Raw genomic sequence first — 54,872 nt, forward strand, 5'->3', positions numbered from 1 at the left:
AGGTCGCAGGTTCAAATCCTGCTCCCGCAACCAACTTTATAAGTCAGATATCAAACGCTTAACCTCGCACAACGCGGGGCTTCTTGCGTACGCCAAACCCGCTGGAAGTACATCCCCACCGTTCGACCGTGATCAACGTCGCGGCGTTGGGCCCGCACTGAACAAACATTCGCTGCGATCGCAAAGCTGGAAAGTAGATGACGATGTGGAGCACGGCTCTGAGCAGAGATGTAACAGTAACGGTCGATGTGGCGGCTCAGCCCAACAAACCATGCCGTCGATGGATTGTGGATTCGTTAAGACTCAAGAGCGTGCGGTGATTTGAATGACCTCTCTGTACTTCGAAATTATCGGGTTCAAACCATCATCACGGCTCGAACCTCAATTCAGTCGGACTTGGTGATCTCCTGTGCTTGTTCCCTCAACCAATTGACCGCTGGATTGAAGCGGCTACGCTCGTGGCGGACCAAGTAATAGGGGAAACCGCAACTCGGCTGAAACGGAGATGAACAAAGTGAGGTCAATTTCTGGACTTGCTTTGCCAGCCGCTTGGGGACAGCTGCGACCGCATCCGTCTGCCCCACAAGGAATGGCAGCGTGGTGAAGTAGGGCTGCTGGAATACGGCATTCGAACCATCTCCTTCTTGGCGCATGATCGTATCCGGTTTCAAACCCGTCGTACCCGGAAAACTGAACTCGATTAACCGGTAAGGGGACACGTCCTGCGGACTAAGAGCCGGCTTCGATGCCGCATCTTCCTCAAGAGGATGGCCCTGTCGGAAAAGAACTTCGTAGGTCTCATCAAATAGCTTCTGAATGAGCAAATCGTCCCTGGCATCCAAATCCGCGTATAGCAGCAGATCAATCGCTCCTTTTTCCAGGTCGTCAAAACTTTGCGGCACCAATGGCGAGACATCGAACCTTAGTGCTGGTGCGGTAACGGCGAAGACTTCCATCATGGGCCCGAGGACAGCCGCCACGCCGTAATCTGTCGAGGCGATGCGATAGCAATGGTTGGACTGTGCCGGATCAAAGGCGGATGGCCTAAAGACGTCAGCTATCGCTGACAGTGCTGCATCGACTGGTTCATTCAAGCCCAGAGCATGATCCGTTAACTGGTATCCAAACTGCGTTCGGATGAGCACTGGATCTCCTATCAAGTCGCGTACCCGGGCGAGGATTCGACTGGCGGCGGGTTGGCTGATCCCGAGATGAATTGCCGTGCGTGTGACGCTGCCTGTGCGAAGAAGGAGCTGCAGGAACCGCAAAGTCCGCACATCCAGAGAAGTTAGGCCATCATTCACTTTTTGCATGTCCATCATGCTGTTTGCGTCATCCAAATTATGCCGATCGCAAGCTAATTGACAAGTACAGCCAATCCGGGCACCCCCGATCTTTTGGGTGCATAGGCCATCAAACAGAATACGAAAGGGCAGCAGCAATGATTACACGTCGCAAGTTCAATTCAATTGCGATTGCTTCATCCATGAGCGGAGTTTTCGCTGCCCGGCCCAGCGCCGCGGCGCCGTCCGGCAACGTAGATCAATCGGCATTTGGCTCCTACGATGTCCAGACGGTGTCCTTTGACAGCTCTGGGGAAACCCTTGTTGGAAAGTTGTTGATGCCTGCTGCGGACGGGCCTCACCCGGCAGTTGTGATTGTCGGACCTGTCGCTTTCGTCAAGGAACAATCACCGGTGCAATATGCAACCCGCTTGGCATCGCGCGGGCTCGCCGTTCTGATTTTCGACCCGCGCTATCACGGAGAAAGCACAGGCGTGCCCCGGCGCTACGAGTCTGGCGAAGCCAAGGTGGAAGACTGCCAGGCGGCCCTCGGTTTTCTCGCCAACCAGGAAGGTATTGACGCAAATCGGCTTCATCTTCTCGGGATTTGCCAGGGCGTCAACTGGGCGATTGAAACAGCGGTGATAGATGATCGAGTGGCGTCTCTCGGGGTTGTTGCGGGCCACTATCTGACTGCGGAAACCGCCAGAATGTACCTTGGCAGTGATGCAGCAGTTGACGCACGCATGGAACGCGCGACCAAAGCAGCCGCCGATTTCGCAAATACAGGGGAAGCAAGTTACATTCCGATCGTTGGCTCCGAAGATGCCCTTCTGACCGCAACGGCCATCGCTGATTGGTACCTGCCTTGGGACAACAGGGCCCCTTGGCTGACTTTCAAAGGTGGTTGGGAAAACCGCATCACCGCAATGAGCGAAGCTGGCATTTGGGGCTGGCGGATCGATGAAACAGCCCCTCAGCTGAACCTGCCCGTATTGATGATCCATGGTGATAGGGCTGCAAGCGGTCAGGATATTCCGCGCCGCATTTTTGAAGACATCGCTTCGGAGCAGAAGACGCTGCATTGGATCGACGGTGCCAATCAGCTTCAGTTTTACGAAGACCCGCTAATCATTGACACCGCCATCAATGCGCTGGCCCCGCATTTTATGGCCTTCGAGCGAAACCTTTGATGCAGACCGCTTGGTTCGTCACGGCTGCCCCGGAGCAATCATTGCAGGGAAAACGGGGCGACAACATCGAAGCGCAACTACACAGGAGAATTGTTTGAGATGAAATTTCTTTCGCTATTGGTTGCTTGCACCGTGGCTTGCCCTGCTGTCGCCGAACAGAAGCTGCCGCCCTTTACAGAAGCCGTTTTGCCAATGGGGAACGATATCTATGCCGTATCGATTGGACCGGGTGGGCCAGATGAAGAGTTCGGTTCAGACGCAACCAATGGCGGGCTCTACAAGCTTACTCCCGACGGCGGGACCGAAGAAATCAAACTCTCGGATGGGCAAGGTCTGCGCAACCCGACAGGAATGGTGCGTTCTGGCAACCAGATTGTCATTGTGGATGGCAATGAGGTCATTTCTACCGCTGCAGATGGCACGGTAAACTGGCGCCAAGCTCTCGATGACGATGGTGTCTTTCTCTATGATATCGAAACGCTCGACGAGAACACCCTACTCGTAAGTGACTTTGGGCGGGGCGTATTCCTATCGGTCGCAACCCAAACCGGACAAATTCAACCTTACCTCGACGATTTGCTTATCAGTGGGCTTGCCCGCTTTGCTCTCTCAGAGGAAGGAATTTATGCTGTGTCCTGGGGCAGCGACGAGGCATGGGACAGCGCTTTGTATTGGGTTCCGCAGCCCGGTAGCGAGGATACTGCTGTAAGACTTGCGAATGGCTTCGGTAACTTGGAATCTGTTGAAATCGTCAACGGCACAGTTGTTGTCGGAGGTTATCGGGGTCACGAGAAATACCCCGATGCAAGACTCATGCGCGTTGAAACTGATGGAAACATTTTTCCGCTGAGCGCCGGGTCTCATTCGCGTGGGATTTCTGATATTTTCTTCGATGGGTCGTCAATTTGGCTGACTTATTTCTATGACGCATCCTATGCGGAATTACCGTCTCAGGCGGCACAAAACCTCAACCAATAGACGCATGTACTCTGGTTTCCATGGTGCCAAGCTTCCGCGTGAAGATGCCCACAGTTAGTCGAAAACGGATTTTGGGCAGCATTCGACGTCGCCAATTAATGGCTCCTCTGAGTTTTCGGAAGGTTAGCGGTAGAAATCAATTCGTTTTCAGAAGATAGGTTCGAACCACTTCGGACTTGCCCTTTAGCGAGATTTCACCAGCTTCGAAGTCGAGCGTTCGAGCGCTTAGTTTGTTGTATACAGTTTCTGAGAGAAGGATTTCATTTTCCGAAGCTTGGCTTTGTAGACGGGCGGCCGTGTTAACAACATCGCCGACGGCAGTAAAACTTCTGGATGAGCCGGTAGCCATTTCCCCAACTTGCGCGACGCCCATGTTTATCCCAATCCCTACGCCTATCATGCCGGATTCAGATCTTATGCTGTCCAATAGGCGTTGCGCTGCCCGAAGCATTACATCTGCCGTTCGTTCCCTAAGCGACGCCATCTGAACTGGATAAATCGCCATGACCTGATCACCGATAAACTCGATCAAAGCATCGTCACGGGCAATTTCTTTTTCCGCAATACCATAGAACCGGGTTAGCATATCGGCGGCTTCAGCCGGCGAATGCTCCTCGGACCAAGGTGTAAAGCCTCTCATATCGGCAAATAGCATTCCCACCTCGGCATCGAGTGTTTTCGTCGGCAATCCTTCAAAACAGCTTCTACAGAAGTTCGGGTTTTCTGATGCGGGTTTGATGCCCAAAATTTTGCCAAAACCTCGAAATGGCACAAGACATAGGCGACACCTGGGGGAAGCGGGAAGTAATCGAGTGAATCTCCGAACTCGACCCACGAAGCCGCTCTGACATAGGCTAAATGCAAGCGGCTGCTTTTCCGATGTCAGCTTTTTGATCAACCAAGCGTCATGATTGTAAATCAAAACTGTAAAACCAAGAACCAAACCGAAAAACAAAAGGACTCCTGCGAGGATCGAAAATTTAAGCGCCACGTATGTCGCCGCAGCTATAAACGCGATCTGAAAGGTTAAAACACCTGCTTCGATGAGCCGGGCATTTCTCATCGCCAATCCTATTTGTAGATGCCGCGCAGACTACCATTTTTTGCGATTCGTAAAAATATGAACAACCTCGTCTGCGTTTGAGAGAAATTCACTTCGTTCTGGCTCTGGTTGAGCTCCCTAAAAGCTTCCGGCCAAGATGATACGAACAGCAATAACTCAAAGGCAAAACGCTTGTTTTATTTTAGTTCTGCGGTTGTTTGGCAAAGGTCAAATCCTGCTGACACAATCAGGTCGAATAATCTCAACACAGCCCGTTCGGACTACAATCGATCCAATGGATCATCCGCTTAACGTCTGCGCCTCGTCCCTCGCTTGGCAATGTGTCGCAACATTCTGCAGTTAGTGAAACCACATCAGGTTTTTGTGCAACATAGGGAAATTCCTATATTTTTTAGACTGCGCATTCGAGCAACAACAAAGGGCGGGCACGGTCCGGACTCTTTTTCAAGTCGCGCTGGAAAATAGCGATGGCGAGGAACTATCTGAGGAAGCGTTACAATTGATGCTGCCTGTATCACTGCTTTTGAACTGATTTAGACAGGTAAATTTCGAAATTGACACTGACTGTCGCATAGTAGGTATCCAACATGAATAAAAGTACTGCAAAATTTCAAAAACTGGCAAGCTGCCTGATCATCCGTACACTCCGGTACTCGTATCCAAAAACTGCGGTTCCGCTGCTATTGGCTGTTGGGCTTCTCGGAGCATGTAAGCCGGATGAAATTTCGATCACCCACACAGGTTCAGTGCCGGTCAGTAAAGAAGTTATGGGTGTTATTCTTGCAGGGTGCGATATTTTTTTTGAGGTGGATAACGCAAACTCTGAAAAAATCGACCATCTCGGATTCGAAATTACCATTGCAGACCCCGAGGCTTCGGAAGAGCGACTCTATGACATGCATACCGGCAAGTGGTCCGGTGGGCCGTTTGACACTGACAAGCTTCGTTATCGCAATCTGCCGAGTGGAATTAGTAAAGTGGCTGCGCGCATGTCCAAGGGCGCTTGCGACACGTCTTTCGTAGTCAAAATTTCCAACGTTAGTTGTCGTATGGGCGAGGATGACTGCGCTGAGTCCGTCGCAATAAGCCAGTGAATGTTACGTCTGAACTAAAGAAAAGGAAGGCTATGAAAAGGGTTTTGGTGAGTGCGTCCATCGCCCTGGCAGTGTCAGGGTGTTGGGGTGATCGGGACAAATCTGCATTTGTCGATCACTGTGTCGGTATGGGTGCGGGTTCAGAAGGGTTTTGTTCATGCCAGTACGAGTTGGCGAAAACCGAGCTGGATGAAGAGGTTTTTGCGATCGTAATGGCGGGTGCAAAAGGGGACCAGGCTGAAGCAGCCAAGCTTCGAAAGCAAGCCGGGTTTGACGGGATGCTGACCATGGCTGGTCTGGCTGTGATCTTGATGAATTTTGAGAGCGAAACAAGACAGCAATGTGGTGGCTAAGGTCGACGGACGAACCCGGTTGATCGAAACAGGGCTGCTAAAGCGGTGTCATTGCGGTGCGGCAATCAAGCCAGTGTAAGTCCGTTTTCTGACATCATGGACAGCTGTTTGGGTGCACCCCCCAAAATTGACCACCACATGATTGTTGTGGGTTGACTGCATGAACAGAGCAAAGCGAAGATGACGAGGTATTGGAGTAACTATTGTTAAGTTTATGAAATGAATAGAATTACTTTTATTGATAAGGAGAGGACAAACCGTCTTCTGGATTTCTCGGAAAAGCTGACTAACGCTGCGACAGTCGATTTGGCCTGGTCGCTTTATTCGGACGCATTGGCAAAACTTGGGGCCAAAAGCGCCGTTTATGGTTTTTTCCCAAAGACAGTAGGCCGTTCGATCGCATCCGAAGTCGTGGCAATGTCGTCCCATCGCGAGGAGTTCAATGAGCTCTATCTGGATGAGGGATACATCGATCACGATCCTTTTGCCCAATATGCGATGACTGAAGACCATCGCCCAATCTCTTGGCGAGACCCGCGGGCGAAACAATTCCAGACCGAAAAATCAGAGTTCTTTCAAAACGCGATGATTGATTTTGGAATGAACTACGGCATCACCATTCCAGTTCGGGACGCATCAAACTGGAAGCTGGGTGGAACTGGTGTGTGTTTTGAGGCGGGCAGCGACAAGGAGGGGGACGAAATTGTCGCGCGCGTAACTCCATTGGTAGAAAGCGCCGCAATGCTGTTTCATTCACGCGTTCAAGAAGGCGACATGATGCGGCAATTCTTCCCGCTTTCGGTCCGTGAAAAAGAGTGTTTGCATTGGGTGGCCGCCGGGCTGACGAACAAGGAGATAGCTTTCAGGTTGTCCCTGTCCGACAAAACTGTTGAGCTGCACGTAAAGAATGCTGCCAAACGCCTGAATGCACGGAACAGGACGCATGCTGTTTCAAGAGCCCTGATATACGGTATCATTACGCCATAGATGTCACCGCAGCGGACTAAGAATAGTAAGAACATCTTGTTGCGCATCGCAGATGTATGAGTGGCCATTTGCGAATGTACCCACAGTAGGGAGCAGACCGACCTTAAAACGAGGCCTAGTATTGTGCTCGGCAGGTTTCCGGATCGCCTTTGGCACCGCCACTCAGGCGTTAGCACCCCCATTTGGGGGTCCATATTGGACGCCGCAAGTTTGATTTCGGCAGAGGGCTTCAATCAAGACCGCCTTTGCTCCGCAGTGCTCAGGCAAAGGTACTTCAGCTCCAGATAGTCATCCATGCCGTATTTTGATCCCTCACGGCCCAAGCCCGATTGCTTGACGCCGCCAAACGGGGCCAGTTCGGTGGAAATCAATCCGGTATTGATGCCGACCATCCCGGTTTCCATCCCCTCGGCCACGCGCCAGACCCGTGCCAGATCGTTGGCATAGAAGTAACCGGCCAGACCGAATTCGCTGTCATTGGCAAGTGCAATCACCTCTTCTTCGGTTTCAAACCTGATCAGCGGCGCAATCGGACCAAAAGTTTCTTCATGCGAGACTTTGGCGGTGACCGGGACGTCAGCAATCAGGGTCGGTTCAAAGAAGTTACCTTCCAGACGGTTGCCACCGGTCATCACACGGGCGCCTTTGGCTACCGCGTCGGACAAGTGTTCCTCGACCTTCGCGACGGCGGCTTCATTGATAAGCGGGCCTGTGGTCACCCCCTCCTCCATGCCATTGCCGGGGTTAAGGGCGGAAACAGCGGCGGCAAGCTTGTTGGCAAATGCGTCATAGACACCTGCTTGTACATAGATGCGGTTGGCGCAAACGCAGGTCTGGCCGTTGTTGCGGAACTTCGCAATCATTGCGCCCTCGACGGCGGCGTCTAGGTCGGCATCGTCAAAAACCAGAAACGGCGCATTGCCCCCCAGTTCAAGCGACATCTTCTTGATGGTGTCCGCGCCCTGACGCATCAGAATCCGGCCGACGCGAGTTGATCCGGTAAAAGTGATTTTTGCCACTTTCGGGTTGGCGCACATTTCCTGCCCGGTTTCCGCAGCCTTCGAGTTGGTCACGACGCTGAAGACACCGGCAGGCACCCCTGCGCGTTCGGCAAGCACCGCCATGGCAGTCGCTGAGAGCGGCGTCAGCTCCGCCGGGCGCGCCACAAAGGAACAGCCTGCCGCCAATGCGGGGGCCACTTTGCGCGCAATCATCGCATTCGGGAAATTCCAAGGGGTGATGGCGCCGACCACACCCACCGGCTGTTTCAGAACGACAATGCGCTTGTCAGGCTGGTGACCGGGGATGGTGTCACCATAGACACGCTTAGCCTCTTCACCGAACCATTCGATAAAGCTGGCGCCATAGGCGATCTCGCCCTTGGCTTCCGCCAGCGGCTTGCCCATTTCGACGCATAGGATCGTGGCCAGATCGTCCTGCGCCTCAATCATCAGCTCATACCATCTGCGCAGGATCGCCGCGCGCTCTTTGCCGGTTTTGGCTGCCCACGCTTTCTGCGCCGCATAGGCCCCGTCGATCGCTTCCCGCACGTCGGCGACCGAGCAGTCGGCCACATTGGCGATCAACTCGCCTGTGGCCGGGTTGGTTACGGCAAAGGTCTCACTCCCTTCGCGCCAGTCCCCGTTGATATAGGCCCGGGTTTCCAAAAGGCTGCTGTCCTTCAGATCCATGGTTATGCTTCCTTCGCCGCTTTGATTGACGCTTCAAGGATGTTCATCGCCTCTGCCATGACGTCATCCTGAATGGTGATTGGCGCAAGGAAGCGCACCACATTTCCATAGGTACCGCAGGTAAGGAGGATCAGGTTTCGCTTTAGGGCTTCGGTCCTTACAGCATTGGCAAATTTTGCGTTTGGAGTGCTGCCGTCGGCGGTATTGAACTCACAGGCCACCATAAAACCGGGGCCGCGAATGTCTGCGATTTCAGGCACATCTGCGCGGATCGCCGCGAGGCGCTGCTTGAGACGCGAGCCCAGTTCGTTTGCCCGCGCGCAGAGGTCTTCGTCCGCGATCACGTCCAGCACCGCATTTGCGGCCGCGATGCCCAACGGGTTGCCGCCATAGGTGCCGCCCAGACCGCCGGGGTTTGCGGCATCCATGATCTCGGCGCGGCCGGTCACGGCCGCCAGCGGCAGGCCGCCTGCCAACCCCTTGGCCATGGTTGTGAGGTCCGCAGCTACGTCATATTGCTCCATCGCGAAAAGATGCCCGGTGCGGGCAAAACCCGTCTGTACTTCGTCGGCAATCAAGACGATCCCGTGTTTGTCGCACAGCGATCGTAAGGCGGTCATCAATCCGGTGGGCGCGGGATAGAAACCGCCTTCGCCCTGAACGGGTTCAAGGATGATCGCAGCCACACGGCCGGGATCGAGGTCGGACTTGAACAGACCGTTGATCGCCTCAAGAGACCTCTCGACCGACACGCCATGAAGGTCAATCGGAAATGGCACGTGGTAGACATCGGGCATCATCGTGCCAAAACCAGCCTTGTAGGGCTGCACTTTGCCGGTCAGCGCCATGCCCATGAACGTACGACCATGAAAGCCACCGCCAAAGGCGATCACTGCCTGACGCCCAGTTGCCGCACGTGCGATCTTGACCGCGTTTTCCACCGCTTCCGCGCCGGTTGTTACAAAGATCGTTTTCTTGTCGAAATCACCGGGAACTGCTGCGTTCAAACGCTCGCCCAGACGGATATAGTCTTCGTAGGGCAGAACCTGGTGGCAGGTGTGAGTAAAGCGCGCAAGCTGCGCCTCGACTGCTGCCATCACCCTAGGGTGACGATGCCCAGTGTTCACGACTGCAATCCCGCCTGCGAAATCGATGTACCGGGTGCCTTCGACATCCCAGACTTCGGCGTTTTCCGCGCGATCTGCATAGATTTGGGTCGTCATCCCGACCCCACGGGCAATCGCATCTACACGCCGTTTGGCAAGCTCTGCATTCGTCATCTTTTTGCACCCTCTCTCAGCGGGCCATGGCCCCGATTCGAAGTCCGTAAGAGGGTGTTCGATTTAAATGGCAGAAAATAGTCTGTTTGTTTTAGTGCGTAAGCCTTTAATAATATTGGGGGCGGTGATAATTTGTTCAAAATAGTGAACAGAGAAAACACCCCAATGGAAACGGCTCAGGAAGAAATCGACCTTGGATATCGCCTTCGATACGTGCGTGAACAAGCTGGTCTGTCTCAGCGGGCGCTGGCCAGAAAAGTCGGTGTTCCGAATTCCACGATTTCTTTGATTGAGTCGGGAAAGACCAATCCATCGGTCGGAGCCCTGAAGCGTGTACTGGATGGCATACCGGTGGGATTGTCGGAATTCTTCGCCTTTGCGCCCGAACCGGATCGCAAAATTTTCTTCGCTGCAGAAGAACTGAAGGAAATCGGCAAGGGGAAACTGTCGTTGAAACAGGTCGGCGATAGTCCTGTGGGGCGGACATTGCAGATTTTGTATGAAACCTATGCCCTTCATGCGGACACGGGCGCGCAAATGTATGAGCACGAAGGCGAAGAAGGCGGGGTTGTCGTCTCGGGTCGGATTGAGATCACGGTCGGAAGCGAACGCAAAATCCTCGGGGCGGGAGACGCTTACTTGTTCGATAGCCGCCGACCGCATCGTTTCAGGCAGGTTGGGCCGGAACCCTGTGTTATCGTCAGCGCCTGCACGCCACCGACATTTTAAATGCTGCTTTGGCACCTACTCTTGATGATCGTCGCCAGTCTTAGATGCCAAAGAAGGCACTCAGGTATTCGATGAAGTCGAGCTCTAGGTGATCAGTTCAAGCCTGTCAGGATGCGTTTCGCTGCATTTCGGCAATTCGTTTCTGCACCAGTTCCATATGCAGTCGCGCATCGTATTGCCCCTGTCGATATGCGGCAGGCAACCGCAATCCGGCCAGCCGCTCATCCAGCTCAGCCAGATGTAGTCGCATTTCCTCAAGTTCAGCTGCGCTTGGGTTACTGCCCAGATCATCTTCGATCTGACGAATTTCGGGATAGTGCTGCCAGACCCGCCACCGCATCAGATAGGCATATGCCAGCGGCAGTAGCCGGAGCAGTGGGACCACGATGAAGAAAAACGGTAGGAACAACAAAAGGACCCGGTTGATCTGCGCGGCGATCCAATAGGGCAGCCAGTTGTGCCAGGTCGATGGCCCTTCGAGCACAAGCTGTCGTGCCGTGTTGTTCATGTGAAGGCCGGTTCCTTCAATCGAAGGGAAGATGCCCGGATCGGTAATGATGCCCCGTGACCGGTGCAATTCGATTGCGGCCATGGTCAGGCGGTTGACCAACGCGGGGTGAAGGCCGGGGCGCACGGCAAGGCGTGCCTCAAGTGCGATAAACTCGATCGGGCGGGGGGGGCGTACGGGGTCCAGCGACATGCCGCCAGGTGGAACGGTGACGACGCTAGCATATTCAAGCCGGCGGGAAATGGCTTCGACGTGTTCAAGATCCAGCAATGCCAACCCGGGCCGGTCATAAGCGGACATGAGATAGGGCGCGTCAATCGGCGCGACAAAAACGGCGATATCAACCTGATCTGACAGCAAGGCGTCGACCGCCTTGTCGTAAGGAATCGAGAGGTGAGTGTTGTCGTCAATCGACAACCCCACAGCCTGTTCGAAATCACGGAAGGCTGCTGCTGTGCCCGATCCGTCTGCGCCGCTGTTTATGCGCAATCCTTTCCAATGGGCGGGATTGCGCGGGATCGCGTCGCCCCTTCGCGTCAGAAAGATGACCGGTTCAAAGAAGATTGCGCCCACCGCCTCGGCGTATTGAGAAGGGACGTCTATGCCACCCTGAAGAATCGCGGCATCCACTATTTTCTCTTCCAGCAACCGTGCGTTTTCAACCGATCCAGCGGTTTCGATAATGTCGAGGTGGATATCATCTCGGGCCAGAACGCGGGCATAGTCGTCGGCGACAGAGACGTAAGCGCCACCTGCTGGACCCGACGCCAGGCTCAGACTGCCCGGAGGGTGCAGGCGAATGAGAATTGCGGTCAGAATCGCAAGAACAACGCAAACGCAGATCAGAATCCAGACGCGCATCATCCCCTCACCGTGCGACCATTTGCGGGACGCTATTCTTCCCGGAATGCTCTGGCAAGGGACTTAACGATTACGCTTTGGTAATTCTTCGTCTTCTGTCCAATCCCAGGTGCCCTGATCCCTTTCGGTCACGGCCTGCTTCCAGCCAACCTGTTCTGCACGGGTCTTGAAATTGATGCCTTCGGGAGAGTGCCGCGTAATGCCGTCAAAGATTGTGGCCAGACGCTGTGTTTGCATCATTCCAGTCTGTTCGATTGCCTGATTGATGACCATCTTTTGCATCGCCAACTGATTGATCGGAACCGTCGCCATGCGCGCGGCCATTTCCTCCACCGCATCGTCCAGCTGATCTGCAGGCACCGCCTTGAGCACCAGCCCCATATCCGCCGCCTCGCGCCCGGTGATCTTGTCGCCGGTAAATAGCATCCGTTTGGCTTTTTCAGCACCCAGACGATAGACCCACATGGCCGTGGTCGGACAGCCCCAGACGCGGGCGGGCATGTATCCGATCTGCGCGTCCTCGGCCATGATGGTCATATCCGCACACAATGCGATGTCGGACCCTCCGGCCACGGCAAATCCATGAACTTTGCAGACCACGGGTTTCATCGCCCGCCAGAGAGACATGAAATGCTGCGTGTTACGCCACATGAAACTGTAATCCTTGATCGGATCCCACGGCATGGGCTGCGTTGCCTCTCCGCTGCCATTGCCTTCGGCGTAGAAGGTCAGATCGTACCCGGCGCAAAAGGCGGGGCCATTACCGGACAGGATCATGACGTGAACGCCCGGATCGGCATCGGCTCGCGCGACGGCTTCGGATAATTCTACCGGCAGTTCGTCATTGATCGCATTCATGACGTCCGGTCTGTTCAGAGTGATCCGCGCGATGCGCCCATCTTTTTCGTAGGAAACGACTGACATGAGCTCCTCCTTCTCCAGCGGCAGGAAATCACTCGTATTCGTAACTGCCTAGTCACCATGAAAAAGACGTCACGTCGCGGCGGTCGGGCCTTGCAATCCGTCTGTTTGGCCGGAACGTTGGCGCAGAGGGAGGATCAGACATGCTGACAGGTATCCGCATCATTGAGATCGAGGGGCTTGGCCCCGGCCCGTTTGCCGCCATGATGTTGTCTGATCTTGGCGCTGACGTCGTTACCGTGCATCGCAAAAGTGGTCCTACAGCGCCCGGCGGTGCAGTGAAATCTGTTCTGGACCGGGGAAAGCGGTCGATTGAGCTTGATTTGAAGGATGCGACCGATCTGGAAACAGCGAAACGGCTGATTGCCTCGGCGGACGGATTGATCGAGGGGTTTCGCCCGGGTGTGATGGAAAAACTGGGGCTGGGTCCAGAGGTTTGCCACGAACTGAATCCCGGTCTGGTTTACGGGCGCATGACGGGTTGGGGGCAGGGCGGTCCGCTGGCGCATGCTTCGGGCCATGATCTGAATTACATCTCACTGTCAGGGGCACTTTGGTACGGGTCGGCGCCCGGCGATGCGCCGCAAACGCCTGCCACACTGGTCGGAGACATCGGTGGCGGCGCTATGTATCTCGTGGCTGGAATGCTGGCAGGCATAATTAATGCCCGTTCGACCGGTCAGGGGACCGTAGTTGACGCCGCAATATATGATGGCTCGGCAAATATGATGAATTTGCTTATGGGGTTGCGACAGACAGGCAATCTGTCGGACGCACGGGGTCACAGCCTGCTTGACGGCCCGCACTGGAGCCGCACTTACGTTTGCGCGGATGGCGGGTATGTGTCCGTTCAGTGTCTTGAGGCCAAGTTTTATGCCGAGTTTCTGGAGCTCTTGGATCTGACGGATGATCCGGGTTTTCAACAGCAATACAATCCGGGAATGTGGCCGGAGCTGACCAAACGCCTTGCGTCGATTTTTGCCGGAAAGCCGCGCGACCATTGGGCCGATCTGTTTTTGGGAACGGATGCCTGTGTCGCCCCGGTCCTCAGCCCAGAGGAGGCCCGCGATCACGAAATGAACGCCGCGCGCCGCACTTGGCGGGATGTTGATGGCGACCTGCAGGCAGCCGCTGCTCCGCGGTTTTCAACACAGGAATGGGAACCCAAACCCAGCCCGGCACGCGGAGAGCACACGCAAGAGATTCTCGCAGAACTCGATAACCGATAAATCTGCTGACTTACCTGCCGCGCACCGTATCAATCATCAGCTGTACGTTTTCGGGGTCGGCGTCCGGTGTGATCCCGTGGCCTAGATTGAAGATGTGCGGCCCGCCCGAGAATGCCTCGACAATGCGGCGGGTTTCATCCACCAGCGGCTGCCCGCCCGTCACCATGTGCGATGAGGCCAGATTGCCCTGAACGCAGCCATCCACCTGAACGTGTTTAGCACCCCATTCGGGCGAAACCGAGTTGTCCAGCGCCACGCAATCAACCCCGGTTGCGTTGGCAAACCCGATATAGCCATCACCTGCTTCGCGGGGGAAGCCGATCACCGGAATGCCGGGATGACGTTCCTTGATCGCCTGCGTGATGACGCGGCAGGGTTCCACTGCGTATTTTGAAAATGCTTCCCCTTTCAGGGATCCGGCCCAGCTGTCGAAGATCTTGACCACTTCCGCACCGGCTTCGATCTGGGCGGAAAGATATTCGATGGTTGCCGCGGTGATCCGTTCGATCAGCGCCTCGAACAGGGCGGTATCGCCATCTTTCAGGGCGTGCGCCGGTCCCTGATCCGGTGTTCCACGCCCAGCGATCATGTATGTGGCGACCGTCCAGGGTGCGCCGGCAAATCCGATCAACGTCGTTTCGGAAGGCAGCTCGCGCGACAGGATGCGAACGGTTTCATAGACAGGTGCAAGGGTCTCGTGAATATCATCGACGGGTTTCAGCGCGTCGAATTCCGGTTTCTGTGTGATCGTGGACAGGCGGGGTCCTTCGCCGGTCACGAACCACAAATCCGCGCCCAGGGCCTGTGGCACCAGCAGAATATCGGCAAACAGGATCGCCGCGTCAAAGCCATAGCGGCGGATCGGCTGCAGCGTCACCTCGGCGGCCAGTTCCGGGTTGTAGCACAGCGACAGGAAATCCCCGGCCTGCGCTCGCGTCGCACGATACTCGGGCAGATACCGCCCTGCCTGCCGCATCATCCAGATAGGCGGCACGTCCTGCACTTCACCCGCCAGCGCCCGCAGCAGTTTCTTTTTCTCGGCCATGCTCGTCCCCAATATTCCGGTTTGCGATACCGGTCTGCCTTCGGCGTCAATTTGTCAAGCTCTGCCCCCATTGTCAGGGCAATGTGACGCGACTAAAGCTTGCGTCATGACTTTGATCCTACCCTCCCCCGCATCGCCGCTGAAGATCGGCACCCGTGGCTCTCCACTGGCGCTGGCTCAGGCCCATGAGACCCGCCACCGACTGGGTGAGGCTTTCGATCTGCCGGAAGAGGCGTTCGAGATCGTGGTGATCAAGACGACAGGCGACAACCGCGCCATGATCGACGCGGATCGTCCGCTGAAAGAGATCGGCAATAAAGGCCTTTTCACCAAGGAAATCGAAGAGGCGATGTTGAAAGGCGATATCGATATCGCCGTGCACTCTACCAAGGATATGCCGGTCGAGCAGCCCGAGGGGCTGGTTCTGGACACCTTCCTGCCGCGCGAAGACGTGCGCGACGCCTTCATTTCCCCGCGGCTTGGCTCGATTCATGACCTGCCGGACGGTGCGGTTGTGGGCACGTCATCATTGCGGCGGCGGGCCCAGCTGTTGCACCGACGCCCGGACCTGAAGGTCGTGGAATTCCGCGGAAACGTGCAGACCCGGCTTAAGAAGCTGGCAGATGGTGTTGCTGAATGCACATTCCTTGCGATGGCCGGTCTCCGGCGGCTGCAGATGGACGACGTGCCGGCAACCGCCATTTCGCCGGATGATATGCTGCCTGCCATTGCGCAGGGGACTATCGGCATCGAACGGCGCAGCGATGATCATCGGGCCGCTGAAATGCTGGAAGCCATTCACAGCCGGGACACCGGTTTGCGCCTGGCGGCGGAACGGGCCTTGCTGGCGGCGCTTGACGGATCCTGTGAAACCCCGATCGCCGGTCTGGCGGAGCTGGAGGCTGGTACTCTGCGCCTGCGCGGAGAGGTGCTGCGCCCGGATGGGTCCGAATCCATTGCGGATGATGTGACCGGCAGCGCTGAAGATGGCGCAGAAATGGGCCGATCAATGGCGGCAGGGCTGCTTTCCCGGGCAGGTGACGGCTTTTTTGATTGGCGGTAGGGCAATTTTTTCTTGAATGTGAACTAGTTCACTGTTGTCCGGTGAGATTTGCTTCAAAACGTACTCATCCCGGTTGGGTATGAGGATCAGTCCCGTATACATCGAAAATTTTGTGTGAGTTTTTCTTTTGGTGGTATTCGAGGGGGTGGGATTGATCCTCTGTCCTAATCCGGTAGGCCCTTCCCCAAATCGCTGGTAGCGCGAAAACATCCAGTCGGATCAATCTCCGGAAGGTTTGTTCCCGATCAAGCTTTGTAGAAAGTGACGCTGCGGTTTCTTTGACGGGGGGCCGGGCGTTTGAGACAATGTTGGTCGAGGAGACCACCATGACCCCCGGCAAAGCATATCTTGGCACTGACGAAATCCGGCCCTTGGCAAGGCGTTCCAATATCATGGGTGCGTGGCTGGTTGTGCACTGCTGGGGTTTGATTGCACTTGCTGTCGCCTTGTTTGGCTTTTTTCCAAACCCGCTTACCTTTCTGATCGCGGTAATCGTGATCGGATCGCGTCAGTTAGGCTTGGCCATTCTGATGCACGAAGCTGCACACAACGCACTGTTTTCGTCTCAGCGTGTGAATGATTTTGTCGGAGAATGGCTGTGTGGACGCCCGATTCTGGCCGAATTAGGGGCCTACCGTCACTATCACCTTACCCATCATCGCTTTACCCAGACGGATAAAGACCCGGATCTGGTGCTGTCGGCCAAGTTTCCCACGTCTCATGCGTCGCTGAAACGCAAATTCACCCGGGATCTGACAGGGCAGACCGGTGTGAAGCAGTTGTTTGGGCAGATTTTGATGTCTTTCCGTCTGGCAGGGGACGAAGATGCCATCAAGGCCGCCGCATCTGATTTTGCCCAAAGCTTCAAAGCCCCTCAGCTATGGAAATCCCTTCCTGTATTTCTGTTTGTCATGGTCCTGATGGGCTTTTTAGGCAGCTGGTGGTGGGGGCTGGCCTTTTGGCTTTTGCCCTATCTCACCTGGTTTCAGTTCGTGTTGCGCGTCCGCAATATTGCCGAGCATGGCGCGACCGAACAATCAGACAATCCTTTGCAGAACGTGCGGACCACTTATGCCGGACCTCTGGCGCGCCTTCTTGTTGCGCCGTACTGGGTCAACTACCATCTTGAACATCACATGATCATGCATGTGCCTTGCTTCAATCTGCCCAAACTGCACAAGTCCCTGCTGAAAAAGGGGCTGGGGCCGCAGATGCGTAATGCCCCCAGTTACGCGCATGCCCTGCGCGAAGCAGGCTGGCGGTCAGTAGCGAAAGCAACACCGACCCCGTGAACGCTTGGGCTAGCCACGTCCGGTTCAGGGCGGTAATGCTGTTCTGATACCTTTTCAGCAGGAAATTGGGGGCAGTCCACCATGCAGATGAGCGACACAAGGGAAATTCAGGCGGAACCTTCTGCAGTTTTTGCGGCATTGCTGGACCCGGAAGTGCTTAAGGTGTGTGTGTCGGGAACGCAGGAGATTTCCGGCAACCCGACTGACGGATATGAAGCAACGGTTGTGCAAAAAGTCGGGCCGGTGAAGGCGACCTTCAAGGGGACCGTCACCATGTCGGATATGGTGGAAAACGAGCGCCTCACCATCGCGGGTGAAGGGAAGGGGGGCGCGGCCGGCTTCGCGAAAGGCAGCGCCAGCGTCACATTGAGCGCCAGTGAAAGCGGCGGGACGCTGCTGTCTTATGATGTTGACGCAAAGGTTGGCGGCAAGCTGGCCCAGTTGGGCAGTCGCCTGATTGACGGCTTTGCCAAGAAAATGGCGGATCAGTTCTTTTCGAACCTGCAGGAGCATCTGGAAGGACCGGCAGAAGAAGTTGCGGCTGAGGGCGACGATCAGAGCGAAGGCAAAAAAGGCTGGCTTGGACGTCTGACCGGACGCGACTGACACCTGCGCAAACGCGCAGCGCTTTGTGCGCATTTGACCTGTTCCGGAGCTGACCGGCGCGATAGGGTCACCGCCAGAACGGGGGAAATGCATGGCAACAATTCTGTCGATCAAGGATTTGCGCAAATCCTACGCCGATGGGTTCGAGGCGCTCAAAGGTGTTTCATTGGATATTGAAGAGGGCGAGATTCTCGCTCTGCTCGGCCCGAACGGGGCCGGGAAGACGACTCTGATCTCAACGGTTTGCGGGATAACGACGCCAACATCCGGATCAGTGACTGTTGGTGGGCATGACATACAGGCCGATTTTCGGGCCGCCCGCCGGATGATCGGTCTGGTGCCTCAGGAAATCGCGCTTGAGCCGTTTGAAAAGGTCTGGAACACGGTGCGGTTCTCGCGCGGGCTTTTTGGTCATGGTCAGGATAGCGCCCGGATCGAGGAAATTCTTCGCAAGCTGTCGCTGTGGGACAAACGCAAGAATGCGATCAAGGAGTTGTCCGGCGGCATGAAGCGCCGCGTATTGATCGCCAAGGCTCTGGCGCACGAGCCGCGCATTCTGTTCCTTGATGAGCCCACCGCAGGTGTCGACGTCGAATTGCGCAAGGACATGTGGGACATCGTTGGCGAGCTGAAGAAAAGCGGCGTGACGATCATCCTGACCACGCACTACATAGAAGAGGCCGAGGCCATCGCGGATCGGGTGGGCGTTATCAACAAGGGCGAATTGCTGTTGGTTCAGGACAAGGACACGCTGATGGCGCAAATGGGAAAGAAGCAGCTTGAGGTCATGCTGACCGAACCCATCAGCGCAATTCCCGACTGTCTATCCGAACACAATCTGACCTTGAACGGCGAAGGGGACTCGCTGATCTACACCTATGATACCCATGCAGACCGAACAGGTATTACCACTCTGCTGAATGACGTGTCGCAGGCTGGGCTGATATTGCGCGACGTGCAAACCCGGCAGTCCAGCCTTGAGGAGATATTCGTCAATCTCGTTTCGGGAGAGGCCGCATGAACTGGTCAGCGATTGCCGCAATCTATCGTTTCGAGATGAACCGCTTCTTCAGAACGCTGGCGCAGAGCTTTCTGTCACCGGTACTGTCCACCTCGCTATATTTCGTGGTTTTCGGCACAGCCATCGGCAGCCGCATTCAGGAGGTTGAGGGCGTCTCGTACGGTGCATTCATCGTGCCCGGCCTGATTATGTTGTCAGTTGTGATGTTGTCGATTTCGAACGCGTCGTTTGGCATCTACTTTCCCAAGTTTCTTGGCACGATCTACGAACTGTTGTCAGCCCCGATCAATTTTATCGAAATCGTGATCGGCTATGTTGGTGCGGCTGCGACCAAGGCCCTGTTCGTCGGTGTGGTGATACTCGTCACGGCCACATTTTTTGTGGAAATTCGCATCGAGCATCCTTTTGCGATGGTGGCATTTCTGGTTCTGTCCTGCCTCAGTTTTTCATTGCTGGGCTTCATCGTCGGTATCTGGGCCAGCAATTTCGAACAGATGTCGCTGATCCCGCAACTTGTGGTGACGCCGCTTATTTTTCTGGGCGGGACCTTTTATTCCATATCGATGCTTCCGCCGGTCTGGCAGACGATTACGTTATTCAACCCTGTTTTGTACCTGATCTCGGGGTTTCGCTGGTCTTTCTACGGTCTTGCGGATGTACCGATCCTGCTCAGCCTTCTGGCCATCCTGGTGTTTACGGGCCTGTGCCTCGGAATCATCTGGTGGATCTTCAAAACCGGCTGGCGCATTCGCAGCTAGCGAAGCGTCAGCAGGCGTTGCATTTTTGCCCATCGGCTGTGCCAATTTCGTTCACGTAGCGTCTCTGCTATCGCGGGCGTCTTGTTTACCGGGTGGCGGCACTCTACATCGGCACCCATGAAACTAAGCCTTCCGTTTATCAAGAAGCAGCCTGTCGTGGCCGTGGTCCGGATGTCCGGAGCCATCGGAATGGCGGGTCGTGCGTCACTGAATGACAACACTTTGGCGCCGGTACTGGAAAAGGCGTTCCGCAAGGGTAAGCCGGCAGCAGTCGCGCTTGAGCTCAATTCGCCCGGAGGTTCCCCGGTGCAAAGCTCACTGATCGGTGCGCGCATCCGGCGGCTGTCGGACGAACTGGACGTTCCGGTTTTTGCTTTTGTCGAGGATGTGGCCGCATCGGGAGGATATTGGCTGGCTGCGGCAGCAGACGAAATCTGGGCCGACGACAGTTCTGTTCTGGGATCGATTGGAGTTATTTCCTCCAGCTTCGGCGCGCATGTGTTTCTTGCCCGGCAGGGACTTGAGCGGCGTGTTCACACGGCGGGGAAATCAAAATCCATGCTGGACCCGTTTTCGCCGGAAAAGGAAGAAGACGTCGAGCGGCTCAAGCATATCCTTGGCGATATCCATGAGAACTTTATTGATCACGTCAAAAATAGGCGCGGCAGCAAGCTGGACGACAAGACCGATCTGTTCACGGGCGAAATCTGGCTGGCGAAGCGCGCCGAGAAGCTTGGCTTGATTGACGGAATTGCGCATCTCAAGCCCAAGATGCAGGAGAAATTCGGAGACAAAGTCAAGTTCCGCCGCTACGGCGTTCGCAAACCGCTTTGGTCGCGGTTTGGTGCCGAACTGGCGCAGGATGCGGTTGCCGGGATAGAGGAGCGGGCGGCCTACGCGCGCTTTGGTCTCTGACGTGATCATAAAGGTGGTCACCCTTTTCCTCGTCGCCATGGCCGTTCTGGCGATGTTCGGAAGACTTCGGTTTCCGGGGCAACGTCGGCTGCAATCGTCCAAATGCCCGCGCTGCGGGAGATATCGGATCGGTAAAGGCCCCTGCGCCTGCGAGCGGGGGGACCGCACATGACGGCATGGCTGTTTTCGGGGCTTGGGCTGTTGATTCTGCTGCTGGGGGGCGACGCGCTGGTGCGTGGCGCCGTAAATCTCAGCCTGCGCCTTGGTGTTCCTGCGCTGATCGTCAGCCTGACAATCGTCGCTTTCGGGACATCCGCACCGGAACTGCTGATCGCCATCAGCGCGGTGAAGGAAAACGCGCCGGGCATCGCCCTGGGTAACGTCGTCGGTTCGAACACGGCCAACATTCTTCTTGTACTGGGGCTTCCGGCCCTGCTTGCCACGCTTCACACCAGTGAATGCAACAGCCGCCGAAACTATGTTTTCATGCTGATTGCATCCGTTCTGTTCATTGCACTGGCCTTTTGTGGGGTCTTTACCGTCCTAAGCGGGGCGATCCTGCTTGCGGCGCTTGCGCTTGTTTTGGGGAATGCGTTCCGGCAGGCGCGCGCGCATCGCAAGGCCTGCGGTGCAGCTTGCGAGGAAGAAGACGAATTGGAAGGGTTGGAGGAAGCCGACCCGGATATGCCGTACTGGAAAGTCGCGATGTACCTGATCCTGGGTCTGATCGGCCTGCCCATCGGGGCGCATCTGCTGGTCGAAAACGCGACAGTTATCGCGCGGACCTACGGCGTCAGCGAAACCGTTATCGGTTTGACGCTGGTGGCGGTTGGCACATCGTTGCCGGAACTGGCGACCACCGTCATGGCCGCATTGCGGAGGCAGGCTGATGTCGCGCTGGGTAATGTGATCGGCTCGAACATGTTCAACCTGCTGGCCATTGTCGGTATCGCCACGCTGTTCGGCAAAATACCGGTCGACCCGGAGTTCCTGTATTTTGACCTTTGGGTCATGCTGGGCGCGTCGCTTTTGCTGGTTCCGTTCGTGTTCTTCAAACAGGATATCACCCGTGCGTGGGGCTTTGTCTTGACCTTGCTCTACGCAGTCTATGTGATCATTTTGCTGGCGTAATTTCTTTAAGGGAGCCTCGTCATGACCCGAGCACTCGTAACCGGTGCGGGCATTCGTCTGGGCCGCGCGATGGCGCTGTATTTGGCCGAGCGCGGAATGGACGTGGCGGTCCACTATGCCACGTCAGCAGAAGCCGCAGAAGATACCGTCGCGGCCATCCGCTCAATGGGGCGCAAATCGGTCGCTCTGCAAGCCGACTTGCTTGACGAATCCCAGGTCGAGGCGCTTTTGCCGGATGCTGTCGAGGCATTGGGTGGGCCAATCACTTGCCTGATCAACAATGCGTCGGTCTTTGAGTACGACAATATCCACACCGCAACCCGGCAAAGCTGGGATCGGCATATGGACAGCAACCTGCGTGCGCCGTTCCTTCTGACGCAGCAGATGGCCGAGCAAGGTTTGCAGGCGGAAATCGATGCAAATGGTGAACCGATAGCTTCGGGTCTGATCGTCAATATGGTCGATATGCGTGTCCGCAAACTGACACCCGAGTTCATGTCATACACGATTGCAAAAATGGGACTATGGGCGTTGACGCGGACTGCAGCGCAGGCTTTGACACCGGCCATTCGCGTGAACGCAATCGGCCCCGGCCCGACATTGCAAGGGCACCGTCAGAGCGACGCTCATTTCGCCGCCCAAAGGGCCAACACGATTCTGGAGCGGGGTGCGAATCCGTCGGATATCACGGCCGCGCTGGGCTATTTTCTGGACGCACATGCCGTCACGGGACAGCTTTTGTGTGTGGATGGAGGCCAGCATCTTGGCTGGCGAACACCTGATATTCTTGGGGTTGAATAGGCGGAATCGATGCAAGTTTTGCACCGCTCGCGTTCCCGTTACTTTGACGTTACAAAAATGTCTTATTTTTCATATACTTGACAGGTGATACTGTTTTTTGTGTTTAATTTCAACATCTTAACATTGTGCCTATTTTTTGTGCAACTCAAGGAATGCCCAACGTTTCATGGGGAATCTGCAAGCTCACAAAAGTTATATGCATAGTTATCCACAGAAACCGTGGATTTGTTTCCTCTTGATTTGAGCTGCTCAAGATTGCAGCCGACGCCAGAGAATCATATTTCAGTGCAATGACTCCCGAGAGCGAATCGACCTCAACCGATAACCTTACCGGCTATGCCTGTATCCAGAGCTATCTGAAGTCACTGGACAGTTCGCCCGGTGTCTACCGAATGCTGGATGTGGACAGCCGTGTTCTCTATGTCGGCAAGGCCCGCAATCTGCGGGCCCGAGTTTCGAACTATGCGCGGCCGGGCCATTCAGGGCGGATCGAGCGTATGATTGCCGCGACCGCTTCGATGATGTTTCTGACGACGCGAACCGAGACCGAGGCGTTGCTGCTGGAACAGAACCTGATCAAGCAGCTCAAGCCGAAGTACAACGTGCTGCTGAGGGACGACAAAAGCTTTCCCAACATTCTGGTGGCCAAGGACCACGCCTTTCCTCAGATCAAGAAACATCGTGGCGCCAAGAAGGAAAAGGGAACTTACTTTGGCCCATTTGCCAGCGCTGGTGCGGTGAACCGTACACTGAACCAGCTGCAAAAGGCATTCCTGCTGCGCAATTGCTCGGATTCCATGTTCGAAAGCCGAACGCGCCCCTGTCTTCTGTTTCAGATCAAGCGCTGTTCAGGCCCTTGTGTGGGACTAATCTCGGAGGAGGGGTATGCCGAAAGCGTCAGGGATGCAGAACGTTTTCTGTCTGGCCGCTCAACCAGAGTGCAGGAAGATCTGGCGCTACAGATGCAGGAAGCGTCTGACGCTATGGAGTTCGAGCGCGCTGCCGGTCTGCGCGATCGCATACGTGCGTTGACACAGGTTCAGACCTCGCAAGGTATCAATCCGCGTGGCGTGGCCGAGGCGGATGTGATCGCCCTGCATATGGAAGGTGGGCAGGCCTGCGTGCAGGTATTCTTTATCCGCGCCAACCAGAATTGGGGCAACAAGGATTTTTATCCGCGCGTGGGCCCGGACGTATCCGCGGCCGAGGCGATGGAGGCCTTCCTTGGCCAGTTCTACGACAACAAGGAACCGCCCCGGCAACTGATCCTTTCGGATGCCATCGAAAACGCGGATCTGATGCAGCAGGCGCTTTCGGACAAGGCCGGGCGCAAGGTTGAAATTCTTGTCCCCCAACGCGGGGAAAAGACCGAACTGGTGTCCGGGGCCCTGCGAAACGCCCGGGAGTCACTGGCCCGGCGCATGTCGGAAAGTGCCACGCAGGCCAAGCTGTTGCGCGGTGTGGCCGAAGCGTTCGACCTGGATGGCCCGCCGGGTCGGATCGAGGTCTACGACAACTCGCACATTCAGGGCACCAACGCCGTTGGCGGTATGATTGTGGCTGGCCCGGACGGCTTTGTGAAAAATGCCTATCGCAAGTTTAACATTCGCGGCGACGACCTGACGCCCGGTGATGATTTCGGCATGATGAAAGAGGTTCTTTCCCGGCGTTTCACCCGCCTTCTCAAAGAAGATCCCGACCGCAACAAGGGGCTGTGGCCTGATCTGCTGCTGATCGATGGCGGCGCCGGGCAGGTCAGCGCGGTGCATGAGATCATGCTGGCCCATGGGGTTGGGGATATTCCGATGGTCGGCGTGGCCAAGGGCATCGACCGCGACCACGGCAAAGAGGAATTCCATCGTATCGGACAGCGCCCCTTTGCGCTTAAACGCAACGATCCTGTTTTGTACTTCATTCAGCGACTGCGGGACGAGGCGCACCGCTTTGCCATCGGCACACACCGCGCCAAACGCGCCAAAGCAGTCGGCGCGACGCCTCTGGATGAAATCCCCGGAGTAGGTGCCGCCCGAAAACGCGCCCTGCTTGCTCATTTCGGCAGCGCCAAGGCTGTCAGCCGTGCGAACCTTGCAGACCTGAGGGCGGTTGACGGTATCTCGGCGGGGTTGGCGCAAAAGGTCTATGACTTCTTCCACGACAAAGGTTAGCAAAGCTTTCGTATTTTCTTCTGCGCAAAAATACCTTCATCAGAGGCACCGTGCACTGCACGGTTTTTCAACGCCGTGCCTTCCCTGTCCCGCATGACCGATATAGTGTCCGCCGCATGAAGTGGAATTTGCCCAACATTCTGACCTTGCTCCGCCTGCTGGCCGCGCCCGGTCTTGCCATTATGTTTCTGTATTTTACGCGGCCGTACGCCGATTGGTTCGCGCTGATCCTGTTCCTGTCCGCCGCCATTACCGACTGGTTCGACGGATACCTTGCCCGGGCATGGAAGCAGGAAACCAAGATGGGGGCGATGCTGGATCCCATCGCCGACAAGGCGATGGTTGTGATCGCGCTGATGATCCTTGTGGGATATTCAACCGAACACTGGACGCCATGGCTGGTGCTTCCGGCAACCGTGATCCTGTTTCGTGAGGTGTTTGTCTCCGGCCTGCGAGAATACCTTGGCGATGTTGCAGGGACCCTGAAGGTGACCAAACTGGCCAAGTGGAAAACGACTGCACAAATGGTCGCCATCGCCGTCCTGTTCTCGCAGGGGATATTCGAACACTATCTCGTTATGTCGTCCTTTGGCATGGACGACGCGCTGATATCGCAAATCCTGAATGGCGAGGTCGAGGATGTGCACGGGCTGCGATGGAAACTCGAAGGCATGTTCTGGTCTGGTCGGATCGGCCTGTGGCTGCTGTGGATTGCCGCCACCCTGACGTTGATCACCGGCTATGACTACCTACGTAAAGCCATGCCTCATCTGAAGGAGTCCTAAGGTATGGATGTGCTTTATTTTGCCTGGGTTCGCGAACGGATCGGCCTGCCGAAAGAGCGCGTTGAAACGACCGCTTCCACGGTATCCGAACTGGTGGCCGAACTGCGCGCACGCGAACCCCGATACGAGGCCGCCTTTGCCGATCTTTCCGCATTGCGCGTTGCCTTGGATCAGGAGCTTTCCGATTTCGACGCCCCACTGAACGGTGTGCGCGAAGTTGCATTTTTTCCACCGATGACAGGTGGCTGAACCCATGCGGATCGTCGTGCAGCAGGATGCGTTTGATCTGGGGGCCGAGGCCAACGCCTTTGCCGCCGGGGATACCACCAGTGGCGCCGTGGTGACCTTTACCGGTGTTGTCCGGGATCTGGCCAGCGGCGATCTGGATGTGATGGAGATCGAGCACTATCCGGGGATGACCGAAAAGGCGCTGGAAAAGATTGCTCAAGAAGCCAAAAAACGTTGGTCGCTGGGCGATGTGTTGGTCATTCATCGCCACGGTCGGCTTTCGCCCGGGGATCGGATCATGATGGTTGCAACCTCTGCCCGTCACCGCAAGGATGCTTTCGAGGCGGCAGAATACCTGATGGATTACCTAAAATCGCGCGCGCCGTTCTGGAAAAAGGAAATTACCACGTCCGGATCGGATTGGGTCGCGGCCAAGGACGAAGACGAGGATGCGCTGACCCGTTGGTAAACCGGTTGCCGACACCCGCGTCAGGGATGTCGGCGAGGGCAGACTCAAATCAGCCGGATTGTTCCGTATTGCATTCACGGGCCGCTTCGATGGCCTTGAAGGTGCCGTCCAGATTTACCCCAAATGCAAACTCTTTCTCGGGGAACACGATCATCTCGTGTTTCTTCATGACGTCATCGACGAATTGCGGGTTATTCGCCAGTATGTATCCACCGGTGTAACCCTCTGCCAGATGCTTGGTCTTTTTATGGGCTTCCGCAGAATACAGATTTCCGTCGAGGGACAGGATGATTTCTTCCTTTTTCCCTTTCAGCCCGATGTCGTTTTTGGTGAAGACGCCCAGATACCCCATTTCATGATCTGCGGTCAGGCCCATCTGTACGACGTTGGCGTTTTCGTCCATGCGCTCGATAAGGCAGGACTTGCGGTTGTCATCCACAAAGATGGTCCATCCCGATTCTTCACCCCACTTTGTGAAGGTGTCGTTTTCTGACGGAATTACATCGTCCGACGCCAAGGCCGAAGTGGCAGCGAAAACGCTCAGGATGGTTGCGGTTTTGAAAGTTGTCTTGAAATTCATGGCACGCTCCATTGTGCTGGATGGTGTTTCCAAGTGGTGCAGGCAAAAATGCACCCATGCAGTATGTTGAATTTATTGGACAAGTCAAAGTTGTATCGCGGATACCGGCCAATTTACGCCGACGCGAAAACGTACCCGCAATTTCATTGGCGAGGTCGGCTGACTCCGCCTCTGAAAATCCCGGACTAACCGACGATGAAACAGGTTGCGTGGCGTTCAGTCAGCGTTGTTGATCCTGCCGCGCAACTCTTCGGCTTCTTGCCGGGCGGCGCGCAAACCCTCCATAGCGGCAGAAAGTTCTGCTTCGGTTTGCGTCAGCTGATTTGTCAGCTCCGCCTCGCGCTGTTGCAAATAGGTGATCGCCTGATCGCGGGTTTCTTCTGCCTCATGCAGTTCCTGGCTCATTCGGTCCAGATCCGCCACATCGCTTTGCCGGACGCGCGACAGACGATGCGCCAGCCAGTTGGCGAACCAACCCATGCAGAAGGCCACAAAAAGGATGATCGCGGTTGCGATGATGAATTCCGTTCTGTTCATGTCACTGCTCCTGCGCCTCTGCTTCCGGGCTGTCCTCGGCCTGTTCGGCTTCCTGCTCTTGTTGGGATGCTTCCAGAGCATCAAGGCCTGTTTCCGTATCCTCCACCGGTTCGGGGCGGATCAGCCGGAACTCGATTCGGCGGTTCTCTTCGCGGCCTTCTTCGGTATCGTTGTCGGCGATAGGCTGTGTTTCCCCATATCCCACGGCAAGGTAACTGGAGGTCGGAACCCGGCGGGCGCGCAACTCGTTCAGGATGGATTGAGCCCGCGACTGGCTGAGCTGCTGGTTCATTTCTTCGCGGCCCTGACTGTCGGTGTGGCCCTGAATCTCCATCCGGATCGGCCCGCATTCCCGTAGGATGTCGGCGATCTGGTTCAGGGTCTCCAGCGCGTCCGAAGCCACCGTTGCCGAACCGGGTTCAAATGCGATCTTCCTGCTTTCCTGCACTTCGGCGATGCGTGCTTCACAGGTTTCCGGGTCTGGTAACGTATCTTCGGGCTCGGGTGGTGGCTGATAGGTTATGGACAGGGTGAAATCCTGCGCCTCGCCCAGCTTGTCCGACAGTATGCGCGCGATTTCGGCTTTGGCGTCTTCTTCGTGGCTCATGCCGCTCAGGACAACTGCATCAGGGGTTACGGTGAGGGCGCCGTTGTTCAGATAAGATAGCGCCTCAAGACCGGCCAGCACGCGAACGGGCCAGTCCGCCGGAAGTCCAGGTACCATACGGGTTGCGATATGAACCCTGCCGGTTCCAAAGGCTGCCTGCGCGTAGCTGTCCACCATATTACGCAAAGTTTCGTCGTTCACCCGTCCGCGCAGTTGAACCAATCCTTCGGGGCTGCGGGTTGCCGTAAACTCGGGCGGGCCGCCTGTTTCTGCAATCTCAGGCTCGGGCAACACTGCATGCAGGGCAAAAACATCGGGCAGTGCGTTTTCAAGCTCACCCACAACTCTGTCGAACAGGGACTGGTCGGTTCCCTGTGCAGCGATCAGCGTGATATCCGCGTCTGACATGGTGACTGAGCCCTGACCCAGCGCGGCCACCGACTGGATGCCCAGTTCCGCGGCTCTTGCCCATCTCGGGGTGGGTACACCAAGACCGATCGTGCAGCTTGCCCGGCCGCTCAACCCAGATCGTTGCGCGGCGGCGATTATGCTGTCGCGCGCGGCGTCATCCTGAGCCGAACAGGCATCGAAACGCCCGCCGTTCTCGTCAATCAGGTAGCGCAGGGTGAACGGTGTGATGACCGGGCGAGGGGCCGTGATAGACAAACCGATTCGCAAACTTGGCGGTGCGGAACGTGTCAGTTCCTGTTCCAGCTTTTCTTTTTCCTGCTGACTATCGGCAATCGCTGTTATCTTTACGAGGCCCGGGCTGGCTGAAATTTTGGCGCGCGGCAGACGTGATAGTGCCTGCACGGCATAGGACATCGCGTCGTCCCACCCCTTGGGTTTGGGATAGTCGGCACTTTCCATCAAATCCGAGACGTTGGCATTGCCATCTATGTTGCGCAGCGTCTGCACGAACGCTTCGCGGTCTTCGCTGGCCGGTATCAGGCCAATGACGGATATACCGCTGTCGTTGCGCAGGATTTCGGCGGAAAACCGGGGCGGTGCAAGATCCGCGGTCGGAGCAACGTCCATTTCGTCGATCACGCGTGAGGCGTCGACTTCGGTTCCCGCAACGGTCAAAGCGTTGAACCGGGTCGCTTCGTCCTTGGCCGTGCCCGTCAGGACAACCCGAAGCCCGTCCGACTGAACCTCGGCCCATTCATGCGCTTCCAGTGACAGGGCGCGACGCACCGCCCTTTCCGATTCCGCCTCGACCCGCGAAACAGCAAAGATCGCTCCGGTCAGGGCAAGCCCGGCTGCCACGGCAAAAGTCAGAAGAACGACGATGGAATAGGAAAGGCGCATGAACGGACGGTCACTCTTCGAACGGTTGGTGCGAAGTCATATAGGCCATAATCCCGAGGTGCAATCAGGCCAGCAGGGCGGCGCAGAAGAAGATCAGCGGAATAAGGCCGGTATCCCGATTGGACCGGAACAACTGTATCAGCTTGGAATTATCCTCGATGTCCAGTCCGCGCAGTTGCCATGCCATGTGCCAGCCCATCGCCCATGGTCCGGCAATGGCAAGCACAAGTGCCAGAACGGATGCGTCTGGCAAAGCGGCCTCGATCACGGCAAGGCCCATTAAGCCGATGGTCGCAACAAGAAAGTACTTTAGCCAGCGCGCAGTGTCCGTGCCAAACAACCGGGCGGTGGATTTGATGCCGATCAGGGCATCATCTTCGGTGTCTTGATGGGCGTAGATCGTGTCATAGAACAACGTCCATGAAATACCGGCGGCATACAATATAACCGCTGGCCACCCGACCGAGCCACTGTGGGCCGTCCATGCCAGCAAGGCCCCCCAGTTGAACGCAAGGCCCAGAAAAACCTGAGGCCACCAAGTAAAGCGTTTGGCATAAGGATAGATTGCAACCGGCAACAACGACAAAACACCCATGGCGATGGCGGCCCGATTGAACGTCAGCAGGATCAGCAGCGCCAAAAGACTTTGCAGAACCATCCAGACGACGGCCTGTCTGACGGACACCTGACCCGATGGAATCGGCCGGGACCGTGTTCGTTCGACCTGACCATCGAAATTGCGGTCGGTGATGTCATTCCAGGTGCACCCCGCGCCTCGCATCAAAAATGCCCCCAAGGCACAACCGATGGCGATCCAGACGTCCTCCCAGCGTGGGTTGCCATCGTTCAGAATCGCCAGTGCCAGACCCCACCAGCAGGGAATCAACAGCAACCACGTTCCAATCGGACGGTCCGCGCGCGACAGCCGCAAATATGGCCGGCTGAACGCGGGTGCGTAACTATCTACCCAATTGCCGGAAACGGCATCAGCGACTTGTCCATCTGGCGTTGGGACATTGCCTTGCATATGTAGGCTCTCATGAGTGCAAAGATCAGACTGTATGTAGAGCACCCTTTGGGTGAGGGGCAATCGGTTCCTTTGACGCGGGATCAGGCGCATTACCTGTTCGGCGTCATGCGTCTGGCCGTTGGAGCATCGTTGGCGCTGTTCAACGGAAAGGATGGCGAGTGGCTGGCTGAAGTTGTCGAGGCGGGAAAACGCGGTGGCGCGCTGCTCTGCGCCAGTCAGACAAAGCCGCTTCAGATGCCGCCCGATCTGTGGCTGCTCTTTGCCCCTATCAAAAAGGCGCGCACCGATTTCATTGTCGAGAAAGCGGCCGAGATGGGGGCTGCGAGGATCATCCCCCTGCAGACCGAGTTCACGAATTCGGAACGGATCCGGCAGGATCGTCTGCAGGCGCATGCTGTTGAGGCCGCGGAGCAATGCGGGGGAACCTTCGTACCGCAAGTGGGCGACCTGCAAAAACTTGACCGCATGCTGGACGACTGGCCCGAAGGGCGCCAGTTGATGTTCTGCGATGAGGCCGAGGTCGGTTCGGCCCTGCGGTTGTCGGAAAACGAAACCGGGTGCCCATGGGCCATCCTGATCGGTCCCGAAGGCGGGTTTTCCGAACGGGAACGTAAGCGACTTACATCCCTGCCTTTTGCGCATGTGGTGAGCCTTGGCCCCCGTATCCTGCGGGCCGATACGGCAGCGGTTGCAGCTATGACAATGTGGCAACAGGCGTTGGGCGACTGGGCATAACCCTTGAAGACGGCGCCGGTTCATCCAATTTCCTGTTGAGAGGACCAGAAATACGACACCGGGCGTCCCGGCGACAAGAGAGGAGCCAACGCAATGAGTTTCATCCGACCAGAAGCCAAGCTGGCCCTATGGCGCTGGCGTGAAGTTCTTGCCGCGGTCTTTGTTCTGGTTCTCGGCCTGAGCTGGATTGGCGGCCCGGGCGGATTATTGGGCTGGCTGGGCTGGGTGCTGGTTCTTGTATCTCTGGCGCTGGCCGTCATCGGTGTGCAGCGGGCGCGATTTCGCAAGGGGGCAGGCGGCCCCGGCGTCGTGACCGTGGACGAAGGGCAAATCACCTATCTTGGTCCCCTTGCCGGTGGCATTGTCGCCGCGCGGGAAATCGAGCGGCTGGCACTCGACCCGACCTCGCGTCCGGCGCATTGGGTGTTGGAACAGCCCGGGCAGCCGTCCCTTCACATTCCAGTGAATGCGGAAGGGGCCGAAATGCTGTTTGACGTGTTCTCCAGCCTTCCGGGACTACGAACCGAACATATGTTGTCCGAACTCAACGGTGATTCCCTTCATCCCGTCGTGATATGGGAGCGCACACCATCGCGCCCACCCCACATAAGGCTGCATTGACACCCGGGCCGTTTGCGCCCACGACTGGCCTTCAAGTCAAGACACAGCAGGATCGGAGCTTCCTCCATGTCCATCCCTCAGTCCGGCGGCGGACCGATTGAACGCCACGAGCAACTGGCCGAATATCTGGAATCGGGCTGCAAGCCCAAACAGGATTGGCGCATCGGCACCGAGCATGAGAAATTCGGCTATTGCAAAGATACGCTGAAGCCGCTGCCTTATGAAGGCGAACGCTCGATTGTCGCTGTACTTAAGGGGCTGCGCGATCTGCATGGTTGGGCTCCGATCGAAGAAGGCGGCAAGCTGATCGGGCTGGAAAAGGACGGTGCCAATGTCTCGCTCGAACCGGGCGGACAGCTGGAGCTGTCGGGCGCACCGCTAGAAACGATTCACGAGACCTGCGATGAGGTGAACGCGCATCTGCGCGACGTGAAGGATATCGCCGACAAGATCGGCGTCGGATTTATCGGTCTGGGTGCCGCGCCGATCTGGACGCACGAGGATATGCCGCTAATGCCTAAAGGGCGTTACGTGCTGATGAACGACTACATGGAAAAGGTTGGCAGTCTGGGTCGCGCGATGATGCGACGCACCTGCACAGTTCAGGTCAATATCGACTTTGGATCCGAAGCTGACATGGTCAAAAAGCTGCGCGTCGCCTTGGCGCTGCAGCCGGTTGCCACGGCTCTTTTTGCCAACTCGCCCTTTTTCGAAGGCAAACCCAACGGCCATAAAAGCTGGCGCAGCTATATCTGGCGGCATCTTGATGACGCGCGTACCGGAATGCTGCCATTTGTTTTCGAAGAGGGTTTCGGCTTCGAGCGCTACGTTCAGTACGCGCTGGATGTGCCGATGTATTTTGTCTATCGCGATGGCAAATACATCGACGCGCTGGGCATGTCGTTCCGTGACTTCCTGAATGGTAAGCTGCCCGCCTTGCCGGGCGAGACGCCAACGCTGAGCGACTGGGCGGATCACCTGACCACGGCCTTCCCAGAGGCGCGAATCAAGAAATTCATGGAAATGCGCGGGGCAGATGGTGGTCCGTGGCGGCGTTTGTGCGCGCTGCCGGCATTCTGGGTTGGCCTGACCTACGACCAGTCCGCTCTGGATGCCGCGTGGGATCTGGTCAAAGGCTGGGACGCCGAAACCCGCGAAGCCCTGCGTGTCGAAGCCTCGATCAAAGGACTGCAGGCACAGGTCGGCAACATCAACATGCACGATCTGGCCCGCGAGGTTGTATCCATCGCCGAATCTGGTTTGAAAGCCCGTGCATATCCCGGTGCGGGTGGTCTGGTCCCGGACGAGACGCATTTCCTCAGCGCCCTCAAGGACAGCATCGATACCGGTAAGGTTCCGGCGGACGAGTTGCTGGACTGTTATGAAGGCGACTGGAACGGCGATCTGACGCGGATTTACCCTGAATACAGCTATTGACCTGACTGCCACGCCGGGTTCAGGGCAGGAATGCAACCGAGTTGCGCCAGTTGTGCCAAACTGGCGCGGCCCGCCTTGCATTCGCCGGGTTAGGCCGATAGCAGGTCAGCAACAGAATTCAGGGGACCGTCATGGACGATCTTAAGGCAAAATATCTGGGGCAGATCGCCGATGCGGGCGACGAAAACACGCTCGAGTCGATTCGCGTCGCCGCTGTTGGCAAAAAGGGCGAAGTGGCGCTGAAAATGCGTGAGCTGGGCAAGATGACGCCCGAGGAACGTCAGGTTGCAGGTCCCGCCCTGAATGCGCTCAAGGATGAGATCAACTCGGCGCTGGTCGCAAAGAAGGCAGCCCTTGCCGATGCCGCGCTGGATGAACGCCTGCGCACCGAATGGCTGGATGTGACCCTGCCGACCCGCCCACGCCGTCAGGGCACACTGCACCCGGTCAGCCAGGCCAGCGAGGAGCTGACCGCGATTTTTGCCGAACTGGGCTTCTCCGTCGCCGAGGGGCCGCGGATCGAGACCGACTGGCACAACTTTGACGCCCTGAACATCCCCGGCCACCACCCTGCGCGGGCCGAGATGGACACGTTCTATATGCACCGCGCCGAGGGCGACAATCGCCCGCCGCATGTGTTGCGTACCCATACATCTCCGGTGCAAATCCGTTCGATGGAGCTACAGGGCGCGCCGATCCGCGTGATCTGTCCGGGCGGCGTGTACCGCGCCGATTATGACCAGACCCACACGCCGATGTTCCATCAGGTCGAGGGGCTGGCCATCGACAAGGACATCTCGATGGCGAACCTGAAATGGGTTCTGGAAGAGTTCGTGAAAGCGTTTTTTGAGGTCGACGATGTCGAGTTGCGCTTCCGCGCCTCGCACTTCCCCTTCACCGAGCCGTCGGCCGAGGTCGATATCCGCTGTTCCTGGGATAACGGTCAGCTGAAGATCGGCGAGGGCGACGACTGGATGGAGATTCTGGGGTCCGGCATGGTCCACCCCAAGGTGATCGCCGCAGGTGGCATCGACCCCGAGATCTATCAGGGCTTTGCCTTTGGTATCGGCATCGACCGTCTGGCAATGCTGAAATATGGCATTCCGGATTTGCGGGCGTTCTTTGATAGCGATCTGCGCTGGCTACGCCACTATGGGTTCGCGGCGCTGGATATGCCGAACCTGCATGGTGGTTTGAGTCGCTAAATGTATCAGCTCAGCGCGGTAATGGCTTGGTGTTACAACTGGTGCCTTGACCGCGCAAAAAGGATGTCGCGTCGGCAAGGGTATGCCATTCAAGTTGTGGCTGTTTTTGGGTTTGTTGCGGTGATAATATTTGCGCCCAATTGGGTGGTTATCACCTATTGGGTCGTCGTACTTGGCCCATTGAGTGTATTTGGTGCCGCGCATCGTAGTGTCTGGAAAAAACGCGATGAAATCTGGCGCGGCAGATAGGCTCAAGCACAGAAAACGAAAAAGCTAATCAATCGCTTCAAGTGGCCTAAGCCTTTGGTTTGGCCTGCATTTAGAAGGTTCGGAGCAAAGGCCGAAAGGCCGCCGCGCCATCGCCAGACCGCCCGCATGGGTTGGCGATTTGTTTACGCAAGCGCACCGTTTTAACAATGCCCGTATTTGGTCAGTGTAAATTGCTCGCCAAAACACAAAAATCGCTATCCCGCGATCTGGCGATGGCGCAGCTTGTCACATATTCCCACGGGGTTGTGACGTGACAGCGAGCGCTGGGCGGATAGGCTCCGGCGCATGATTTACCGACTGCTTTGTCTTTTCCTGCTTACCGCCACCCAAGCCGCCGCCGTGGATACCTGCCACGGCGATACCGCCTGTCAGGTCGGTGACCGATCCTATCATGTGCTGGAACCGGATGGGTGGGATGGCAAAACGCCTCTGCCGGTGTTGCTACATTTCCACGGCTGGGCGCGGCAGGGGACCGTGGTGGTGAACCATGAGCGGATCGCGGGCGCGACGAAACTTCGTGGCGTGCTGCTGGTGGCCCCAAACGGGTTGGGCAAAAGCTGGGATTTCTGGACTTCGGACACCGGTGATGTGCCCTTTGCCGACCGGGTGCTTGAAGATGTGGCCAGACGCTATCCGATTGACCCGGACCGCATCTATGTCTCGGGCTATTCCTTCGGCGGTGCGATGGCTTGGCGCTATGTCTGCCAGTCGGGCAACGACACAGCGGCGTTGCTGGCCGTTGCGGGTTCAATCCGGCAGACCGAGGATTGTCCTCAGGCCCCGGCTCAGGTGCGCCATGTGCATGGTCTCAGCGATACGGTGATGGATTTTCCCTATGGCGCGGGCGGCGATACAACCTATCCGGTGGCGCTGTGGCGGCAGAAATACGGCTGCAACACCGCGACCCCGCGCGGGGATTGGAGCGTGGTGCCGATCCTGACCCTCAGCCGGGTCGAATGGACCGATTGCGCCCGGGGGCAGGTCACGCTGGATACCCATCCCGGTGGGCATTTCATTCCGCATGGCTGGATCGGACGGCAACTGGACGAGCTTTTGGGCCGCACCCCCACCTATCCGTGACGCGCAGCGCTTGCACCTTGGGCCATTCTTTGCCATTGCCTGTGCCGACTGGATGTTTGCCAAAAAAGGCCCCGAGCAATGAAATTCACCCTCTCCTGGCTGAAAGACCACCTCGACACCGATGCCTCGGTCGATGAGATCGCCGAAGCGCTGACCGACCTTGGGCTTGAGGTCGAAGAGATCGTGAACCCTGCGGACCGGCTGGCGGGCTTTACGCTGGGCTACGTGAAACATGCCGAGAAACACCCCGATGCCGACAAACTGCGCGTCTGCAAGGTCGACACGAATGAGGGTGAGCTGCAGATCATCTGTGGCGCACCTAACGCGCGCGAAGGCATCACCGTCGTCGTCTGCAAACCGGGCATGTATATTCCCGGGCTCGACCTGACGATCAGCGTCGGCAAGATCCGCGGCGTCGAAAGCTTTGGCATGATGGCCTCGGAACGCGAGCTGGAGCTGTCGGACGAGCACGATGGCATTATCGAGCTGCCTACGGGCGAAGTGGGCGACCGGTTCGTCGACTGGCTGGCCGAAAACGATCCATCCAAGGTTGATCCCGTGATCGAGATCGCCATTACCCCAAACAGGCCCGACGCTCTGGGTGTCGAGGGGATTGCCCGCGATCTGGCCGCGCGTGGTCTGGGCACGCTGAAGACGCGCGACTACGCAGCTGTGGCCGGTGAATATGAAAGCCCCATCAAGGTTTCGATTGACGAAGACACGCTGGACGGCGCGCCGCACTTTACCGGCCGTTTGATCCGGGGGGTGAAGAACGGCCCCAGCCCGCAATGGCTGCAGGATCAGCTCAAGGCGATTGGCCTGCGCCCGATTTCGGCGCTGGTGGACATCACCAACTACATGACCTTTGATCACAACCGCCCGCTGCACGTCTTCGATGCGGACAAGGTGCAGGGTAATCTGCGGGTGCACCGCGCCAAGGGTGGTGAAAAGCTGGTCGCACTGGATGAGAAGGAATACACCCTTCAGCCCGGCATGATGGTGATTTCGGACGACAACGGTCCGGAATCCATTGCCGGTGTCATGGGCGGTCAGGAAACCGGATGCACCGAAGAGACCGAGAACGTGTTTCTGGAAAGCGCGTTCTGGGACCATGTGCAAATCGCGTTGACGGGTCGGGCCCTGAAAATCAACTCGGACGCTCGCTATCGGTTCGAGCGGGGTATTGACCCGGAATACACGCTTGAAGGGCTGGAACATGCAACGCAGATGATTCTGGATATCTGCGGCGGCGAGGCGTCGAACGTGGTGATTGCCGGTAAAACGCCGGATCATTCCCGCGCTTACCGATTGGATGCCGAGCGGGTGCAGTCATTGGTGGGTATGGACATTCCCGAAAGTGAGCAGCGCCAGACCTTGACGCGTCTGGGCTTCCGTCTGGAAGGGGACATGGCACATGTTCCCAGCTGGCGCCCCGATATCATGGGCGAGGCAGACCTTGTCGAAGAGGTCGCGCGCATCGCTTCGCTGACCAAGCTTCAGGGTAAGCCACTACCACGGGTGACGCCCGGCATTCCCAAACCGGTGATGACGCCCGCGCAGCGCCGCCAGACGATGGCGCGACGGACCTGCGCTGCGCTGGGTTACAATGAATGCGTGACATATACCTTCATCGATCAGGCCTCGGCCGCGCTGTTCGGTGGCGGGGATGATGCGACGATGCTGGAAAACCCGATCTCGTCGGAAATGAGCCATATGCGCCCCGCGCTTCTGCCCGGATTGTTGCAGGCGGCGGCGCGCAATCAGGCGCGCGGCTTCAGGGACCTTGCCCTGTTCGAGGTTGGCCCGGCCTTTCACGGTGGCGAACCGGGCGAGCAGCATACGTTGATTTCAGGTCTGCTGGTCGGGCAATCCGGTCCCAAGGACGTTCATGGGGCGTCGCGGCCCGTTGATGTGTTCGACGTCAAGGCCGATGCCGAGGCGGTGTTGGCCGCCATTGGGGCTCCGGCCAAGGTGCAGATTCTGCGCGGTGCGCGTGAATGGTGGCATCCGGGACGTCACGGAAAAATCTGCCTCGGCCCCAAGAAAGTGTTGGGAATATTCGGCGAATTGCACCCACGCGTGCTACAGGCAATGGACATCAAGGGTCCGGCGATGGCCTTTACCATCTGGCCCGAAGAGGTGCCGTTGCCGCGTAAATCCGGTGCCACCCGCTCGGCGCTGGAATTGCGCGATCTTCAGGCGGTCGAGCGTGACTTTGCCTTTGTCGTCGATGCCGATGTCGAAGCGCTGACACTGGTCAACGCGGCTGCTGGGGCGGACAAGGCCCTGATCGAGGATGTGCGGGTTTTCGACGAATTTATCGGCGGCAGTCTGGGTGAAGGTAAAAAGTCACTGGCCGTTACGGTTAGGTTGCAGCCCACCGAAAGGACGCTGCAGGAAAAAGACATCGAGGCGGTCGCAGACAAGATCGTCGCCAAGGTGACAAAAGCCACCGGCGGCGTTCTGCGCGGTTGAGTTTCCGGTACGACGACTGTGGAACAGGGGCTCTGATTTCAGAGCCCCTTTTTAGGTTTGCACCGCCGTGTGCTGTTGATCGTTTTTCCCAAAAACACCTGTCGTAGATTGCACATTGGGATTTTCGGATTTCGTCGTTAGATACAGGGTCAACGAACAAAGGAGGTGGCAATGGGCCTGAACGTTTATTTGTCCGGAGAAATTCATACGGATTGGCGAGAGCAAATTATCGATGGCTCACAGGGGCTGGATATCACGTTCAACAGCCCAGTAACCGATCATGACGCCAGCGACGATTGCGGTGTTGCTGTTCTGGGGGCTGAGCCCAACAAGTATTGGCACGACCACAAAGGTGCGATGGTGAATGCGATCCGTACGCGAAAGGGTATCGCTGATGCGGATGTCGTGGTGGTGCGGTTCGGCGACAAATACAAACAGTGGAATGCTGCCTTTGACGCGGGCTTTGCTGCGGCTCTGGGAAAATCCATCATCGTTCTGCACGGCCCCGATCATCAGCACGCCCTAAAAGAGGTCGATGCCGCCGCTTTGGCTGTGGCTGAGCAACCGCATCAAGTCGTTGAAATCTTGCGCTATGTCTTGACCGGTAAACTGCCGGGGTAACAATTCGCAGATAGTCAGATCGGTGGGAACAAATTTGCTCCCACCATCATGTTTTCAGATCAGTGTCCGACAGCGATCAATCGCGGGCCGGGGTAACCAAACCTTTCTGGACTGCCGGGCGTTCAACGAAACGATCGACATAGGCAACGGCGTTTTTGTAATCGTCCCAACCAAGTACCTCTTTGGCGCCATAGAAATCCAGCGCGCGAAGCCATGGGGCGATCGCAATGTCCGCAATCGAATACTCGCCTGCGATCCAGTCCTGCCCGTCAAGCTGCGTATTTACGACATTCAGCAGGCGCTTGGCCTCGTTGATGTATCGTTCACGCGGACGCGGATCCTCGATCTCGCTTCCCGCAAACTTGTAGAAGAACCCAAGCTGTCCGAGCATCGGGCCAACTCCGCCCATCTGAAACATCAGCCATTGTGTGATGCGGTGCTTGTCGCTGGTAGAGCTGCCGATGAATTTCCCTGTCTTTTCGGCCAGATACAACAGGATGGCACCGCTTTCGAAGAGGCCGATGGGCTCTCCGTCCGGGCCGTTGGGGTCAATGATTGCTGGAATTTTGTTGTTTGGATTCAATGACAGGAATTCCGGGCTTTTGACATCTGCATCAGCCAGCGTGACCTTGTGTGCCTCATAGGGCAGGCCCGTTTCTTCCAGCATGATCGACGCCTTGACACCGTTGGGTGTCGGAAAAGAGTAGAGCTGAATGACATCCAGTGACTTCGGCGGCCATTTGGCCATGATCGGGTGGGAAACGGTATCCAGCATTTTGCACTCCTCGGCTGACGGTGTTTGTAACCTAGGAACTTCGGTGCCGTTTTTTCAGATGTTTTTTGTGCAGTGCCGGTCAGGAATTGTTCATTGGCGAACATTGCGGGGAAAACTTGCTGAACTCGCACCTAGACCGCAGCGTGATTATTGGTCAAAATCGCGCGCAACCCCGCGTATCCACGCGGGTTTCACTTTGTACAGGAGATGCGTGTGGAAGAGGTTGTCAATCAGGTCGGGGCCTTTGCTCCGCTGCTGTTGAGCGCGATCAAGGCGCTGATTGTTCTCGTTCTCGGCTGGATTGTGGCCGGTGCAGTCGGCGGTATGGTGCGTCGGCGGATAAACAAAACCCCGCAGATCGATCAGACATTGGGCAACTTTGCGGCCAGCATGGTCAAGTGGGCGATCTTGGCGATGGTCCTCGTTGCCGTGCTGGGCATCTTCGGGATCCAGGCCACAAGCATTGTCGCGATCCTTGGTGCTGCTTCGCTGGCAATCGGTCTGGCACTGCAGGGAACACTGAGCGATCTGGCCGCGGGCGTGATGCTTGTGATCTTTCGCCCGTACAAACTGGGCCAGTATGTCGATATCGGCGGCACTGCGGGGACTGTGAAGGACCTGAACATGTTCACGACCGAGCTGGTGACGCCAGACAATGTTCAGATCATTGTTCCGAACGGTCAGGCCTGGGGTTCGATCATCGTCAACTATTCCGCGCATGACACGCGGCGCGTCGATCTGGTGTTCGGCATCGATTACGGCGACAGTGCCGATGAAGCGATGAACATTATTCTGGATGTTGCCAAGGCAGACAGCCGCATTCTGGGCGATCCGGAGCCATGGGTGCGTGTGACCAATCTGGGTGACAGCTCGGTCGATCTGACTGCGCGCCTGTGGTGCAATGCTGCCGACTACTGGGATCTGAAGTTTGAGATCACCAAGGCAGTCAAGGAAGCCTTTGATGCAAAAGGTGTCTCGATTCCCTATCCCCATTCGGTCGAGATTCAGAAACAGGGCTGAGTTTCTGTGCCTGTTGTCATGGCGTGTTGGCGCGCCATCTTCCCATTGGGTTCAGCGCCGTGTCTTGCGACACGGCGCTTTTGGTTTATCAGGATTTGACCACGATGTTTGGCGAGACCACGTCGATCCCCAATGCCTTGCCTACTGCGTAATAGGTCAACTGCCCTGCATGGACATTGAGGCCGGCGAGCAGGTGCTCGTCATCAATGCAGGCCTGTTTCCAGCCCTTGTCGGCAAGTGCAAGCATGAAGGGCAGCGTCGCGTTACCAAGCGCAATGGTCGAGGTGCGGGCCACAGCGCCGGGCATATTGGCCACGCAATAGTGCATGATGCCGTCCACATCATAGATCGGGTCGGCATGGGTGGTTGCCTTCGACGTTTCGAAACATCCGCCCTGGTCAATGGCGACGTCCACCAACACAGCGCCGGGTTTCATGGTCGAAAGCTGCGCACGGCTGACCAGTTTGGGCGCTTCGGCCCCGGGGATCAGAACCGCGCCGATGACCATATCCGCGTCCTGAATGAGTTCCGCTGTTGCGCCAGCCGTAGAATACTGATTCTTGAACGTGTCGCCGAAGACGTCATCAAGATAACGCAAACGGGGTAGCGACCGGTCAAGCACGGTTACATCCGCACCCATACCGGCGGCGACTTTGGCCGCGTGTGTGCCGACGACACCGCCGCCGATGACTACAACCTTGGCGGGGCCCACTCCGGGGACGCCGCCCATCAGGACACCGCGTCCGCCATTGGCCTTTTGCAACGTCCATGACCCGACCTGCGGCGCAAGACGGCCTGCCACTTCGGACATGGGCGCCAGCAGCGGCAACCCGCCATTGGCATCTGTCACGGTCTCATAGGCAATCGCGGTACAGCCCGACGCCAGCAGATCGTGTGTCTGATCCGGGTCCGGGGCAAGGTGCAGATACGTGAACAGCAACTGCTCCTCGCGCAGCATCTTGCGTTCCACGGCCTGCGGCTCTTTCACTTTGACGATCATGTCCGCGGTGGCAAAAACCTCTTCTGCGGTATCCACGATCTTTGCGCCTGCTGCGATATAGGCGGCGTCGTCAAACCCCGAACCCAGTCCCGCATTGGTTTCGATGATGACGTCATGTCCGTGCGCAATCGCCTCTTGGGCTGCGTTCGGCGTCATGCCGACACGGAATTCCTGTGGTTTTATTTCCTTCGGGCAACCGATCTTCATGAATCCTCTCCATTCATAAACTGCCTAAATTATGTGCAGAAAGTGACTGCAATTTCTGTGAAACCCCACTCGTCATTTGATGTTGTTGCGGGATAATATTCGAACATAGACGAAATTCATGCAATGGATGTGCGCGAATGGCCCTTGATGCAACTGACCGAAAGATTCTGGCGGCGCTTCAGCGCAAAGGGCGACTGTCCAATTCGGAACTGTCTGATCGGGTGAACCTTTCGCCTTCGGCGTGCCATCGGCGGGTGCAGCGTCTGGAGGCCGAGGGGTATATTCGCGACTATGTTGCACTGCTTGACGCACGCAAGATGGGTGTCCCCACAACGGTCTTTGTCGAAATTACCCTGCAAGGTCAGGCCGAAGAGGTTCTGGAGGGGTTTGAAAAAGCGGTTGCCCGAATTCCCGATGTTCTGGAGTGCCATCTCATGGCCGGGACGGCTGACTATATTCTCAAGGTCGTGGCCGAGAACACCGAGGATTTCGCCAGAATCCATCGTCAGTATCTGTCACGTTTGCCCGGCGTTGCCCAAATGCAGAGTTCATTTGCGCTCAGGACGGTGTTCAAAACCACGGCTTTGCCGGTCTGACAGGGAGTATCAGGCAGGCGCCGGATAGGTGAACAAGGCAAGGTGCGCGAAGTTAAATCCGAAATGCATCAGGATAGGCACCCACAGTCTTCCGGTTGCGAGATATCCCAAGCCGCAGGACAGCCCCAGAAGCGCGGCAAAGATGACCAGACCTGGTCCCCCTGGAAAATGCACCAGCCCAAAAAGCCCGCTCGCCAACAAAAGCCCGGTGGCCGCGCCGAATTTTGACGTGATTGCCGACTGCAGGTAGCCCCGGAAAAAAGCCTCTTCCGTCAGGCTGGTCAGAAACAGATTCGAAAATGCAAAAACAAGCCACCATTCGGGCAGCCCCGGTTCGAACCTGACCGCGCCGACACTCATCCCCACAACAAAAAGCGCAGGCAGCAAAGCAAGCGCGGCAGCCAATGTTACAGGCCGCGTCGAAACATTGTTCGACAAGATCGAAGGCCAGGCCAGAAGCAGAGCAAACAGAACCATCGGCTTGTCGAGGTTCAGATACATGGTGAATGACGTGCTTTGCGCCCCCGCCTGAACATGATCCAGAACTTTAAGATTGTGAAATCCGGGCAGCAAATGCGCGCCAAGCGTCAGACACCAACCGATCAATGCTATATGGCCCGCAATTTGCACCCAACCCTTTGCTTTCGGCAGACATGCGGCCAACGTCAGACCGATCACGATTGCCGACAATGCGACTGGCGATAGCAAGCCCAGAAAAAGGCACACCCCGCAAAACAATGCCAGCAGAACAAAGGCGAGCTGAATTTTTCCGGCCAACCCGGCGACCTGTGCCGATACCAGAATGATCCAAGGCCAAATGGCCGGAAGCACAGAGAAAAAGAATGCCATACGCCGTCCTGCTGCAGATTGCCCATTGATGAAAGGAAAGGATGTGATTGCGCAAGACTGGAATCACCAATCACTATTGCCGGAAAGGTTCAGCACCGCCGGCCTTGGATTGCACCGTGCTCCGGTGATGCGGCAAATCTGTCGCTTGTATCTGGTACGGTTGAAGTTCACATTTGAAACTTGGAATTATGGGTCGGCGGGTAAGTTTGCCGCTTTTTCGGTGGCAGCCGCCTGCAAAAATTGATCTGTTTGTACAGGATAATTTTCTGACATCAGGGATTTACAAGCGTCAGATACGGTGCCGACCCAGTGAAAGATAAGGAGCAGACCGTGGCTTACGAAAACGACCGCGCGCCCAAGGACTGGCTGGAGGCCGAACTCGAGGACACGCTGGACGAAGATTTCGAAATTGAATTCAGCGAACCGATGCTCTCGATGGAGGTCCGCAAGATCTACAAGGATCAGCATCCCGAAATGCTGGACCGAAAGGTTTACTTCCGGAATCTTCTGCGTTTGCAGGCTGAACTGATCAGGGTGCAGGACTGGGTTCTTCATACTGGTGCCAAGGTCTGTATCCTGTTCGAAGGCCGCGACAGTGCTGGCAAAGGTGGGGTGATCAAGCGGATTACACAGCGCCTGAACCCCCGGGTCGCACGGGTGGTGGCGCTGCCCGCTCCCAGCCGTCGCGAGCAAAGCCAGTGGTATTTCCAGCGATATGTGCCGCATTTGCCAGCCGCCGGAGAGATCGTGTTGTTCGATCGGTCCTGGTACAATCGCGCCGGTGTCGAGCGGGTGATGGGATTTGCCAGTGAGGACCAGGTCGAACAGTTCTTTCAGGACGTTCCGGAATTTGAGCGAATGCTGGTCCGGTCGGGCATTATTCTGCTGAAATACTGGTTCTCGATCACCGACGAAGAACAGCAGTTGCGATTTCTCATGCGCATCCATGACCCGATGAAACAGTGGAAACTGTCACCGATGGATTTGGAATCCCGCATCCGCTGGGAGGCCTATACCAAAGCCAAGGAAGACATGTTCTTTCGCACCAATATCCCCGAGGCTCCGTGGTACATCGTCGAAGGGAACGACAAAAAGCGTGAGCGTCTGAACTGTATCGAGCATCTTTTGACCCGAATCCCCTACGAGGATGTCCCGCAGGACAAGGTCAATTTACCTGATCGCAGATACAACCCGGATTACGAGCGTCGGGTTTTGCCCGATGAATTGTACGTGCCCAAGGTCTACTGACAAAAAACGCCCCCGGATAGGGGGCGTTGCGAAATGTGGTTGATGGTCTTTTTGATGGTTTCCTCAAAAGAGGAAATGGCTCTGATCAAGTTGCGCCAAAAGCGTGTCCTCGAGTAACAGCGAATTCCCTAGACCGTCATAAATCAGGACATCCTGGCCTGACTGAAACATGTGGTTGGCCCTGAGGTCGCCGTAGTTGCGGATCGGCGCAGACCCGTTCAGGACAATCTGATCATTATCCTGAAAGTCGGTGACGCGGTCGCGGCCGGTTGCAAAGACAAAGTCATCGGCCCCAAGGGAACCGGTCATCACGTCGTTGCCTGAGCCGCCGTCCAGTCGGTCATTGCCATAACCGCCATTCAGCACATCATCTCCGGCCTGACCTTTGAGGTTGTCCGCACCCCGATTGCCAAACAGTCGGTCATTCCCGTTTCCGCCCCGGATAACGTCTTTCCCAAAGCCGCCGGAAATGAAATCAGCACCATCGTCACCGCTCAGATAATCGGCGCCCTGACCTCCCCAGAGCTCATCCTTGCCACTGCCGCCATGAAGCCTGTCGTTGCCGATTGAACCATAAGCTTTGTCGTTTCCACTTTCGCCAAAGATTACGTCGTTGCCGCCGTTCGATTTCAGAACATCGTCCCCGCCGCCGCCCAGCAGCGTGTCGGCGAATTGCCGACCCGTCAGGATATCGTTGCCTGCCCGACCTTCCAGCCGTCCGCTTGTCCCTGATTCCAGTACAAGCCAGTCCGCGTTGTCAGTCCCTGTCGTATCCGAGGATACAACCTGTCTTGCCGGGGCGCTTGGAGGAGGCGCGGGCGGATTGCCCGGTGCGCCATTGTCCACCTGAACCGGTGCCGTGGTGCGCGCAAAGTTCTGCGTGACCATAATGGCGTTCCAACCATTGAAATTACCGGTCTCGATGCCGATTCCAATCACCGTCACATTGGGGTTGAGGATGTTTGCCTTGTGGCCTGAACTGTTCATCAGGCTGTTGTGCAGATCGATGACGTCATCGCTCAGACCGGGGGCGCCCTGTATCGTTTGCCAGGCGATATTTTCGGCCCAGGTCCAGCTGCCCGAAAACTTGAACCCGGCGCTCTCCATCCGATCGCCCGCACTTGATCCACCAACCCCGGTATGGTCGAACGTGTTGGTGGCCAGCATCCAGCGGCTGTGATCCTCAGAAGATTCGTTGAGCCTGAGTTCAAGCTGGACCGGATTAAACCCGCGCGAGGTTCGTTCGGCATTGATAAGATTGAGCATTTGCCGCTCAAGGCTGCTGGCATAGGACATGGTACTGCCTCCGGTGGATTGTGATTTTTTGTGGGACATTAATGGCGAGACTTTGGCGATAGAAAGTCACAATCTTGCCGTGTATTCCGGATGAGCGAATTGCCACCAAATTGTGATGATGCGTGTGCAGAAAGCTGCGCAGATATGTAGAGCAAGATCAATAGGGGCACCGTTTCCAGTGCCCCGTGTTGTCCATCTCTGGTCAGACAAACTCTATCAAGTAGCCCGCATCACATTGCATGGGCCTGAAATCGAGCTCGTCCACTTCGACGCACTCCAAAGCGAACTCTTCGGGAGAGGTAGCATCTTCCAGGTCGGCTGCGCGCGGTGTGATGAATTCATCCACGATGTTCGTTTCAGCGACAATGTCACTCGGCGCGGTGTCTGTCTTGTTCCAGTCGAGCTGATCCACGAATGCCTGCAGTTCGAACCTGAAATCTTCAATTGCAGCCAGAAACTCCTGAATATTGAAACATCCATTCGCTGGTTCCGCGGTTTCAGTGACCTCGGTTTCGGGTGTTTCGGTCTCCGGTTCCTCTGTTTCAGTAACATCGGTGGTGGGTTCTTCGGTTTCGGGTGTCTCGGCTTCCGGTTCCTCGGTCTCGGTGACTTCGGTGTCGGGCGTCTCGCCGTCTTGCTCATCCGTCTCTGTGACGTCGGTTTCCGGTTCGTTGGGCTCGGTTACATCAGTATCGGGTGTTTCTGCCTCCGGTTCCTCCGTTTCAGTGACATCGGTGGCGGGTTCTTCGGGGGTGGTTACATCGGTTTCCGGTGTTTCCGCCTCGGGCTCTTCAGGTTCCGCCACTTCTTCGTTTGGCGGTGTTGGTGCAGGGCGCGTGGGTGAATTGCCGTTGTCCAAGACCACAGCTGCATCTGTCGCCGCGAAATTCTGCGTGACCATGACCGCATCAAAGCCTTGCATGTCCCCTGTCTCGATCCCGATTCCAACGTATTCGAAGTCCGGGTTCAGGATGTTTGCGCGGTGGCCTGGGCTGTTCATAAGGTTCTGGTGAAGCTGCGCAACATCATCACTGATGCCGGGGGCGCCGCGTTCGGATTGCCAGGCAATGTTTTCCCCTGATCGCCAGCTGCCTGAGAAATCAAAGCCCGCATTTTCCATCCGCTGTGTCGCGCTGGAGCCACCTGAACCAGTATGGCTGAACGTGTCTGTATTCAGCATCCAAACGCTGTGATCCTCGGACGAGTCGTTCAGGCGGGTTTCCAATTGCACCGGGTTCAGCCCGCGAGACGTGCGTTCCTGATTGATAAGCTCCAGCATTTCCCGCTCGAAAGTACTTGCAGTCGACATATTAGCCTCCGTTTGGTTTGTCGTCTTAGTAGACGGGGCCAGTTACAGGGGGCTTTGACGGGGCCGATAGAGACACAGGAATTAGGGGCGAGTTTTGGCGGGGCCGTGCTACCTCTGCGGGATTCGCTGCGCTGCAAAATGCCGGGCAAAATTCTGCTTGGGGAGAAATGGCAGGTTGCCGCGCGGTGCCCACCCTGTGTCGGCGAAATACATCCGACCCCAGAAACGACAAACCCCCGGGCGATGCCTCGGGGGTCGTCAAATAGTGTCATCCAAAGCTGGACGAGTCTTGGTCGCTCTTAGAGCAAACCTTCGCGCTGTGCTTTCTTGCGTGCCAGTTTACGGGCACGGCGGATCGCTTCAGCTTTCTCGCGCGCTTTCTTCTCGGACGGTTTCTCGAAATGTTGCTTCAGCTTCATTTCACGGAACACGCCTTCGCGCTGCAGCTTTTTCTTCAGGGCACGAAGCGCCTGATCGACGTTATTGTCGCGAACACTAACCTGCATGTGGTTGTCACCACCTTTCTAGATAGAGTTGCAAGGAAATTGCAGGAAGTGGCCGTATAGCAAAGCCCGCCTAACTTGTCTAGTACTGGGCCGTGAACCGGAGAACCGTCATGACCGCAACATACGAAGATGCAAAAGAGAAACTGCTGGATGCCATTCTGAACCACGTTCCGTTCGAAGGGTGGTCCGAATCAAGCTTTCGCGCGGCAATTTCAGACTGCGATCTGGATGACGGTCTGGCGCGTGCCATCTGCCCCCGTGGTGCCGTTGATCTGGCGCTGGCGTTTCACGCAAGGGGAGACGCGGCCATGCTGTCCAGGCTGCAAAGCGAGGACCTGAGCGACCTTAAGTTTCGGGACAAGATTGCAGCGGCGGTTCGTTTCAGGTTGCAGGCCGTTGATGACAAAGAGGCCGTACGCCGGGGTGTGACCCTGTTTTCCCTGCCGACGCACGCGGCGGACGGTGCCCGGGCGATCTGGGGGACCTGCGATCTGATCTGGAATGCGCTGGGGGACACCTCCGAAGACGTCAACTGGTACACCAAGCGGGCCACGCTGTCTGGAGTGTATTCCTCGACATTGCTGTTCTGGCTGGGGGATGACACGCCCGATCATCAACCGACCTGGGAGTTTCTGGATCGCAGGATCGCCGATGTCATGCAGTTCGAAAAATTTAAGGCGCAGGTAAACGGCAATCCTTTGTTCAAGCCGTTTCTGGCCGTGCCGAACTGGCTGGCGGGTCAGGTCCGGGCACCGGCTGGCGCTCGGACGGATTTACCGGGATCTTTGTCAAACAGGAAATAAGCGGGAATTCAGCTAGAGTCTTTGCCTTGGCTGTCCTGCCTGCTAGGCAGGGCGCAAAGGAGAATTGCCGATGACCCAGATGATGCGTGCCGTCGAAATAACCACTCCCGGCGGGCCCGATGTTCTGAAACTGACCGAACGCCCCGTACCTGAACCGGAGAACGGGCAGGTTGTCATTAAGGTTGCATATGCAGGCGTGAACCGCCCCGATGCCTTGCAGCGTGCGGGCGCGTATGATCCGCCGCCGGGGGCAAGCGACCTGCCGGGGCTGGAAGCATCAGGCGAGGTTGTGGCCATCGGCCCCGGAGTCGAAGGGCTCGCCATCGGAGACAAGGTTTGCGCTTTGTTGCCGGGCGGCGGATATGCCGAATACGTGGCGACTCCGGCTGCTCATTGTCTGCCGGTTCCTGCCGGGATGGGCCTGAAGGAAGCGGCTTGCCTGCCCGAGACGTTTTTCACCGTCTGGTCGAACGTGTTCACGCGTGGCGGATTGCAGGCTGGTGAGCGGTTTCTGGTTCACGGCGGGTCCAGCGGCATCGGTACTACTGCGATCCAGCTGGCCAATGCGTTTGGGGCGCGGGTCTTTGCCACTGCCGGGTCTGACGACAAATGCGAAGCCTGCCTGAAGCTGGGCGCGGAAAAGGCAATCAACTACCGGGATGAGGATTTTGTTGCAGCCATGCGGGCAGAAGGTGGCGCAAACCTGATCCTCGACATGGTTGGCGGAGACTATATCCCTCGCAACGTCAAGGCGCTGGCCGAGGACGGGCGTTTGGTGCAGATCGCGTTCCTGCAAGGGCCGGTGGTCGAGCTGAACTTTGCACTGATGATGGTCAAACGCCTGACGCTGACGGGCAGCACCCTGCGCCCGCAAAGTGACCTTGCCAAGGCGCGGATCGCGCAGGATCTGCGCGAAGCTGTCTGGCCTCTGCTTGAGGCAGGCAGGGTTGCTCCGGTGATGGATAGTGAATTTGATATGTCAGACGCTGCTGCGGCCCATGCCCGAATGGAAAGTTCGGACCATATTGGCAAGATCGTTCTGAAAGTCTCGGGCTAATCTCGAACGCGCGCGATCAATTATTGCTCGCGCGCGTATCTGCGATCAGACGACGGCCCTGCGATACAGATGCCATGTTGCATGGCCCAGTATCGGCATCACAAAGATCAGGCCCAGCAGGATCGGGATCGACCCCAGCACCAGCATCGCCGCGACTACAAAGCCCCAGGTCAGGATGACTCCGGGGTTGTGGCGGAACACGCGCACGGATGTCACGACAGCAACGGGTACACCAACCTTTCGGTCCAGCAATAGTGGAAAACTAACCACACTGATGGCCAGCGCGATCAGGGCAAACAGGAAGCCAACGGTCGTACCGATCAGAACCATGCTCCAACCTGCACTGGTGGTGAAGACTTCGGTCATGAATGCACCGAAGGTAGCAGGCGGTTCAGGACCAAGCGTCTGAACGTAGATGCTTTGCGCGACCATCAGCCAGATCAACAGCAGCATGACCAGATAAAAGCCAAGCGCGAGGATGGCCCCGAAAGAAGGTGAACGGAATACGCCGAACGCGTCCAGCCAATGCACATCGTGCCCCTGTTCCCGCTTGCGGCTGATTTCATACAGCCCGACAGCGGCAACCGGTCCGATCAGTGCAAAACCGGCGATCAAAGGTGCAAGCAACGGCACCATGTTCATGTTCATTCCGAGTCCGAACATCACCAGCCCGGCGATCGGATAAATCAGGATTACGAAAACCGCGTCCGCCCGGGTTTCGATAAAATCCTGATATCCCGCCCTCAGGCACGAAATGATATCCTGCATGGTCAAGGTCTGCACTGTCGGCAGATGCTGCGTATCGGCGCTGCCGATGCGGCTGACGCTTTCTGTTACGTGGTCACTGGTCGCCCCAAGGTTCCGGGCGGCCCAGCTGACAGGGTTACCGATTGTTTTGGCCATCTTCATCCCCTTCTTCGGCGTGATCGCGCCGCAGAATGAATCCGGCATTCGGGTTGCCCGTGGCCGGATCAGCCGGCAACGCCTTCCATCATATTAGCATATTTTGGGAAAACAGCGAATCACCCTTATGAGACTGAGGTGATTGTTCAATTTTTCAGGCGTGCTAGCTTGACCTCAAACATGAGGAGGACGTTATGCAGGAAACGGCGCGCACGGTTGTCATTCACGAATTCGGCGGACCGGAGGTTCTGAAAATCGAAAGCCGCCCGGTCGGCGATCCTGGCCCCGGTCAGATTCGTATCCGGCATCATGCCTGCGGACTGAATTTCATCGATGTTTATCAGCGCACCGGGCTTTATCCGCTGGAACTGCCGCACGCGCTTGGAATGGAAGCGGCGGGTATTGTCGAAGCGGTGGGTGAAGGCGTCACTCATCTGGAGCCTGGACAGCGGGCAGCCTATGCCGCGGCGCCTTCGGGTGCCTATTGCGAGGCGCGGGTCATGCCAGCGGCGCAGGTGTGTCCGCTGCCGGATGACATATCTTTTGACGCCGGTGCCGCGATGATGCTCAAGGGAATGACGGTTGAATATCTGTTTCACCGAACGACACCGCTCAAACGCGGGGACACGGTGCTGTTCCATGCAGCGGCAGGCGGGGTTGGCCTGATCGCCTGCCAATGGGCAAAATCCGAAGGGATCACTTTGATCGGAACCGCCGGGACCGATGAAAAATGCCGATTGGCCCAGTTCAATGGCGCGGCGCATTGCATCAACTACAACACCGAAGACTTCGTTGCGAAGGTGAAGGAGTTTACCGGCGGCAAGGGCGTGGATGCGGTGATGGATTCGGTCGGAGCGGAAACATTCGAAGGGTCGCTTGATTGTCTGAAACCCTTGGGCATGATGATTTCATTCGGCAATGCGTCCGGTTCGGTACCTCACTTCAATATCGGCGTCCTTGCGCAGAAAGGATCGCTCAAGATAACCAGGCCAACTCTGTTCACGCACATTTCCGACCACAATATTTGCCAGGCAATGGCAAGGCGCTTGTTTGGAAAGGTCGAAGGGGGCGAGGTCAAGATACACATGGACCAGCGGTTCTCGCTGGAACAGGTGGCGGATGCCCATCGTGTCCTCGAAGCACGGCAGACCACCGGCAGCACTGTGCTGGAACCTTAGTCCGAAATTGACCCGCTGATCTAATCAGCGGGTCAATGCGTTGCAAATGCGCGCGGGTTCAGAACCTGTAAGCCCCGCGGATCTGAATCGTGGTTGCATCCACGTCTACACCGCTGGAGTTGAAGTTGTTGAACTCGTGATACAGGATTTCACCGCCCAAGCTGAAGTTGCCGTTGATGATTTGTTCGTAACCGGCGCCGATCAGCCAGCCATCATCGTCACCCAGAACGTCGGTGCCCGCGTCTGCCCAGCCAGCGACGCCATACAGCAGCCCGTCAGGTGAAACCTTGTATCCGGCACGGGCCTTCAGGCGCCAGACATCCTCGACCTTGACCGCGCCGCCCAGGCTGACGCTGGTCCAGTCATAGTCAAAGCCACCACCCAGAACCCAGGTTCCGAAATCATAGTCGTATCCCAGGATGATACCGCCGATCCAGTCATCCCCGCTAATGCCGGGTAGGCTGGTGCCGACGTCGATCCAGCCAACCTGCGCACCGGCATAGAAACCAGTCCAGTCACCCGAGCTTGTATTCAGCAAGGTTGGCGATTGTGCAGCAGCCGACCCGGCGGCGAGCGAGGCGATTGCGGATATCAGTGCCAGTTTTCCAGTCATCTCGTATCCTTTCGGTCGAAAAAAAGCGGGCAAAGCACGTATTCGCCCCGCCTGCAGTGAATCATACGGTCCGGCCGCAAGACCGGATCAACATTCACCCAACTGTTCCGAACCGAAGTGTTTTATTGGAGTATCGGCGGCACATGTGCTGTCCGCGATCCCTGAAATCACATAATGAAACAAGATAATGCGTCTATGCGCGAACTCAAATCACAAGCGGCGGCGGATCGCTCCGCCGCCGCTGACCACCCGTTAAACAGGCAGGTTATTGCTGAAGAGCCACCGGATCTTTGTCAGCAATGTCTTCCCATTTCGCGCTGGCCTGTTCGATAAAGCCCGGGATGTCACCCTCCCAGCGCTCCTGAATATCTTTCGAAATGTTCAGGTACAGCTTGTTGTCAACGATCCGCCAATAGTTCGGATCACCGTCAAATTTGAAACCCATCGCCGCACCAAAGGCGCAATAGCCACCGTAGGCAGGCAGATAGGCCGCAGGGTTGGCCTCGAACGCCGCCTTGTTCTCTTCCGAGGCAAAACGATACATGGCGTCGTCATGGATCGTGGTGATCTTCCAGTTGCCCTTGGTCGGCTCGCCTTCGGTGAAATAGGCGACCGGATCATAGCCCTGCATGGCCAGCCCGGTGGAGCTTGCATTGATCTCGACCCCGGCGGCCAGAGAAGAAGTGGCGATTGCAACGGACAGCGCGACGCCACCCAACAGCGATTTCATCTTGTTCATGATTTCACCTTTCGTGAAACGAACCGACAGGGGATGCCGAAATTGCGCCCGCCGGTTCGGGTTGGAATGCTGTGCGGTCAAAATGGACCGTCACGAAACAGCATTTGGGCGCGTCGCCGGTAACGTTCAAAACAACCATTTTTGATTGTGCGCCAGCGAATAGAACATGTGCAGGGATGAGTGATCTGTGAAGCGCCGATCAGGTTTCCGGTTCCAACCCGATGACAAAGGCGATGACCTTTTCAGCGGGCATTTCGCATGGCCTCAACAATGCACTGCTACGGGTCGTCTGATACAGATTCATGCTGATGTAGTCCGAGCCGCCAAGCTCATGCGCGATCAGCTTGTGACTGCACCCCCCGGCAAATGACGTCCGGCTGACGACATAGCGCCGACCACAGGACCGACCCGTAAATGTCCCATCCGGCAGGTCAAGGAAGGCATCCAGAAACGCTGCACAAGGTGTCACGATTGTCCGATTTTGGGTTCGGTTCCCGCTTTCAGGCGTGCGACGTTCGCGCGATGGCGCCAAAAGACCAACAGGGTGAGAACTGCGCCCAGAAAAAGCGTCTCGCCATGCCCAAGGAACACGGCCCACATGGTGGACGAAGCCGCAGCAACCAGCGCGCCCATCGACGAAATGCGCCAGATCGCGGCAGCGATCAGCCATGTCAGGCACAGCGCAAGGCCAACCGGCCAGGCCAGCGCAAGCCACAGGCCAAGGAATGTCGCAACCCCCTTGCCACCTTTGAAACCCAGCCAGACCGGATAGCAATGCCCGATAAACGCGGTCAGAGCGGCGATCTGGGCGGCGTCCTCACCGGCAAGAAGGCGGGCCAGCAGGACCGCGACAGCGCCCTTGGCGGCATCGAACAACAGGGTCAACGCCGCTGCGGCCTTGTTTCCGGTGCGCAGAACGTTTGTGGCGCCGATGTTGCCCGACCCGATCTGCCGCAGGTTGCCAAGCCCCATCACCCGCGCAACGATCATGCCGTAAGGGACAGATCCCAGCAGGTATCCCAGCACTGCCCACAGGATCAGTTGGGCTGTCGAACCGTCGATTATTGGCATCAGGGTCTCCGGTAAACTTCTTTGCCTGCAACGTAAGTTGCCGCAACCCTACCTTGCATCCGCTGTCCGTCAAACGGAGTATTTTGGGATTTGGATTTCAGAGTGAACCGGTCGAGCACAAAAGGCACATCCGGGTCGAACAGAACCAGATCGGCAGGAGCGCCTTCGGTTAGACGGCCGCTGTCCAGTCCCAGCCGTTTTGCCGGGTTTAGGGCCATCGCGCGGAACAGGGTCGGCAAGTCGAGTTGCTCAGAATGATATAGCCTCAGCGCAGCAGGCAACAGGGTTTCCAGCGCAACCGCGCCGGATGCGGCTTCTTCAAAAGGCAGGCGTTTGCTTTCCTCGTCCTGTGGCGTGTGCATTGAGCTGATCGTGTCGATCAACCCGGTGCGAACTGCGTCGATCACCGCCTGACGGTCGTCTTCGGACCGCAGGGGTGGCTTGACCTTGAAGAAAGTCCGGTAATCGGCCACATCCAGCTCGTTCAGCGTCAAGTGGTGTATGGACGTGCCAGCCGAGATATCCAGCCCGTTCCGCTTGGCCCGTTCCAGCGCAGGCAGGGCGCGGGCAGTGGTGATCTGGTCGGCGTGGTATTTGGCACCGGTCATTTCCAGCAGCGCGATGTCGCGGTCCAGCCCCATACGCTCGGCCATGGGCGAGACGGCGGGCAGGCCGCGCAGGGCCGCGAACTTGCCACTGGTTGCAGCGGCACCGTTGCTGAGGCCGGGATCCTGCGGGTGGGCG

Annotated in this window: 57 protein-coding genes (1 of these 57 running past the window's edge); 34 read left to right on the plus strand and 23 right to left on the minus strand. The window is 57.0% G+C overall.

The genetic code is table 11. The annotated features are described in order from the left end of the window. On the plus strand, positions 1-325 hold a 325-nt coding region (locus ACR0NW_RS15945), incomplete at its 5' end, for a hypothetical protein (RefSeq protein WP_480791884.1). Between the two features lie 61 nt (positions 326-386). Here ACR0NW_RS15945 and ACR0NW_RS15950 read toward each other — a convergent pair. Continuing rightward, a complete protein-coding gene (locus ACR0NW_RS15950; RefSeq protein ID WP_480451650.1) occupies positions 387-1,322 on the minus strand; it encodes a LysR family transcriptional regulator in 936 nt (311 codons plus the stop codon). 164 nt (positions 1,323-1,486) lie between these two features. Here ACR0NW_RS15950 and ACR0NW_RS15955 point away from each other — a divergent pair, with 164 nt between their 5' ends. Continuing rightward, positions 1,487-2,476 carry an alpha/beta hydrolase gene (locus ACR0NW_RS15955; RefSeq protein WP_480451648.1) on the plus strand — a complete coding sequence of 330 codons (990 nt, stop codon included), beginning with the start codon at positions 1,487-1,489 and terminating at the stop codon, positions 2,474-2,476. Between the two features lie 99 nt (positions 2,477-2,575). Further along, a complete protein-coding gene (locus ACR0NW_RS15960) occupies positions 2,576-3,454 on the plus strand; it encodes a hypothetical protein (protein WP_480451647.1) in 879 nt (292 codons plus the stop codon). 136 nt (positions 3,455-3,590) lie between these two features. Here ACR0NW_RS15960 and ACR0NW_RS15965 read toward each other — a convergent pair whose 3' ends face one another. Then, on the minus strand, positions 3,591-4,517 hold the full coding sequence (locus ACR0NW_RS15965; protein ID WP_480451646.1) for an adenylate/guanylate cyclase domain-containing protein: 927 nt from the start codon (positions 4,515-4,517) through the stop codon (positions 3,591-3,593). 587 nt (positions 4,518-5,104) lie between these two features. Here ACR0NW_RS15965 and ACR0NW_RS15970 point away from each other — a divergent pair. The 3 genes from ACR0NW_RS15970 to ACR0NW_RS15980 all read left to right on the plus strand — a co-directional run bounded on the left by ACR0NW_RS15970 (position 5,105) and on the right by ACR0NW_RS15980 (position 6,951). Then, complete coding sequence (locus ACR0NW_RS15970) at positions 5,105-5,611, plus strand: hypothetical protein (RefSeq protein ID WP_480451645.1); 507 nt, start codon at positions 5,105-5,107, stop codon at positions 5,609-5,611. Positions 5,612-5,643: 32 nt separating this feature from the next. Further along, positions 5,644-5,964: a hypothetical protein gene (locus ACR0NW_RS15975; RefSeq protein ID WP_480791885.1), complete on the plus strand. Its 321-nt coding sequence runs from the start codon at positions 5,644-5,646 to the stop codon at positions 5,962-5,964. Between the two features lie 219 nt (positions 5,965-6,183). Next, positions 6,184-6,951 (plus strand): LuxR family transcriptional regulator, encoded by a 768-nt coding sequence (locus tag ACR0NW_RS15980; RefSeq protein ID WP_170654460.1) that lies wholly within the window; start codon positions 6,184-6,186, stop codon positions 6,949-6,951. Positions 6,952-7,184: 233 nt separating this feature from the next. Here ACR0NW_RS15980 and ACR0NW_RS15985 read toward each other — a convergent pair whose 3' ends face one another. Both ACR0NW_RS15985 and ACR0NW_RS15990 read right to left on the minus strand, forming a co-directional pair. Further along, the gene (locus ACR0NW_RS15985; protein ID WP_480451641.1) at positions 7,185-8,642 is read right to left on the minus strand and encodes an NAD-dependent succinate-semialdehyde dehydrogenase; all 1,458 of its coding nucleotides are present in this window, start codon (positions 8,640-8,642) and stop codon (positions 7,185-7,187) included. Positions 8,643-8,644: 2 nt separating this feature from the next. Next, positions 8,645-9,922 (minus strand): 4-aminobutyrate--2-oxoglutarate transaminase, encoded by a 1,278-nt coding sequence (locus ACR0NW_RS15990; protein WP_480451640.1) that lies wholly within the window; start codon positions 9,920-9,922, stop codon positions 8,645-8,647. A gap of 165 nt (positions 9,923-10,087) precedes the next feature. Between ACR0NW_RS15990 and ACR0NW_RS15995 the strand changes: the two genes are divergently transcribed. After that, positions 10,088-10,651 carry a cupin domain-containing protein gene (locus tag ACR0NW_RS15995; RefSeq protein WP_170654467.1) on the plus strand — a complete coding sequence of 188 codons (564 nt, stop codon included), beginning with the start codon at positions 10,088-10,090 and terminating at the stop codon, positions 10,649-10,651. Positions 10,652-10,757: 106 nt separating this feature from the next. Here the strand turns inward: ACR0NW_RS15995 and ACR0NW_RS16000 are convergent, their stop codons facing one another. Beyond that, the gene (locus tag ACR0NW_RS16000) at positions 10,758-12,020 is read right to left on the minus strand and encodes a TAXI family TRAP transporter solute-binding subunit (protein ID WP_480451639.1); all 1,263 of its coding nucleotides are present in this window, start codon (positions 12,018-12,020) and stop codon (positions 10,758-10,760) included. Positions 12,021-12,083: 63 nt separating this feature from the next. Then, the gene (locus ACR0NW_RS16005) at positions 12,084-12,944 is read right to left on the minus strand and encodes a crotonase/enoyl-CoA hydratase family protein (RefSeq protein ID WP_170654471.1); all 861 of its coding nucleotides are present in this window, start codon (positions 12,942-12,944) and stop codon (positions 12,084-12,086) included. A gap of 140 nt (positions 12,945-13,084) precedes the next feature. On the opposite strand from ACR0NW_RS16005, the gene ACR0NW_RS16010 reads away from it, so the two are divergent. Then, a complete protein-coding gene (locus ACR0NW_RS16010; protein WP_480451638.1) occupies positions 13,085-14,170 on the plus strand; it encodes a CaiB/BaiF CoA transferase family protein in 1,086 nt (361 codons plus the stop codon). 10 nt (positions 14,171-14,180) lie between these two features. Here the strand turns inward: ACR0NW_RS16010 and hemE are convergent, their stop codons facing one another. Next, positions 14,181-15,215, minus strand: coding sequence for a uroporphyrinogen decarboxylase (gene hemE / locus ACR0NW_RS16015; protein WP_480451637.1), 1,035 nt, complete (start codon positions 15,213-15,215; stop codon positions 14,181-14,183). Positions 15,216-15,321: 106 nt separating this feature from the next. On the opposite strand from hemE, the gene hemC reads away from it, so the two are divergent. The 12 genes from hemC (at position 15,322) to ACR0NW_RS16075 (ending at position 26,449) form a co-directional block, all read left to right on the plus strand. Next, positions 15,322-16,278, plus strand: coding sequence for a hydroxymethylbilane synthase (hemC, locus tag ACR0NW_RS16020; RefSeq protein ID WP_170654477.1), 957 nt, complete (start codon positions 15,322-15,324; stop codon positions 16,276-16,278). 326 nt (positions 16,279-16,604) lie between these two features. Beyond that, on the plus strand, positions 16,605-17,570 hold the full coding sequence (locus tag ACR0NW_RS16025) for a fatty acid desaturase family protein (protein ID WP_480451635.1): 966 nt from the start codon (positions 16,605-16,607) through the stop codon (positions 17,568-17,570). An 81-nt stretch (positions 17,571-17,651) separates the two neighbouring features. Continuing rightward, a complete protein-coding gene (locus ACR0NW_RS16030; RefSeq protein WP_480451634.1) occupies positions 17,652-18,176 on the plus strand; it encodes an SRPBCC family protein in 525 nt (174 codons plus the stop codon). A gap of 91 nt (positions 18,177-18,267) precedes the next feature. Next, positions 18,268-19,197, plus strand: a complete 930-nt coding sequence (locus tag ACR0NW_RS16035) for an ABC transporter ATP-binding protein (RefSeq protein ID WP_480451632.1) — start codon at positions 18,268-18,270, stop codon at positions 19,195-19,197. Next, the gene (locus tag ACR0NW_RS16040; RefSeq protein ID WP_480451630.1) at positions 19,194-19,955 is read left to right on the plus strand and encodes an ABC transporter permease; all 762 of its coding nucleotides are present in this window, start codon (positions 19,194-19,196) and stop codon (positions 19,953-19,955) included. Before ACR0NW_RS16035 ends, ACR0NW_RS16040 begins: the two co-directional genes overlap by 4 nt. Before the next feature lie 117 nt (positions 19,956-20,072). Further along, the gene (locus ACR0NW_RS16045; protein ID WP_170654487.1) at positions 20,073-20,870 is read left to right on the plus strand and encodes a S49 family peptidase; all 798 of its coding nucleotides are present in this window, start codon (positions 20,073-20,075) and stop codon (positions 20,868-20,870) included. 168 nt (positions 20,871-21,038) lie between these two features. Continuing rightward, complete coding sequence (locus tag ACR0NW_RS16050; RefSeq protein WP_480451629.1) at positions 21,039-22,001, plus strand: calcium/sodium antiporter; 963 nt, start codon at positions 21,039-21,041, stop codon at positions 21,999-22,001. Positions 22,002-22,022: 21 nt separating this feature from the next. Continuing rightward, positions 22,023-22,802, plus strand: a complete 780-nt coding sequence (locus tag ACR0NW_RS16055; protein WP_480451627.1) for an SDR family oxidoreductase — start codon at positions 22,023-22,025, stop codon at positions 22,800-22,802. A 290-nt stretch (positions 22,803-23,092) separates the two neighbouring features. After that, positions 23,093-24,967, plus strand: a complete 1,875-nt coding sequence (gene uvrC / locus ACR0NW_RS16060; protein ID WP_480451626.1) for an excinuclease ABC subunit UvrC — start codon at positions 23,093-23,095, stop codon at positions 24,965-24,967. Positions 24,968-25,083: 116 nt separating this feature from the next. After that, positions 25,084-25,752: a CDP-diacylglycerol--glycerol-3-phosphate 3-phosphatidyltransferase gene (pgsA, locus tag ACR0NW_RS16065; protein WP_480451624.1), complete on the plus strand. Its 669-nt coding sequence runs from the start codon at positions 25,084-25,086 to the stop codon at positions 25,750-25,752. Between the two features lie 3 nt (positions 25,753-25,755). Next, the gene (gene moaD / locus ACR0NW_RS16070; RefSeq protein WP_480451622.1) at positions 25,756-26,001 is read left to right on the plus strand and encodes a molybdopterin converting factor subunit 1; all 246 of its coding nucleotides are present in this window, start codon (positions 25,756-25,758) and stop codon (positions 25,999-26,001) included. A gap of 4 nt (positions 26,002-26,005) precedes the next feature. Beyond that, a complete protein-coding gene (locus tag ACR0NW_RS16075; RefSeq protein WP_480451664.1) occupies positions 26,006-26,449 on the plus strand; it encodes a molybdenum cofactor biosynthesis protein MoaE in 444 nt (147 codons plus the stop codon). A gap of 49 nt (positions 26,450-26,498) precedes the next feature. On the opposite strand, the gene ACR0NW_RS16080 is transcribed toward ACR0NW_RS16075, so the two are convergent. The 4 genes from ACR0NW_RS16080 to ubiA form a co-directional block, all read right to left on the minus strand. Continuing rightward, a complete protein-coding gene (locus ACR0NW_RS16080) occupies positions 26,499-27,029 on the minus strand; it encodes a hypothetical protein (protein WP_480451621.1) in 531 nt (176 codons plus the stop codon). 216 nt (positions 27,030-27,245) lie between these two features. Continuing rightward, complete coding sequence (locus ACR0NW_RS16085; RefSeq protein ID WP_170654504.1) at positions 27,246-27,566, minus strand: hypothetical protein; 321 nt, start codon at positions 27,564-27,566, stop codon at positions 27,246-27,248. Between the two features lies 1 nt (position 27,567). Further along, entirely contained in the window at positions 27,568-29,484 is a 1,917-nt protein-coding gene (locus ACR0NW_RS16090) for an OmpA family protein (protein ID WP_480451619.1), read from the minus strand. A gap of 64 nt (positions 29,485-29,548) precedes the next feature. Then, complete coding sequence (ubiA, locus tag ACR0NW_RS16095) at positions 29,549-30,511, minus strand: 4-hydroxybenzoate octaprenyltransferase (protein WP_480451617.1); 963 nt, start codon at positions 30,509-30,511, stop codon at positions 29,549-29,551. Between the two features lie 12 nt (positions 30,512-30,523). Between ubiA and ACR0NW_RS16100 the strand changes: the two genes are divergently transcribed. The 7 genes from ACR0NW_RS16100 to ACR0NW_RS16130 all read left to right on the plus strand — a co-directional run bounded on the left by ACR0NW_RS16100 (position 30,524) and on the right by ACR0NW_RS16130 (position 38,958). Beyond that, positions 30,524-31,249 carry a 16S rRNA (uracil(1498)-N(3))-methyltransferase gene (locus ACR0NW_RS16100; protein WP_480451615.1) on the plus strand — a complete coding sequence of 242 codons (726 nt, stop codon included), beginning with the start codon at positions 30,524-30,526 and terminating at the stop codon, positions 31,247-31,249. Positions 31,250-31,342: 93 nt separating this feature from the next. Next, a complete protein-coding gene (locus tag ACR0NW_RS16105; RefSeq protein WP_170654512.1) occupies positions 31,343-31,870 on the plus strand; it encodes a hypothetical protein in 528 nt (175 codons plus the stop codon). Positions 31,871-31,936: 66 nt separating this feature from the next. Then, positions 31,937-33,307: a glutamate--cysteine ligase gene (locus ACR0NW_RS16110; RefSeq protein ID WP_170654514.1), complete on the plus strand. Its 1,371-nt coding sequence runs from the start codon at positions 31,937-31,939 to the stop codon at positions 33,305-33,307. Positions 33,308-33,438: 131 nt separating this feature from the next. Next, complete coding sequence (pheS, locus tag ACR0NW_RS16115; RefSeq protein WP_480451614.1) at positions 33,439-34,512, plus strand: phenylalanine--tRNA ligase subunit alpha; 1,074 nt, start codon at positions 33,439-33,441, stop codon at positions 34,510-34,512. A gap of 555 nt (positions 34,513-35,067) precedes the next feature. Then, entirely contained in the window at positions 35,068-35,862 is a 795-nt protein-coding gene (locus ACR0NW_RS16120) for a CE1 family esterase (protein WP_480451612.1), read from the plus strand. 78 nt (positions 35,863-35,940) lie between these two features. Next, complete coding sequence (gene pheT, locus ACR0NW_RS16125; RefSeq protein WP_480451610.1) at positions 35,941-38,337, plus strand: phenylalanine--tRNA ligase subunit beta; 2,397 nt, start codon at positions 35,941-35,943, stop codon at positions 38,335-38,337. 171 nt (positions 38,338-38,508) lie between these two features. Next, on the plus strand, positions 38,509-38,958 hold the full coding sequence (locus ACR0NW_RS16130) for a YtoQ family protein (RefSeq protein ID WP_480451608.1): 450 nt from the start codon (positions 38,509-38,511) through the stop codon (positions 38,956-38,958). Between the two features lie 76 nt (positions 38,959-39,034). On the opposite strand, the gene ACR0NW_RS16135 is transcribed toward ACR0NW_RS16130, so the two are convergent. Then, positions 39,035-39,733: a glutathione S-transferase N-terminal domain-containing protein gene (locus tag ACR0NW_RS16135; protein ID WP_480451606.1), complete on the minus strand. Its 699-nt coding sequence runs from the start codon at positions 39,731-39,733 to the stop codon at positions 39,035-39,037. A gap of 207 nt (positions 39,734-39,940) precedes the next feature. Between ACR0NW_RS16135 and ACR0NW_RS16140 the strand changes: the two genes are divergently transcribed. After that, the gene (locus tag ACR0NW_RS16140) at positions 39,941-40,753 is read left to right on the plus strand and encodes a mechanosensitive ion channel family protein (protein ID WP_480729537.1); all 813 of its coding nucleotides are present in this window, start codon (positions 39,941-39,943) and stop codon (positions 40,751-40,753) included. An 88-nt stretch (positions 40,754-40,841) separates the two neighbouring features. On the opposite strand, the gene ald is transcribed toward ACR0NW_RS16140, so the two are convergent. Then, positions 40,842-41,960: an alanine dehydrogenase gene (gene ald / locus ACR0NW_RS16145; protein WP_480451603.1), complete on the minus strand. Its 1,119-nt coding sequence runs from the start codon at positions 41,958-41,960 to the stop codon at positions 40,842-40,844. A gap of 137 nt (positions 41,961-42,097) precedes the next feature. On the opposite strand from ald, the gene ACR0NW_RS16150 reads away from it, so the two are divergent. Further along, positions 42,098-42,556: an Lrp/AsnC family transcriptional regulator gene (locus ACR0NW_RS16150; RefSeq protein ID WP_170654529.1), complete on the plus strand. Its 459-nt coding sequence runs from the start codon at positions 42,098-42,100 to the stop codon at positions 42,554-42,556. 9 nt (positions 42,557-42,565) lie between these two features. On the opposite strand, the gene ACR0NW_RS16155 is transcribed toward ACR0NW_RS16150, so the two are convergent. Next, positions 42,566-43,405 carry a CPBP family intramembrane glutamic endopeptidase gene (locus tag ACR0NW_RS16155; protein WP_480451601.1) on the minus strand — a complete coding sequence of 280 codons (840 nt, stop codon included), beginning with the start codon at positions 43,403-43,405 and terminating at the stop codon, positions 42,566-42,568. 28 nt (positions 43,406-43,433) lie between these two features. Between ACR0NW_RS16155 and ACR0NW_RS16160 the strand changes: the two genes are divergently transcribed. Beyond that, entirely contained in the window at positions 43,434-43,649 is a 216-nt protein-coding gene (locus tag ACR0NW_RS16160) for a hypothetical protein (RefSeq protein ID WP_170654533.1), read from the plus strand. 86 nt (positions 43,650-43,735) lie between these two features. Continuing rightward, complete coding sequence (ppk2, locus tag ACR0NW_RS16165) at positions 43,736-44,653, plus strand: polyphosphate kinase 2 (RefSeq protein WP_480451599.1); 918 nt, start codon at positions 43,736-43,738, stop codon at positions 44,651-44,653. Positions 44,654-44,716: 63 nt separating this feature from the next. On the opposite strand, the gene ACR0NW_RS16170 is transcribed toward ppk2, so the two are convergent. The 3 genes from ACR0NW_RS16170 to rpsU all read right to left on the minus strand — a co-directional run bounded on the left by ACR0NW_RS16170 (position 44,717) and on the right by rpsU (position 47,764). Next, complete coding sequence (locus ACR0NW_RS16170) at positions 44,717-45,949, minus strand: CAP domain-containing protein (RefSeq protein ID WP_480451597.1); 1,233 nt, start codon at positions 45,947-45,949, stop codon at positions 44,717-44,719. 202 nt (positions 45,950-46,151) lie between these two features. Beyond that, entirely contained in the window at positions 46,152-47,258 is a 1,107-nt protein-coding gene (locus ACR0NW_RS16175; RefSeq protein ID WP_480451596.1) for a CAP domain-containing protein, read from the minus strand. 299 nt (positions 47,259-47,557) lie between these two features. Beyond that, a complete protein-coding gene (gene rpsU, locus ACR0NW_RS16180; protein WP_005614280.1) occupies positions 47,558-47,764 on the minus strand; it encodes a 30S ribosomal protein S21 in 207 nt (68 codons plus the stop codon). Positions 47,765-47,874: 110 nt separating this feature from the next. On the opposite strand from rpsU, the gene ACR0NW_RS16185 reads away from it, so the two are divergent. Continuing rightward, positions 47,875-48,567 carry a COQ9 family protein gene (locus tag ACR0NW_RS16185; RefSeq protein WP_480451594.1) on the plus strand — a complete coding sequence of 231 codons (693 nt, stop codon included), beginning with the start codon at positions 47,875-47,877 and terminating at the stop codon, positions 48,565-48,567. A gap of 70 nt (positions 48,568-48,637) precedes the next feature. Further along, entirely contained in the window at positions 48,638-49,624 is a 987-nt protein-coding gene (locus tag ACR0NW_RS16190; protein WP_480451592.1) for an NAD(P)H-quinone oxidoreductase, read from the plus strand. 45 nt (positions 49,625-49,669) lie between these two features. Here the strand turns inward: ACR0NW_RS16190 and ACR0NW_RS16195 are convergent, their stop codons facing one another. Next, positions 49,670-50,527 carry a DUF2189 domain-containing protein gene (locus ACR0NW_RS16195; protein ID WP_170654544.1) on the minus strand — a complete coding sequence of 286 codons (858 nt, stop codon included), beginning with the start codon at positions 50,525-50,527 and terminating at the stop codon, positions 49,670-49,672. Between the two features lie 194 nt (positions 50,528-50,721). Between ACR0NW_RS16195 and ACR0NW_RS16200 the strand changes: the two genes are divergently transcribed. Further along, the gene (locus ACR0NW_RS16200) at positions 50,722-51,705 is read left to right on the plus strand and encodes a quinone oxidoreductase family protein (RefSeq protein ID WP_480451590.1); all 984 of its coding nucleotides are present in this window, start codon (positions 50,722-50,724) and stop codon (positions 51,703-51,705) included. Between the two features lie 58 nt (positions 51,706-51,763). Here the strand turns inward: ACR0NW_RS16200 and ACR0NW_RS16205 are convergent, their stop codons facing one another. The 5 genes from ACR0NW_RS16205 to pyrC all read right to left on the minus strand — a co-directional run. After that, positions 51,764-52,318 carry a porin family protein gene (locus ACR0NW_RS16205; protein WP_170654548.1) on the minus strand — a complete coding sequence of 185 codons (555 nt, stop codon included), beginning with the start codon at positions 52,316-52,318 and terminating at the stop codon, positions 51,764-51,766. A gap of 265 nt (positions 52,319-52,583) precedes the next feature. Next, a complete protein-coding gene (locus ACR0NW_RS16210; protein ID WP_170654550.1) occupies positions 52,584-53,057 on the minus strand; it encodes a YHS domain-containing (seleno)protein in 474 nt (157 codons plus the stop codon). A gap of 199 nt (positions 53,058-53,256) precedes the next feature. After that, positions 53,257-53,526 carry a hypothetical protein gene (locus ACR0NW_RS16215; protein ID WP_480451589.1) on the minus strand — a complete coding sequence of 90 codons (270 nt, stop codon included), beginning with the start codon at positions 53,524-53,526 and terminating at the stop codon, positions 53,257-53,259. After that, complete coding sequence (gene plsY / locus ACR0NW_RS16220; RefSeq protein WP_480451587.1) at positions 53,523-54,128, minus strand: glycerol-3-phosphate 1-O-acyltransferase PlsY; 606 nt, start codon at positions 54,126-54,128, stop codon at positions 53,523-53,525. The genes ACR0NW_RS16215 and plsY overlap by 4 nt, the downstream gene beginning before the upstream one ends. Further along, positions 54,128-54,872 carry the 3' portion of a dihydroorotase gene (gene pyrC, locus ACR0NW_RS16225; protein ID WP_480451586.1) on the minus strand. The gene runs 536 nt beyond the window's last position, so the window shows 745 of its 1,281 coding nt (coding positions 537-1,281); its start codon lies beyond the right edge, outside the window; it ends in the stop codon at positions 54,128-54,130. Before pyrC ends, plsY begins: the two co-directional genes overlap by 1 nt.

The sequence above is a fragment of the Ruegeria sp. CF5 genome (genome assembly GCF_056537325.1).

Coding starts and splice junctions, on each gene's coding strand:
- ACR0NW_RS15950 (WP_480451650.1), bottom strand. CDS start 1,322: ATGATGGACATGCAAAAAGTGAATGATGGCCTAACTTCTCTGGATGTG.
- ACR0NW_RS15955 (WP_480451648.1), top strand. CDS start 1,487: ATGAGCGGAGTTTTCGCTGCCCGGCCCAGCGCCGCGGCGCCGTCCGGC.
- ACR0NW_RS15960 (WP_480451647.1), top strand. CDS start 2,576: ATGAAATTTCTTTCGCTATTGGTTGCTTGCACCGTGGCTTGCCCTGCT.
- ACR0NW_RS15965 (WP_480451646.1), bottom strand. CDS start 4,517: ATGAGAAATGCCCGGCTCATCGAAGCAGGTGTTTTAACCTTTCAGATC.
- ACR0NW_RS15970 (WP_480451645.1), top strand. CDS start 5,105: ATGAATAAAAGTACTGCAAAATTTCAAAAACTGGCAAGCTGCCTGATC.
- ACR0NW_RS15975 (WP_480791885.1), top strand. CDS start 5,644: ATGAAAAGGGTTTTGGTGAGTGCGTCCATCGCCCTGGCAGTGTCAGGG.
- ACR0NW_RS15980 (WP_170654460.1), top strand. CDS start 6,184: ATGAATAGAATTACTTTTATTGATAAGGAGAGGACAAACCGTCTTCTG.
- ACR0NW_RS15985 (WP_480451641.1), bottom strand. CDS start 8,642: ATGGATCTGAAGGACAGCAGCCTTTTGGAAACCCGGGCCTATATCAAC.
- ACR0NW_RS15990 (WP_480451640.1), bottom strand. CDS start 9,922: ATGACGAATGCAGAGCTTGCCAAACGGCGTGTAGATGCGATTGCCCGT.
- ACR0NW_RS15995 (WP_170654467.1), top strand. CDS start 10,088: ATGGAAACGGCTCAGGAAGAAATCGACCTTGGATATCGCCTTCGATAC.
- ACR0NW_RS16000 (WP_480451639.1), bottom strand. CDS start 12,020: ATGCGCGTCTGGATTCTGATCTGCGTTTGCGTTGTTCTTGCGATTCTG.
- ACR0NW_RS16005 (WP_170654471.1), bottom strand. CDS start 12,944: ATGTCAGTCGTTTCCTACGAAAAAGATGGGCGCATCGCGCGGATCACT.
- ACR0NW_RS16010 (WP_480451638.1), top strand. CDS start 13,085: ATGCTGACAGGTATCCGCATCATTGAGATCGAGGGGCTTGGCCCCGGC.
- hemE (WP_480451637.1), bottom strand. CDS start 15,215: ATGGCCGAGAAAAAGAAACTGCTGCGGGCGCTGGCGGGTGAAGTGCAG.
- hemC (WP_170654477.1), top strand. CDS start 15,322: ATGACTTTGATCCTACCCTCCCCCGCATCGCCGCTGAAGATCGGCACC.
- ACR0NW_RS16025 (WP_480451635.1), top strand. CDS start 16,605: ATGACCCCCGGCAAAGCATATCTTGGCACTGACGAAATCCGGCCCTTG.
- ACR0NW_RS16030 (WP_480451634.1), top strand. CDS start 17,652: ATGCAGATGAGCGACACAAGGGAAATTCAGGCGGAACCTTCTGCAGTT.
- ACR0NW_RS16035 (WP_480451632.1), top strand. CDS start 18,268: ATGGCAACAATTCTGTCGATCAAGGATTTGCGCAAATCCTACGCCGAT.
- ACR0NW_RS16040 (WP_480451630.1), top strand. CDS start 19,194: ATGAACTGGTCAGCGATTGCCGCAATCTATCGTTTCGAGATGAACCGC.
- ACR0NW_RS16045 (WP_170654487.1), top strand. CDS start 20,073: ATGAAACTAAGCCTTCCGTTTATCAAGAAGCAGCCTGTCGTGGCCGTG.
- ACR0NW_RS16050 (WP_480451629.1), top strand. CDS start 21,039: ATGACGGCATGGCTGTTTTCGGGGCTTGGGCTGTTGATTCTGCTGCTG.
- ACR0NW_RS16055 (WP_480451627.1), top strand. CDS start 22,023: ATGACCCGAGCACTCGTAACCGGTGCGGGCATTCGTCTGGGCCGCGCG.
- uvrC (WP_480451626.1), top strand. CDS start 23,093: ATGACTCCCGAGAGCGAATCGACCTCAACCGATAACCTTACCGGCTAT.
- pgsA (WP_480451624.1), top strand. CDS start 25,084: ATGAAGTGGAATTTGCCCAACATTCTGACCTTGCTCCGCCTGCTGGCC.
- moaD (WP_480451622.1), top strand. CDS start 25,756: ATGGATGTGCTTTATTTTGCCTGGGTTCGCGAACGGATCGGCCTGCCG.
- ACR0NW_RS16075 (WP_480451664.1), top strand. CDS start 26,006: ATGCGGATCGTCGTGCAGCAGGATGCGTTTGATCTGGGGGCCGAGGCC.
- ACR0NW_RS16080 (WP_480451621.1), bottom strand. CDS start 27,029: ATGAATTTCAAGACAACTTTCAAAACCGCAACCATCCTGAGCGTTTTC.
- ACR0NW_RS16085 (WP_170654504.1), bottom strand. CDS start 27,566: ATGAACAGAACGGAATTCATCATCGCAACCGCGATCATCCTTTTTGTG.
- ACR0NW_RS16090 (WP_480451619.1), bottom strand. CDS start 29,484: ATGCGCCTTTCCTATTCCATCGTCGTTCTTCTGACTTTTGCCGTGGCA.
- ubiA (WP_480451617.1), bottom strand. CDS start 30,511: ATGCAAGGCAATGTCCCAACGCCAGATGGACAAGTCGCTGATGCCGTT.
- ACR0NW_RS16100 (WP_480451615.1), top strand. CDS start 30,524: ATGAGTGCAAAGATCAGACTGTATGTAGAGCACCCTTTGGGTGAGGGG.
- ACR0NW_RS16105 (WP_170654512.1), top strand. CDS start 31,343: ATGAGTTTCATCCGACCAGAAGCCAAGCTGGCCCTATGGCGCTGGCGT.
- ACR0NW_RS16110 (WP_170654514.1), top strand. CDS start 31,937: ATGTCCATCCCTCAGTCCGGCGGCGGACCGATTGAACGCCACGAGCAA.
- pheS (WP_480451614.1), top strand. CDS start 33,439: ATGGACGATCTTAAGGCAAAATATCTGGGGCAGATCGCCGATGCGGGC.
- ACR0NW_RS16120 (WP_480451612.1), top strand. CDS start 35,068: ATGATTTACCGACTGCTTTGTCTTTTCCTGCTTACCGCCACCCAAGCC.
- pheT (WP_480451610.1), top strand. CDS start 35,941: ATGAAATTCACCCTCTCCTGGCTGAAAGACCACCTCGACACCGATGCC.
- ACR0NW_RS16130 (WP_480451608.1), top strand. CDS start 38,509: ATGGGCCTGAACGTTTATTTGTCCGGAGAAATTCATACGGATTGGCGA.
- ACR0NW_RS16135 (WP_480451606.1), bottom strand. CDS start 39,733: ATGCTGGATACCGTTTCCCACCCGATCATGGCCAAATGGCCGCCGAAG.
- ACR0NW_RS16140 (WP_480729537.1), top strand. CDS start 39,941: ATGCGTGTGGAAGAGGTTGTCAATCAGGTCGGGGCCTTTGCTCCGCTG.
- ald (WP_480451603.1), bottom strand. CDS start 41,960: ATGAAGATCGGTTGCCCGAAGGAAATAAAACCACAGGAATTCCGTGTC.
- ACR0NW_RS16150 (WP_170654529.1), top strand. CDS start 42,098: ATGGCCCTTGATGCAACTGACCGAAAGATTCTGGCGGCGCTTCAGCGC.
- ACR0NW_RS16155 (WP_480451601.1), bottom strand. CDS start 43,405: ATGGCATTCTTTTTCTCTGTGCTTCCGGCCATTTGGCCTTGGATCATT.
- ACR0NW_RS16160 (WP_170654533.1), top strand. CDS start 43,434: ATGAAAGGAAAGGATGTGATTGCGCAAGACTGGAATCACCAATCACTA.
- ACR0NW_RS16170 (WP_480451597.1), bottom strand. CDS start 45,949: ATGTCCTATGCCAGCAGCCTTGAGCGGCAAATGCTCAATCTTATCAAT.
- ACR0NW_RS16175 (WP_480451596.1), bottom strand. CDS start 47,258: ATGTCGACTGCAAGTACTTTCGAGCGGGAAATGCTGGAGCTTATCAAT.
- rpsU (WP_005614280.1), bottom strand. CDS start 47,764: ATGCAGGTTAGTGTTCGCGACAATAACGTCGATCAGGCGCTTCGTGCC.
- ACR0NW_RS16185 (WP_480451594.1), top strand. CDS start 47,875: ATGACCGCAACATACGAAGATGCAAAAGAGAAACTGCTGGATGCCATT.
- ACR0NW_RS16190 (WP_480451592.1), top strand. CDS start 48,638: ATGACCCAGATGATGCGTGCCGTCGAAATAACCACTCCCGGCGGGCCC.
- ACR0NW_RS16195 (WP_170654544.1), bottom strand. CDS start 50,527: ATGGCCAAAACAATCGGTAACCCTGTCAGCTGGGCCGCCCGGAACCTT.
- ACR0NW_RS16200 (WP_480451590.1), top strand. CDS start 50,722: ATGCAGGAAACGGCGCGCACGGTTGTCATTCACGAATTCGGCGGACCG.
- ACR0NW_RS16205 (WP_170654548.1), bottom strand. CDS start 52,318: ATGACTGGAAAACTGGCACTGATATCCGCAATCGCCTCGCTCGCCGCC.
- ACR0NW_RS16210 (WP_170654550.1), bottom strand. CDS start 53,057: ATGAACAAGATGAAATCGCTGTTGGGTGGCGTCGCGCTGTCCGTTGCA.
- plsY (WP_480451587.1), bottom strand. CDS start 54,128: ATGCCAATAATCGACGGTTCGACAGCCCAACTGATCCTGTGGGCAGTG.